This is a genomic window from Marmoricola sp. URHB0036, from assembly GCF_000426045.1.
Classification (GTDB): Bacteria; Actinomycetota; Actinomycetes; order Propionibacteriales; family Nocardioidaceae; genus Marmoricola.
Window position 1 is genome coordinate 1 of the sequence record NZ_AUEP01000007.1, and the last position, 57,671, is coordinate 57,671.

Annotated in this window: 46 protein-coding genes and 6 pseudogenes; 18 read left to right on the plus strand and 34 right to left on the minus strand. The window is 65.6% G+C overall.

Annotated elements, in window-relative coordinates:
- Window positions 1-169: hypothetical protein (locus H976_RS31105; protein ID WP_369759016.1), on the minus strand; the 169-nt coding region annotated here is incomplete at its 3' end.
- A 104-nt stretch (window positions 170-273) separates the two neighbouring features.
- Entirely contained in the window at window positions 274-444 is a 171-nt protein-coding gene (locus H976_RS29885) for a hypothetical protein (RefSeq protein ID WP_155918085.1), read from the minus strand.
- Window positions 445-715: 271 nt separating this feature from the next.
- Between H976_RS29885 and H976_RS31110 the strand changes: the two are divergent.
- Window positions 716-931: pseudogene (locus H976_RS31110) on the plus strand (ISAzo13 family transposase); the annotation flags it as partial.
- A 36-nt stretch (window positions 932-967) separates the two neighbouring features.
- On the opposite strand, the gene H976_RS0108260 reads toward H976_RS31110, so the two are convergent.
- The 5 genes from H976_RS0108260 to H976_RS25265 all read right to left on the minus strand — a co-directional run bounded on the left by H976_RS0108260 (window position 968) and on the right by H976_RS25265 (window position 7,161).
- Window positions 968-1,912 carry an ABC transporter permease gene (locus H976_RS0108260; protein ID WP_036225415.1) on the minus strand — a complete coding sequence of 315 codons (945 nt, stop codon included), beginning with the start codon at window positions 1,910-1,912 and terminating at the stop codon, window positions 968-970.
- A 115-nt stretch (window positions 1,913-2,027) separates the two neighbouring features.
- The gene (locus H976_RS0108265) at window positions 2,028-3,566 is read right to left on the minus strand and encodes a sugar ABC transporter ATP-binding protein (RefSeq protein ID WP_027861157.1); all 1,539 of its coding nucleotides are present in this window, start codon (window positions 3,564-3,566) and stop codon (window positions 2,028-2,030) included.
- Between the two features lie 149 nt (window positions 3,567-3,715).
- Window positions 3,716-4,627: a sugar ABC transporter substrate-binding protein gene (locus tag H976_RS0108270; protein WP_027861158.1), complete on the minus strand. Its 912-nt coding sequence runs from the start codon at window positions 4,625-4,627 to the stop codon at window positions 3,716-3,718.
- A 354-nt stretch (window positions 4,628-4,981) separates the two neighbouring features.
- Entirely contained in the window at window positions 4,982-5,506 is a 525-nt protein-coding gene (locus tag H976_RS29430; protein ID WP_231388835.1) for a carboxymuconolactone decarboxylase family protein, read from the minus strand.
- Window positions 5,507-5,880: 374 nt separating this feature from the next.
- Window positions 5,881-7,161: an LLM class flavin-dependent oxidoreductase gene (locus tag H976_RS25265; protein WP_081682760.1), complete on the minus strand. Its 1,281-nt coding sequence runs from the start codon at window positions 7,159-7,161 to the stop codon at window positions 5,881-5,883.
- Between the two features lie 647 nt (window positions 7,162-7,808).
- On the opposite strand from H976_RS25265, the pseudogene H976_RS29435 reads away from it, so the two are divergent.
- Window positions 7,809-8,034, plus strand: a pseudogene (locus tag H976_RS29435) (IS3 family transposase); the annotation flags it as partial.
- A gap of 209 nt (window positions 8,035-8,243) precedes the next feature.
- Here the strand turns inward: H976_RS29435 and H976_RS29440 are convergent.
- From H976_RS29440 to H976_RS25270, 9 genes and pseudogenes are all read right to left on the minus strand, one after another.
- Complete coding sequence (locus tag H976_RS29440; protein ID WP_081682761.1) at window positions 8,244-9,053, minus strand: 3-keto-5-aminohexanoate cleavage protein; 810 nt, start codon at window positions 9,051-9,053, stop codon at window positions 8,244-8,246.
- 284 nt (window positions 9,054-9,337) lie between these two features.
- A pseudogene (locus H976_RS29890) lies at window positions 9,338-9,467 on the minus strand (transposase); the annotation flags it as partial.
- 249 nt (window positions 9,468-9,716) lie between these two features.
- Window positions 9,717-11,567 (minus strand): helix-turn-helix domain-containing protein, encoded by a 1,851-nt coding sequence (locus H976_RS0108290; protein ID WP_081682762.1) that lies wholly within the window; start codon window positions 11,565-11,567, stop codon window positions 9,717-9,719.
- A 372-nt stretch (window positions 11,568-11,939) separates the two neighbouring features.
- Entirely contained in the window at window positions 11,940-13,121 is a 1,182-nt protein-coding gene (locus tag H976_RS0108295) for a flavin reductase (protein WP_027861160.1), read from the minus strand.
- Between the two features lie 106 nt (window positions 13,122-13,227).
- Entirely contained in the window at window positions 13,228-14,271 is a 1,044-nt protein-coding gene (locus tag H976_RS0108300; RefSeq protein WP_196804010.1) for an NADPH:quinone reductase, read from the minus strand.
- Window positions 14,272-14,669: 398 nt separating this feature from the next.
- Window positions 14,670-15,095, minus strand: a complete 426-nt coding sequence (locus H976_RS29895) for a hypothetical protein (protein WP_155918087.1) — start codon at window positions 15,093-15,095, stop codon at window positions 14,670-14,672.
- Window positions 15,074-15,211 carry a hypothetical protein gene (locus H976_RS29900; RefSeq protein ID WP_155918089.1) on the minus strand — a complete coding sequence of 46 codons (138 nt, stop codon included), beginning with the start codon at window positions 15,209-15,211 and terminating at the stop codon, window positions 15,074-15,076. Before H976_RS29900 ends, H976_RS29895 begins: the two co-directional genes overlap by 22 nt.
- Before the next feature lie 265 nt (window positions 15,212-15,476).
- On the minus strand, window positions 15,477-16,103 hold the full coding sequence (locus tag H976_RS0108310) for a CoA transferase subunit B (RefSeq protein ID WP_027861162.1): 627 nt from the start codon (window positions 16,101-16,103) through the stop codon (window positions 15,477-15,479).
- A 193-nt stretch (window positions 16,104-16,296) separates the two neighbouring features.
- Window positions 16,297-17,046: pseudogene (locus H976_RS25270) on the minus strand (CoA transferase subunit A); the annotation flags it as partial.
- A gap of 145 nt (window positions 17,047-17,191) precedes the next feature.
- Between H976_RS25270 and H976_RS25275 the strand changes: the two are divergent.
- From H976_RS25275 to poxB, 5 genes are all read left to right on the plus strand, one after another.
- Entirely contained in the window at window positions 17,192-17,971 is a 780-nt protein-coding gene (locus H976_RS25275) for an IclR family transcriptional regulator (RefSeq protein WP_036225419.1), read from the plus strand.
- 142 nt (window positions 17,972-18,113) lie between these two features.
- Window positions 18,114-18,419 (plus strand): SDR family oxidoreductase, encoded by a 306-nt coding sequence (locus H976_RS30870; RefSeq protein WP_081682766.1) that lies wholly within the window; start codon window positions 18,114-18,116, stop codon window positions 18,417-18,419.
- A 127-nt stretch (window positions 18,420-18,546) separates the two neighbouring features.
- The gene (locus H976_RS0108330; protein WP_051276491.1) at window positions 18,547-19,812 is read left to right on the plus strand and encodes an acetamidase/formamidase family protein; all 1,266 of its coding nucleotides are present in this window, start codon (window positions 18,547-18,549) and stop codon (window positions 19,810-19,812) included.
- Window positions 19,813-19,948: 136 nt separating this feature from the next.
- A complete protein-coding gene (locus H976_RS0108335; RefSeq protein WP_155918091.1) occupies window positions 19,949-20,407 on the plus strand; it encodes a hypothetical protein in 459 nt (152 codons plus the stop codon).
- Window positions 20,404-22,200, plus strand: coding sequence for a ubiquinone-dependent pyruvate dehydrogenase (poxB, locus tag H976_RS0108340; protein ID WP_081682767.1), 1,797 nt, complete (start codon window positions 20,404-20,406; stop codon window positions 22,198-22,200). Before H976_RS0108335 ends, poxB begins: the two co-directional genes overlap by 4 nt.
- Window positions 22,201-22,214: 14 nt before the next feature.
- Here the strand turns inward: poxB and H976_RS0108345 are convergent, their stop codons facing one another.
- Entirely contained in the window at window positions 22,215-22,694 is a 480-nt protein-coding gene (locus tag H976_RS0108345) for a universal stress protein (protein ID WP_027861167.1), read from the minus strand.
- A gap of 366 nt (window positions 22,695-23,060) precedes the next feature.
- Between H976_RS0108345 and H976_RS25280 the strand changes: the two genes are divergently transcribed.
- The 4 genes from H976_RS25280 to H976_RS0108365 all read left to right on the plus strand — a co-directional run bounded on the left by H976_RS25280 (window position 23,061) and on the right by H976_RS0108365 (window position 27,496).
- Window positions 23,061-24,611 (plus strand): MFS transporter, encoded by a 1,551-nt coding sequence (locus H976_RS25280; protein ID WP_051276493.1) that lies wholly within the window; start codon window positions 23,061-23,063, stop codon window positions 24,609-24,611.
- Window positions 24,608-25,363, plus strand: coding sequence for an SDR family oxidoreductase (locus H976_RS0108355; protein ID WP_036225423.1), 756 nt, complete (start codon window positions 24,608-24,610; stop codon window positions 25,361-25,363). The genes H976_RS25280 and H976_RS0108355 overlap by 4 nt, the downstream gene beginning before the upstream one ends.
- Before the next feature lie 207 nt (window positions 25,364-25,570).
- Entirely contained in the window at window positions 25,571-26,242 is a 672-nt protein-coding gene (locus H976_RS0108360) for a VOC family protein (protein ID WP_051276495.1), read from the plus strand.
- Window positions 26,243-26,518: 276 nt separating this feature from the next.
- On the plus strand, window positions 26,519-27,496 hold the full coding sequence (locus H976_RS0108365; RefSeq protein WP_081682770.1) for a hypothetical protein: 978 nt from the start codon (window positions 26,519-26,521) through the stop codon (window positions 27,494-27,496).
- A gap of 68 nt (window positions 27,497-27,564) precedes the next feature.
- On the opposite strand, the gene H976_RS0108370 is transcribed toward H976_RS0108365, so the two are convergent.
- The 3 genes from H976_RS0108370 to H976_RS0108385 all read right to left on the minus strand — a co-directional run bounded on the left by H976_RS0108370 (window position 27,565) and on the right by H976_RS0108385 (window position 33,161).
- On the minus strand, window positions 27,565-30,303 hold the full coding sequence (locus tag H976_RS0108370) for an AAA family ATPase (RefSeq protein WP_027861171.1): 2,739 nt from the start codon (window positions 30,301-30,303) through the stop codon (window positions 27,565-27,567).
- Between the two features lie 164 nt (window positions 30,304-30,467).
- Entirely contained in the window at window positions 30,468-30,857 is a 390-nt protein-coding gene (locus H976_RS0108375) for a nuclear transport factor 2 family protein (RefSeq protein ID WP_027861172.1), read from the minus strand.
- A gap of 405 nt (window positions 30,858-31,262) precedes the next feature.
- A complete protein-coding gene (locus H976_RS0108385; protein WP_196804011.1) occupies window positions 31,263-33,161 on the minus strand; it encodes a helix-turn-helix transcriptional regulator in 1,899 nt (632 codons plus the stop codon).
- Window positions 33,162-33,499: 338 nt separating this feature from the next.
- Here H976_RS0108385 and H976_RS25285 point away from each other — a divergent pair, with 338 nt between their 5' ends.
- Window positions 33,500-36,283 (plus strand): AAA family ATPase, encoded by a 2,784-nt coding sequence (locus tag H976_RS25285; protein WP_051276498.1) that lies wholly within the window; start codon window positions 33,500-33,502, stop codon window positions 36,281-36,283.
- Here H976_RS25285 and H976_RS31115 read toward each other — a convergent pair whose 3' ends face one another.
- Window positions 36,284-36,472 carry a muconolactone Delta-isomerase family protein gene (locus tag H976_RS31115; RefSeq protein ID WP_369759011.1) on the minus strand — a complete coding sequence of 63 codons (189 nt, stop codon included), beginning with the start codon at window positions 36,470-36,472 and terminating at the stop codon, window positions 36,284-36,286.
- Between the two features lie 164 nt (window positions 36,473-36,636).
- Window positions 36,637-36,903: pseudogene (locus tag H976_RS31120) on the minus strand (muconolactone Delta-isomerase family protein); the annotation flags it as partial.
- 240 nt (window positions 36,904-37,143) lie between these two features.
- On the opposite strand from H976_RS31120, the gene H976_RS0108395 reads away from it, so the two are divergent.
- Window positions 37,144-37,902 (plus strand): SDR family NAD(P)-dependent oxidoreductase, encoded by a 759-nt coding sequence (locus H976_RS0108395; protein ID WP_036225426.1) that lies wholly within the window; start codon window positions 37,144-37,146, stop codon window positions 37,900-37,902.
- 4 nt (window positions 37,903-37,906) lie between these two features.
- Here H976_RS0108395 and H976_RS0108400 read toward each other — a convergent pair whose 3' ends face one another.
- The 5 genes from H976_RS0108400 to H976_RS25290 form a co-directional block, all read right to left on the minus strand.
- Window positions 37,907-38,716, minus strand: a complete 810-nt coding sequence (locus H976_RS0108400; RefSeq protein WP_027861176.1) for a YoaK family protein — start codon at window positions 38,714-38,716, stop codon at window positions 37,907-37,909.
- Window positions 38,713-40,038 (minus strand): threonine/serine exporter ThrE family protein, encoded by a 1,326-nt coding sequence (locus tag H976_RS0108405; RefSeq protein WP_155918093.1) that lies wholly within the window; start codon window positions 40,036-40,038, stop codon window positions 38,713-38,715. The genes H976_RS0108400 and H976_RS0108405 overlap by 4 nt, the downstream gene beginning before the upstream one ends.
- Window positions 40,038-41,441 (minus strand): class II fumarate hydratase, encoded by a 1,404-nt coding sequence (gene fumC, locus H976_RS0108410; protein ID WP_231388844.1) that lies wholly within the window; start codon window positions 41,439-41,441, stop codon window positions 40,038-40,040. Before fumC ends, H976_RS0108405 begins: the two co-directional genes overlap by 1 nt.
- A gap of 182 nt (window positions 41,442-41,623) precedes the next feature.
- Window positions 41,624-42,619 carry a DUF4331 family protein gene (locus H976_RS0108415; protein ID WP_027861179.1) on the minus strand — a complete coding sequence of 332 codons (996 nt, stop codon included), beginning with the start codon at window positions 42,617-42,619 and terminating at the stop codon, window positions 41,624-41,626.
- 388 nt (window positions 42,620-43,007) lie between these two features.
- A complete protein-coding gene (locus tag H976_RS25290) occupies window positions 43,008-43,475 on the minus strand; it encodes a DUF1003 domain-containing protein (protein ID WP_051276499.1) in 468 nt (155 codons plus the stop codon).
- 274 nt (window positions 43,476-43,749) lie between these two features.
- Between H976_RS25290 and H976_RS0108425 the strand changes: the two genes are divergently transcribed.
- Entirely contained in the window at window positions 43,750-45,462 is a 1,713-nt protein-coding gene (locus H976_RS0108425) for an NAD-dependent malic enzyme (RefSeq protein ID WP_081682772.1), read from the plus strand.
- 817 nt (window positions 45,463-46,279) lie between these two features.
- Here H976_RS0108425 and H976_RS29905 read toward each other — a convergent pair.
- Window positions 46,280-46,429 carry a hypothetical protein gene (locus tag H976_RS29905; protein WP_155918095.1) on the minus strand — a complete coding sequence of 50 codons (150 nt, stop codon included), beginning with the start codon at window positions 46,427-46,429 and terminating at the stop codon, window positions 46,280-46,282.
- A gap of 14 nt (window positions 46,430-46,443) precedes the next feature.
- Window positions 46,444-47,166: a type 1 glutamine amidotransferase domain-containing protein gene (locus tag H976_RS0108440; RefSeq protein ID WP_027861181.1), complete on the minus strand. Its 723-nt coding sequence runs from the start codon at window positions 47,164-47,166 to the stop codon at window positions 46,444-46,446.
- 409 nt (window positions 47,167-47,575) lie between these two features.
- Here H976_RS0108440 and H976_RS25295 point away from each other — a divergent pair, with 409 nt between their 5' ends.
- Window positions 47,576-48,007 carry an SDR family oxidoreductase gene (locus H976_RS25295; protein ID WP_051276501.1) on the plus strand — a complete coding sequence of 144 codons (432 nt, stop codon included), beginning with the start codon at window positions 47,576-47,578 and terminating at the stop codon, window positions 48,005-48,007.
- A 335-nt stretch (window positions 48,008-48,342) separates the two neighbouring features.
- On the opposite strand, the gene H976_RS25300 is transcribed toward H976_RS25295, so the two are convergent.
- Entirely contained in the window at window positions 48,343-48,975 is a 633-nt protein-coding gene (locus tag H976_RS25300) for a redoxin domain-containing protein (protein ID WP_051276505.1), read from the minus strand.
- 231 nt (window positions 48,976-49,206) lie between these two features.
- Between H976_RS25300 and H976_RS0108460 the strand changes: the two genes are divergently transcribed.
- Genes H976_RS0108460 through H976_RS0108470 form a run of 3 tightly spaced genes read left to right on the plus strand, consistent with a single transcriptional unit; the run spans window position 49,207 to window position 52,905 of the window.
- On the plus strand, window positions 49,207-50,469 hold the full coding sequence (locus tag H976_RS0108460) for an arginine deiminase (protein ID WP_051276585.1): 1,263 nt from the start codon (window positions 49,207-49,209) through the stop codon (window positions 50,467-50,469).
- A 9-nt stretch (window positions 50,470-50,478) separates the two neighbouring features.
- The gene (locus tag H976_RS0108465) at window positions 50,479-51,135 is read left to right on the plus strand and encodes an SDR family NAD(P)-dependent oxidoreductase (protein ID WP_196804013.1); all 657 of its coding nucleotides are present in this window, start codon (window positions 50,479-50,481) and stop codon (window positions 51,133-51,135) included.
- 39 nt (window positions 51,136-51,174) lie between these two features.
- Window positions 51,175-52,905 (plus strand): MOSC and FAD-binding oxidoreductase domain-containing protein, encoded by a 1,731-nt coding sequence (locus H976_RS0108470; protein WP_027861184.1) that lies wholly within the window; start codon window positions 51,175-51,177, stop codon window positions 52,903-52,905.
- Between the two features lie 11 nt (window positions 52,906-52,916).
- On the opposite strand, the gene H976_RS25305 is transcribed toward H976_RS0108470, so the two are convergent.
- The 4 genes and pseudogenes from H976_RS25305 to H976_RS31125 form a co-directional block, all read right to left on the minus strand.
- Window positions 52,917-53,822 (minus strand): carbamate kinase, encoded by a 906-nt coding sequence (locus tag H976_RS25305; protein WP_036225433.1) that lies wholly within the window; start codon window positions 53,820-53,822, stop codon window positions 52,917-52,919.
- Window positions 53,823-53,826: 4 nt separating this feature from the next.
- The gene (gene argF / locus H976_RS0108480; RefSeq protein WP_027861185.1) at window positions 53,827-54,831 is read right to left on the minus strand and encodes an ornithine carbamoyltransferase; all 1,005 of its coding nucleotides are present in this window, start codon (window positions 54,829-54,831) and stop codon (window positions 53,827-53,829) included.
- Window positions 54,828-56,288: an amino acid permease gene (locus tag H976_RS0108485; RefSeq protein WP_081682773.1), complete on the minus strand. Its 1,461-nt coding sequence runs from the start codon at window positions 56,286-56,288 to the stop codon at window positions 54,828-54,830. The genes argF and H976_RS0108485 overlap by 4 nt, the downstream gene beginning before the upstream one ends.
- 650 nt (window positions 56,289-56,938) lie before the next feature.
- Window positions 56,939-57,124, minus strand: a pseudogene (locus H976_RS31125) (DUF3263 domain-containing protein); the annotation flags it as partial.
- Window positions 57,125-57,671 lie beyond the last annotated feature (547 nt).

Here is a 57,671-nt window from a genome sequence, read left to right on the forward strand (position 1 = left end):
CGATGATTTTCATCAGGAGCCGGTTGTATGGCGAATTGCTCACCAAGAAGCCATTCTTGGGTGTATGGATGCCCTGACGTCGCATGATGCTGGTGTCCATGAACTCGCGCCGGTCCGCGAGCGCCCAGGCGTTGAGGTCGACGCACTGGCCGCCCTCGGTCTGAACGATTCGATATACCTCACCCTTGCGGACAGGAAACGCCTTTCCTGAGATCGGCGTGACGATGAAGTCTTCCCGAATCGGCCCGTAAGCCTCTTCTGGCGTGCCCATGCTCATGCTGAACCTCGCTCCATTTCGCGCGAACGCAGATACTCGTCAAACACACGCGCCACTACTTCGGCATGTGTGTCACCAAATCGTCCCTCGTCGAGCAACTTACCCAGCAGGATTACCTGCTGTTCGGTGAATCGAACCTTCACACGGACGGGTTCATCATCAGTCACTGCTATCACCTTCCTGTAGCCATTGCTGTCTTTTCGGTCGTACGCAGCGAGTCAGCGCAGCCGCGCCTCCACGCGTCAGCGGCATTTCAGCGCGGACGCCGAAGAACCGGGAGCGGTTGTGGAGGGCGCGCGGGGTGGCGCAATTGGCCATCCTGCACCGATCTACGAAATCGCCCGCAACAACGGGTGGATCAGCCTCGGTGCCGACCACGACGCGCCCATGCGCGCCGTCGACTCGATCCGCAACTAGTAGACGCAACGCGGCAGCCTCGGCGATCCGCACGTTTCGCGACTGCTGATCGTCGTCGAGGCGGGCGGCTCCGCCAGCTACCGCTGCCGAGTGTGGACGAGCGAACAGGCAGCGCTGGCCGCGGAAAACGGGCTGGCAATCACGCTCTGCCAGGTCCCGGCTGGCAGACCGAAATGGAACAAGATCGAACATTGGTTGCTCTCGCATCTCACGCCTATCTGGCGAGATCGCCGTTGACCAGTCAGGGGGTCGTGGTCACCGCGCGCTCCGTACTCAGCGCAGTCGTCCCTTAGTAAGGTGGTCGAGAAATACAGCGAGGAGGATCACGGCGCCGATTGCGACCTGCGCCCAGAACGCAGACACGTTCAGGAGCACGAGGCCGTTGCGAATGGAGGCAATGAACAGGACGCCGATGACAGTCCCGGACAGGGTCCCGAGACCGCCGAAGAGCGAGGTGCCTCCGATTGCCACCGCCGCGATCGCATCGAGAAGGTCCGTTTGCCCGACACTTCCCGAACCGGCGCCGATCCGCGCCGCAAGAACAAGACCTGCTATCCCAGCAGTAATCGAGCTCAGCATGAACACCTTCTGCTTTACCCGTTCGACGTTCACACCCGCCAGACGCGCGGAGTCTGCGTTGCCGCCGACCGCGTAGACTTCGAGCCCAAACCGAGTCGACCGAAGCAAGGCAAAAACGATCACAACAACGACCACCGCAAGGATGATTGGCGTATTGATTCCTGCGATGGTGCCTTGGCCGAGTGCGCTAAAGCTGTTCGGAAACCCGTACACCGCGGTCCCCTTCGTAATGACGAAGGCAAACCCTTGCAGTATCGACAGCATCGCCAGCGTGGTCACGAACGATGGCATCTTGACACGCGTGACAAAGAGCCCGTTCATCAGCCCGATGCCTGCCGCGCCGAGCAGGGCGATCGCTGCAGCAGCTGGCCAGGGCAGGCCAACCTTCACCGCCAGGACGGCAAACGCTGCTCCTGTAAACGCTTCGAGAGCCGCAATCGACAAGTCGATCTCGGCCGCAATCAGCGTGACAGTCACGCCCACCGCGAGGATCATCAACGGCGATGCGTTAAGGAGGATATTGAGGACGTTCGAGGTCGTGAGGAAGTTCGGCGACAGGGCCGACATCACAACCCACACCACAACGAGCCCGAGCAGCAGCCGCACTTGACTCTGACGAACGACATCACGCAATCCCATGCGAAACACGCGACGCCGCGAGTCGTGTTGGCCGTGGTCGGCCGCCGGACTGGCGCCGGCTGACTGGTTCGGACTCAGTGGCGCTCGCGGGCTGGCGCTCTGGCCTTGGACATCATTAACCATAGATTTCTTCCTCACTTGCGGTAATGGCGTGACGAAGCACAAGCTCGCGCGAAACATCCTCGCGACTGTAGGTCTTAACGATTTGTCCTCGTCGCATGATCAGTACGCGATCGCAGATGCCCACGATTTCGTCGAACTCCGCCGAGATCATCAGAACTGCGCTGCCCTCGCTGGCCAACGCTTCGATTGCCCGGTAGACGTCGACCTTGCTACCGACGTCCACACCCCGTGTTGGTTCATCCAGAATGACAACCGCTGGATTGGTCGCGATCGCGCGCGCCAGTACGACCTTTTGCTGGTTTCCGCCGCTCAGGCCGCTGACGACTTGAGACGGGCTATGGGCGCGAATGCCGAACTTCGTGACTAGGTTGGCGACGGCACTAGTTACACGCCGCCAATCAATAAACGGGCCGCGTGTGAGGCCCCGTCTCGTGCTGCGGTCGCTCATCATTTGAACGACAATGTTGTCGCGAACCGACAGTTGGTGGATGAGCCCTTCCGTTGCGCGGTTTTCGGGCACGAGCACAATCCCCGCGGCGATTGCTTCAGCGGGCGTGCGGATCCGCGTGGGTTGTCCATTAACCCGCAGCGATTCGACCGAGCCTGGGCCGGCGCCAATAATCGCCCGCGCAATTTCGGTCTTTCCTGCACCGACAAGCCCCGTCACCCCAACGATTTCTCCGCGCCGGACGACGAGGTCGATCCCGCGCGGCGACGTTGGCGTTACGAGGCCTTCAACTTCGAGGGCAGGATCGCCAACTTCACATGGGATCTTCGGATACATATCGCTCAATGATCTCGCCAGCATCAGCTCAATAACCTCGTCCATGGATACCTCTGATACCGGCATCGTGCGGACGAGAGTTCCGTTACGGAAAACTGAAATGCGATCGGCGAGTTCCATCACGTCATCGAGGTGATGGGAGATGTAAATGATGCCCACCTGCCTCTCACGCAACAGCCGAAGCCGCTCGAACAGTTCCTCGCGGTCGCCAGGCGAGAGCGCCGAGGTAGGTTCGTCGAGCACGAGGACCTTCATCTCACGGTGCAGCGCGCGAGCGATGAGCACCAACTGAATCTCGGACGCAGACAGGGAGGACGCGAGCCGATCGCACGCGATATCGGCACCGACTAAGGCGAGGGCATCCTTGGCTTGGTGCACCATCGCATCGTGGGCGACCGTGCCCAAAACACGCCCGAGCACTCCGTGCCGTGTCGGCGCTTGGCCGAGCACGAGGTTCTGCGCAACGGTGAGATGCGGTATGAGAGAGAGCTCCTGATGGATGACAGAGATGCCGAGGGCGCCGGCGTCCGCCGGACGCCCAAGAGAGACAGGCTCTCCCATGACGCGGACTTCACCTTGGTCGGGTTGAACCAAGCCACTAAGAACCTTGACAAAAGTGCTCTTTCCTGCACCATTCTCGCCAACAATGGCGTGTATCTCGCCGCTTTCGAGCTTGAACGAAACATCCTGCAAAGCCTTAGTAGCAGAGAATGTCTTCGCCAGATTCTTGGTTTCGAGTATCAGCATCGTTGCTCACACGAAGTCATAAAGCATACGGGTTGCGCTTGCGTCGTGGTCCACGCAGCCAACGGTGGTTGGCACGACGCCTTGGCCCGTACCGATGACTCGTCCATCGCCTAGAACGACCATTCGTCCGGGAATCATGTTTCCTTGGGTCAGCACTTGCCACTCCAAGCAGTCTCAAGGCGAGGACGGAGGTCGGCCACACCCGGAACGCTCGTCAACTTTCCGGTCCGCACGTCTTGAAGTTGCTGAGTCGTGAGCGCCGAGAACGGCGTCAAATTGCGCGGAGACACCTTGCCCCCCTCGATCGTCTTCACGGCGTCGTCGACAAACTTCGTCCCGACCAGGTCCAGGTACAGGATTCCGTCCATCTGAAACTGGCCCTTCAACGTCGCCTGGAGGCCCGTGCACGTGCCGTTATATCCAGCGATCACAACCTGGTCTTGCTTACCGGCGGCCTTGGCGGCGCTAGCGGCCCCGAACGCCATCTCGTCGTTTTCAGCGAAGATCGCATCGAGATCCGGGTGAGCCGTAAGGATGTCGGTCGCGACTGCGAGTCCCTTGTCGCGAGCCCAACCCGCGTCAGCAGACGCAACCAGGTCGAGACCGGTCCCCTGGATTCCAGACTTGAACCCGGCCGTGCGCTGGTTCGCAGCCGCATCGCCAGCGGCTCCCTCCAGGATCGCCACCTCGCCTTTTCCTCCAAGCTCCTTACTCAGTGCCTGCCCCACGAGTTTGCCACCCGCGGTCTCATCGACACCGATGTAGCCTGCGGCGAGACCCTTCTCCACGGCGCCAGGCACGTCGTCCACGATGAGGAACACTGGGATCTTGGCGGCCTTCGCCTGCTGCAACACGGGGGTAATTCCACCGGCGTCCCAGGGCTCCAACCCCAGCGCCTGAACGCCCGATGCGATCATCGTCTGAGCCTTAGCAAGCTGGTCCTGAAGGTTGTCGCTCCCCTGGACCTGAAACTGAGACTTCGGGTATTTGCTCTTCGCCGACTGCGTAATCGCATCACCGATGCTCTTGATCGCTGGGTTCGTGAAGGTGTTCAGTACCACGCCAACCCGATAGTTCCCCGAAGACGATGACTTCGACGACCCGTCTGACGACGCGCACCCCGACGCGAGCATGACCAACGACCCGCACGCTGCGAGAGCAATCGCCGCGCGCAAGCGCCCTCGAATTGCCCCGCGCTTTCCATTCGCACCGTACATTCCAATCAGTCCTTCTCTTTGCGTCGATTTGATTCCCTGCACCATGTCTCGCAGCGACTGGCCCATCGCGCCGGTTCGTCAGCGACCACATGCCCATTTTGGACTCGCTGCGCCGCTACCTCACCGGCGACGTCGTCAGCTGCCGATCAGCATTCGTTTGTCCTGGCTCACCAGACTGTGCCGTCCTGTTCCACGGACCTAGCTGGCCGCGGTCTGACCCCGCTCACGCAGTGCGGGGTTCAACTCGCAGGCTTCTGCCCATGTCACCACGTTCATCGCTTTCGTGAATTTTCCGAGACCGTCGGTTAGAGCGCACATTGTCCCTAGTTCGATGATCTCCTCTTCGGTGAAATGCTCCCTCAGATCATCGATCACTGCATCGTCGTCGATCGCGTCATCCGATTCCTTGAATTTCGTGGCGAATCGCAGAGCGGCCTTTTCGCGGGGCGTAAACTTATCGCTGGAGTCGGCATCCCACAATTCCGCAATCATGCTCTCCGTGAGGCCCTCTTGCTGTGCGACTCTTGACCGAACTGTCGAGCAATAGCCGCAGTGATGCGCCTCCGAGATGCGGATCCGGCAAATCTCCTTAAGACGATTTGGCAGCAACCCCTCAAAGCACACCGTGGTCCATGCATCAATGACAGCGGTTCCCACCTCCGACCGGCCGAAGATGGATACGACTCGCCTGTCGGGTGTGCCAGTCTTCTCCGAACGCTCCATGAGTTCGCGCAGTCGAGGTCCGATCTCATCCTCTTCAATAAACCTAAGTCGCGGCATTCGATTTGCCTTTCTTCTTGTGGGGAAAGTACTGCCGGGCTTCATGTATTGCCCGGCACGTTGGCACTTGGGATCTCTACAGATTTACATGTGCGGATGCATACGGTGGCAGCCGTTCAGTTCGAAGGGCCACTGCGCCGTCACCGGCGGGCGACCCCAGGCCTCGGACGATCTCGACCACCTCGGCCTACGGGTTCCCAGTTGGAAGCTGACGGGCTGCTGGCCCGGGCACAGGACGACGTTGGGCTCCATCCTGCAAGCCTTTCTCAGAGCGCGTGTAAGGACGACCGAGTCACCGTGCTTGAACCGGTGCATGTTCACACCGCCGCGGTCTCGGCGGCCTCGTACGGGGTCAGTTCATCCAGCGCAGGCTTGACGTGCTCCATGAACAGACGCATGTTGCGGATGACACTCTCAGACGGCTCCTGCGCATAGTGAGTGATGAGCACCATGTACTCGGCGGGCAGCTCCGACCACTGCTCGACGAACTGGTTGCGCACCTCGTCGGGCGTCCCGACCATCCACAAGCCCGACGCAAGCACCGAGCCCACCGGATCGGACTCGTCGTACTTCATCATCGGGGTGAGCGACTTATAGAGGTTGCGATAGATCTCGACGTCGTAGTCACTGACCGCCTGGCGCGCCTCTTCGGTTGTGTCGGCGATCTGGACCCATCGCACAAGAGCCTGGTTCTGGCCGAGCGCGTAGTCGTAGCCGGCAGCGGCGGCGTTGTCGACGTAGGCCTGACCGAACTTTCCGGCCGTGCCGATGCCGGAGAAGTAGGTGGGGATGAACCCGTGCCGTCCGCAGTACTCCACAGTCTCGAGCGACGCGTTGGATGCGACGAACACGGGCGGGTTGGGCTTGGTGTACGGGGACGGGCAGACGCTGACGCGGCGCACGGTTCCTTCGGGGCCGATCTCCCCGGGAGCGCCCAGCCGGGAAGTGACGTCGCTCATCAGCCACTCGGTGCCCTCGTCATAGGGGAACGGGATCTGCCAGCGTGGGGAGTTGTGATCGATGCTGTCCTCCAGCCAGGCCTTCTGTACGATCTCGACGTTCTCTTCGAAGACCTCGCGGTTCACGCGATCCTCGCGAGTCTGTCGGGCGAGCATCTCGGCGCCCATCGCCTCGCGATCGGCCTCGCTCTTACCGTCAGGTGAGAGCGTTGCGCGGCTGCCGACGTGCTGGCCAAGCGTGTTGGTCCAGCGGGACTGGTAGCCGCGGGAGAACCCGACGAAGGAGCGGCCCTTCGTCAGGTGATCGATCATTGCGGTGTCCTCGGCCACCCGGATGGGGTTCTGCGAGCTCATGGTGAACCCGAGCTGGCCGATGCGAATCCGTTCGGTCACGGCTGCCCAGTATGCGTTCAGAAGCCCGGGGTTGGGGCCGACTTCATAGCCCTCCGAGTGGAAGTGGTGCTCGACGGCGCCGACGCCCCAGAAGCCGATTTCGTCTGCGGCCTTAACGATGTCGGTGAGACCGTGAACGCACTCGTTGTAGCGGTCTGTGTTACGTCCGAAAGGGCGAAGAGCCTGGCGCTCCGCCTCGTTTGCAGCGGCAAGTACCGGATACGTCTGAAGGATCGGCTTAACCATCGGGGCTCCTGGCGTGTCGTAGCGAGTGTGGCCGGGCCAACGACCCGAGCTCGATTACCTCGAATGAGAATGCCCTCTGGGTCCCACGGGCACTATGGCAGCCGCAACAAAGATCGGACCGATCCGTTAGCGATCTGCCAAACAGCGAACGGTCCGTCCTGGCGTGCCGCATCTACCAACCTGCTGGGAGCTTCTCGAGCGTCGAGGTCGAGCCACGGCGCCATTCGCCACAGTTGTCTCTCTCCACATTCCACACGCCGATCGGGGCACGGTGCGGCTTGGCACCAAGGCGGGGTGGGCACGCTGGGCGGTCGACGCGTTGGCGTCGATCGTCGCCGGCAGGTGCGGGCCACATACGGCAGCGGTGAGGTGACGCTGGGGAACGACCCCGCACTTCGCTGCCCGCAACCCATTGACTGAGGTCGTGCTCGAGCAGATGCTGGCCGAGCGTCGCGACGCGGCAGTTTCGCGCACACGCTTGAGCCTGCCGGCCAAGACGTCGATGCCGAGCGCTCGAGCTCGAAGTCCTCATCCAGCAGGGAGTTCGTCACCGCACCGGGGGGAGCACTTGCGGGCCCTGATGCCCCGCTCGCTGGCCGACGTTCGCATGGCGGGTTGATGCTCGACGGCCTGGACCTGAAGGGCCGCTGCGCACTGAACTGGTCGAGGACGCGCTCAACGCAGCTGCTGCGAACCGCTGCAGTCTCAAGGCCGCGCTCTGCCCCAGCGACCACGGGTCGATCGACTGCTCTGAGGGCCTACGCCGGGCTGTGTAGAAAGCTCGGCGTCACCCAATCGATGGGTATCGTCGGCTCATCGGCCAACAACACGTTGGCGGAGTCCATCAACGCCACCCCCAAGCGCGAGATCGTCTAGGACGCCGGATCGCTCGATATTGCACGCCGCGGACGCTCTGATGGACGAGGCCGCCAGGTCGGCGGTGTCGGGGGACGACGGCGATAACCCAAGCGCGACCAGCCTCAGCAACAAGCGGGACGTGCGGTAGCGGGCTGGTCCGGGGGGCGGGGATCGAGTCGTGCTGCAGATGACAGCCATCCTCAACCACCTAACGCGTTGGAGGACTAGATCAGCCCTAGTTGCGAGGCGGCCTCGTCGACGTTTGCAACTGCAAGATCGAGGGACCGTGCAAGCCCGACTGCCCGGCGAACCAACGCTCCGTTTCCGGGGCTGAGTTCACCCCGTCGCAGGAAGAGAGTGTCCTCAAGGCCGGCGCGCGCGTTTCCACCAAGCGCGAGACCGATGGCCGTGAGCTGCAGGTTGGCTCTTCCTATTGCGATCACCTGCCACACTGCGTTGTCGGGAAGTCGCTGCACCAAATTCAACAGATTTGCCGGAGTAGCCGCAGCACCACCCTGGACGCCGAGGACGATGCTGAACTGGGGTCGGCCCGTGATAAGTCCCTCATCGATCAGGCGCAGACAGGCATCAAGGTGACCCGTGTCATAAATCTCCATTTCGGGCTTTACGCCGAGTTCCTGCATGCGACCCGCCAGCCGACGTACGTCGTTAGGCGGATTGCGAAACTCGCCGTCTCCGAAACTCATACTGCAAGGGTTCAACGTGGCCATTTGAGGCCGTAGTTCGACCAAGCGCTCGCGCTCGCTGAACGCCACTCCTAAACCGACGCCCGTCGAGATCTGGACTAGAATCGGGCAGGCGTCCTTGATCAGCGAAACCGTACGTTCCGCGGTAGCTATGTCGGCGGTCGGTCGGCCCTCGCCATCGCGAAAGTGGAGGTGCGCGACAGCGGCACCCTCACCGTGTGCTTCCGATACAGCGGCTGCGATCTCTTCCGGGCTTGTGGGCAGGCTCGGGTTGTCAGCCTTTGAGGCGATCGGTCCCGTCGTCGCAACGGTGATAATGACTGGCACGGGGAGCTCCTTCAGTCCAACTTCCGGCGAATGCTTTCCCCGGGGTTTGCATGCCTGCACGCTACGCAGGTGCCTCATGCGGCACCATGTCTACAGCGACAACAAGCCGACCCGAGGCTTTGTCAGCTGAGCTGATCGCTGCACGCGGACACTGTCGGCGTGCTACCGCGCAGCCATTGATGAAATAGAGGAGCTGCCCCTCCCGTGGCGGTATCACCCGGTCCCATGAACAGCGCAAACACCTGCTAAACGGGCTTGACCCCTGCCGAACCAGATCAAGCCGCGGCGAAGAGGTCGGCGAAGAACTCGTTCCAGACCAGGCCCGGTCTCAGCCGTGGCCACGCGCAGGCCGAGGACCTCGCCGTGCCCGTCACTATTGGGGCCGGTCGCGGTCAGCACCACAGCGTTGATACCCGGCCGCCCAGGCCGAAGTGGTGGAGAAGAATTTCTGGCTGCGCCAGCGCTATCAGTTCGGGCCTCAGAAATCGCGATGTATCTGGAGCGCTAGCCCCAGCTCAAGATCAGCCCCTCAGGCTTTGGAGCATCATGCGCGAACGGGACAACCTCAGGGAGGACGTCGCTTGCACACGGCCACAGTTGCGTGGGTTCATGCCGCTCGTGGACGAAAGGCACGGTACGCACAACACCGGTCGGTCTGCCTGGCTAAGAAGGCGAGGGTGGCGCCGTGGTCGGCCCAAGCAGCTTGTAGATCATCCTCGCCATGGTCACCTTCAGCAGGTCATCGTGGCTTCGGAGGTTCAGGTCGCAGATCTCTTCGACGCGCTTGAGTCGGTACTTCACGGTGTTTGCGTGAACGAAGAGACGCTCGGCCGATTCACGCACATTGCAATCGGTGTCCAGGTAGGTCCCCAGCGTCGCCAGCAGCCCGCCGTCGCGTGCGTCGCGATCGTGGTGTCTTAGCGGCCCGAGAATGCCCTCGGCCACGACCAGGAGTTCCTCTGGGCGCTGGTTGTCGACGAACAGCCCGAGAAGCCCAAGGTCTTCTTTGGCGATCGCGTCGCCGCGGCGGCCTAGACGATGCAGCAGGTCCGCGCACTGTTCCGCGGCCTGGTGAGACACTGCGTACTCCTCGGCGCTCGACGCAATCGAGCCGATTCCCGCCGAGAACGTTACGCCTTGTGCAGAGCGCGCCACCCGTCGGCGAGCCTCCGCGATCGCCTTAGCCAGCTTGTCGCGAGCGTCGGGTTGGCAGGTGACAGCCGCGGTCAGCTTGTCGCCAGCTTGACTAGCGACCGTGCCGGGGAGGCGCTCAGTGATCGTGGTCTCGATAAGCCGAAGCACTTTGGCTCGACGTTCTCTACCCGCCGGCTCAGAAAGGTGCTCCTTGCGCTCGAACTCCGGCCAGTTGTCGATCCCGATAACCACCACCCGGTGGTCCTCGTCAAGGCGCAGACCGTAGTGGCGCGCCCGCTCGGCCAGACGGCCTGGCGGCTCACGACCGCGGAGGAGATCAATGAGGAAGTCCGAGCGCAGTCGCTCCTCTGTCGCGCGAGCGGCACGCTCCTTGACCGTTTCAAGCGCCAGGACGGTCGCCGCGTGCTCGACCGCTCGTACGTCGAGGTCGCGGGATTCTAACGATCCCGATTCTACGAGCACGTAGCCGAGCAACTCGCTGCTGATACGGATCTCTCCGACGATGACCGCGTCAGTTTGAGCGGCGGAAGAATCTGAGACGAGTAGTTCGGCAACGTTGTCAAACAGGGCCCGTACATCGTCGGGTGGCTGCGGGTCGGAGATGCAGATGAACGCCCCGTCTTGGTCGGCAACAGCCACCGACCGTCCGATCAGCCCGGCCAGGGTCTGCGCAACGGCATTGAAGTCAGCACCAGCGATCACCGCGTGGGTGAGCCGCAGGTGGATCTCGTGCGCGCGCTCCAGAACGGTGCGATGACGGTGTAACGCTGCGTTGCTCGCAGCTAGCGCGGCGATTCGTTCCTCCTTTTCCTTGACGAGGTTCCCAATCCGAAGAGCCAGTGCCGCCTCCCCCGCCACTGTCTCGATCGCGTTAAGCTCCGCCGCGGTGAAGCTGCGCCGAGTAGCGGAGTACCCGTTGAAAACCCCGAGGACCTCGTCTTGCACGACAAGCGGCACCGACGTGACAGAGCGATACCCGAACTCGCGAGCCATCATCTTGGACGGGGGATAGGCGTCGACCGCTAACGCATCGGTCATGACGACCGTGCGCTTACCGGTGATGGCCCGACTCGTCGGGGAGCCGGCCACTGTCTCGTCGGTGAACGGGACGACGAAGACCTCGTTGAGCCTTGCGATGTACCCCGGCGGGAAAGCGTGCGAGGCGGCCAGCGACAGGCGATGCCAGCCATCTTCGGGCATGAGAATGCCGCTGAAGTCAAAGCCTGCGAACTCGGATAGCGATTGACAGATGTACTCGAGTGTCGGCTCGAGTTGGCGGTTCTCCAGCAGGCTGTCCAGCACTTCACGAAAGATCGAGAGACGATCGTCTGCGTCAGCTGTTCGATCCGCCAAAGGCATGGGGCATTGTAGCAACCCTCGGCCTGGTGTTTGGACCAACGGCGAGGCGTTGCCTTGTCAGATTCGCCAAGAGGCCTTGGGTCGGCCGGACGACAGTGGGCGCGCGATCACGACAGTGCCGTCGAACTCTGTGCCAGTTCGTATTGGTGGCGAGCTCCACAGCGGCTGACGGCACGCTGACGGGGGAGCACAATAGAGCGCGACCCGCGAGGCCGTCTGGGGGTGCGGACTCGACGCCACCACCCGAACCGGTGGACGGGTTGCCGTGAGCCGGCCTCCGTCCAGGAGCCTCGAGGCGAACGCCGTGCTGACGACGATCAGAGCCAGCGAGGTTCACCCGGATAGGGAGATCCGATACCCCCACAGGGGACGTCAGCCCATGGCGTCGCGCGCCGCCAAGGCCAGGCTCGCATCCTCGGCGCCAGCCAATAGACGCTTGGCAAAATGCTCGATCCTATCCGCACTGCACTTTGGAGGAAGCCCGTAAAGAGTTAGCTGGACCACCGCATGACCTTCGGGCCCGAAGACTGGGGCGGCGATCGTACGCACGTCATAGTCAGTTCCCGGCGCCAGATCGCGCTGATCGTAGCCCGCTAGGAGCGCGTGCACCATCCGCTCCGTGTCAGGGTCCGGACCGTACCCGGCCCTGGTCGGAACCGACGTGAGCCGTGCCCATAGGGCCTCGTGACTCTCTTTGCCCAGACCAACCGAGTACCCTCGTTGCCGGACGCGGGCGAGGACTCGCTCCCAGGATCGCCGTTCGTCGGGGTCATCTGCCAGCCCGAGTCGGCAGAGCCAACGTTCGACGGTGGCGGGTGAGCCCCAGCTGGCGAACGTAAACCCAATCGGGGGGCGGAAAGGAAGTCGGCGCCCAACGCGCGTGGGAACACCCTCCACTGAGCGGCCGGCTCGCGCGATGTGGATGAACTCATCCCCAACGAGAACCGCACCGTTGCACTCGACGTCCAGATCCGAGGCGATGGCCTCCATTGCCGGCCGGATCGGGTCGACCAAACGCAGCTGTTCGAGAAGATCCTCCTCCACCGCGATAGACGAAGATGGCGAGAAACTGCCATACCCACCCCGGAAGAACAGCAACGGCAGCTTCGGACCGACTGCCTCCAGATTCAAAACCTCGCCGATCACGATGAAGTGGTCCCCGGCCTCGTGCACCGTCTGTACTTCGCAATCGATCCACGCAACCGCACCGTCTAGGATCGGCGACCCCGACTCGGCACGGGACCACTCCAGGTCGGCAAACTTGTCGGCAGCCTTGGACGCGAACACTCGACAGATGTGCTCTTGGTCCGCTCCCAGAACGTTTGCGCAGAAGGCCCCAGTCGCTTGAATCTTCGGCCAAGTGGAGGATGCCCGGTCCACGATGAACGCGACGAGCGGTGGATCGAGAGAGACAGACGTGAACGACCCGACCGCAAGGCCAACCGCCTTGCCCTCGGGTTGCGCGGCTGTCACCACACTGACGCCAGTCGGATATTGCCCTAAGACTTCGCGGAACACTGAACTGTCGATCGGTCCTGACTTGGGCTCAGTCATGTTCGTCTCCTGGTGCCGGCAGGCAGCAATCGCTGCGTCTTCGTGCAGATGCCTCCCAAGTGAGCGCTGAGCTCGATGAGATCCGCCACGGCGCATGCACGATGGGTCAGTCCTGGGAGTCCGGCACTTCGGTCGGGGGCGCCACGTCGATGAGGACTTTGCCGACCACGCTGCCCTCCACTGCGTCGTGCGCAGATCCCGCGTCCGCGAGCGTGAAGCGTGTGCTCGGCAGCTCTGTGAGCGCACCCTCAGCGAGCGCCGCGACCACGCCCTCCAGCGCCGCAAACTTGGCCGTCTGGGGGATCTTGTAGATCAGCATGAAGGCGATCGAGGCGTTGGATGCCATCAGCGCCGGCGGCGGCGTCACAGCGTCGAAGGTCCGGGCGTAAACGACGATCACGCCACCATCGGCGATTACCTTGGCGTCGTCCTCGATATTGCGGGCAAGGTCCACCTCGATGATGCGGGCCACGCCGTCAGGCGCCCAGGCGCGCACCGTAGCCGCGACGTCCTCGGTGCGGTAGTCCACCACCAGCTCAGCGCCAGCAGCCTTAGCCAAAGCCGCCTTCTCGGGCCCGCTGACAGTCGCGGCGACTCGCGCGCCGGCATGCACCGCGAGCTCGATGGCCGCGTGTCCGACGGCGCCCGCGCCGCCCTGCACGAGCACCTGGTCGCCCGAGCCCAGCCGGCCATCGGCGAACAGGCAATGGTGTGCGGTCATCGCGGGGATGCCGAGCCCGGCGCCGAGATCGAACCCTGCGTGGTCAGGCAGCGGCACGGCGTGCGTGGACGGCAGAGCGATGTACTCCGCGGCCGTCCCACTGGCGCGCTGCCACTGCGCCTCCCACATCCACACGCGCTCACCGACACGATCGGCCGGCACGCCGTCACCTACGGCGACGATGACCCCCGCCCCATCCTGGTTTGGAATCACCCACGGGATGTCAGCGCCGCCAGCAATCGCCCCGCCCGAGCGCGACTTCCAGTCGGTGGGGTTGACGCCCGACACCACGACCGCAACGAGCACCTCGCCAACTCCGGGCTCGGGGCAAGGCACCGTCTCGAGGCGGATCGTGCCGGCGTCCGGCCCACTAGTCGGGTAGCGGGCGGCGAGCATGGTGGTCGGCAGTCCTGAAGGTGAGGAGGTCACGGGGCCGCGGTCCTTTCGCGTAACAAGTGGAGGACATGATCGACGCGATCGGTTTGTCGCGCATCAATGTTTTACGCTGGCCAAAAGGTCCCGCACAATGTTGGACTGGCCAACCATTTGCGCTTGCGTTGTCTATGGTGACAGAACCCCTGGTAAGACTGGCTCGGATTCCGCTTTTGCCAACGTCGGCGCTGGTGGCTAGGGTGCCGTCGCGGATACCGGATGGATCCGCGGCTCACCGAGGATGTGACGCGGCTCGGCCACCAGATGCGCAACATCGAGCGCGCGGATCGCATACGCAGGACGGTGTGGGCGGCTGCCGCGACAGTTTCCGGACAACTTGGTCCTAGTGTCCGGGCCACGCTCGTCCGGCTTCGAAGGAAACATGGTTGGCCGTGCTACGCGCCAAGCTCTGGGTCTGACGGCGACGCCGCGGGAGTCGCGATCTCGACCCAGATCGTGAGCGCGATGAGATAGCTACCTGCGCAGACGAGACCACTGGCCGCGAAACTCCAGAAGTCTGCATCTATCGAGGTTCCAACCCATACGCCGATCGGGACGAGTATCACCGGAACAAGGTTCAGCACAGCTGCGCCGTACGGCAGGGTCGGATCAGTTACTCCCTTGCTGGCCGCACCGCTTGATGCGACGGCGAGAGATACGAAGGCGATTCCCGCACCGGCAACAAATGCCCAGACCGACCACAGCCCGGGGTAGCCCCGTTGGCCGATACAACCCGCGAGCGTGCCGCCGATGCTCAAGGTGAACCCGTGTGGCACGGACATGATCCGTGTCAGATTTCTCAGTTCAGCCAAACCGGGCATCGCATCCTCCTGGAGCTGTTCGAAATGATCTCCTTCTCGACGAGTTGGCGCACGGCGCCGAGGACCTCGGTCTGGATGTCGGTGAGATGTTCGGTCTCGCAGAGCCGTTCGCTCATGACCGATCATCCCGCCTCAGTTCGTCAAGCCGCTTCATACAGTCCAGGCATTTCTCGTGGCTGTTCGTGTCGAAGGGCTCGTCCCAGAACTTGAACCAACTGTCAGCCCTCAGTCCACAGGCGGTCAAAGGAGTTCCCATCTCCTTCGCGTGCACCACCGAGGTGGGTTCGAAGTATGCGCCATCCCGAGCCAGGGTCACGGGCCTGTAGTACTGAGCAGTCGAGAAGAAGCGTCTTCCGTCTCCACGTTGCATGAATCCGACGCTCATCGGATCGAAGGTTCGGACTTGTCGTGGACCTCGTCTTCGGTGACACCGGGGGCGAGCTCGACCAGCTTCAACCCGTCGTCGGTGACGTCGAGGACGCACAGGTCGGTGATGATGCGCTGCACGACGGCCCGGCCGGTGTAGGGCAGCGAGCACTCGTTGACGATCTTGTAGGAGCCGTCCTTGGCGTTGTGCTCCATCAGCACGATCACCCGCTTGGCGCCGTGGACCAGGTCCATCGCGCCGCCCATGCCCTTGACCATCTTCCCGGGGATCATCCAGTTGGCGATGTCGCCGGCCGCGGAGACCTGCATCGCGCCGAGGATCGCGGCATCGATCTTGCCGCCCCGGATCATCCCGAAGCTGGTCGCGGAGTCGAAGAACGACGCCCCCTTGCGCAGCGTGACGGTCTCCTTGCCGGCGTTGATCAGGTCAGGGTCCTCATCGCCCTCGTAGGGGTAGGCGCCGACCCCGAGGATGCCGTTCTCGCTCTGCAGCACCAGCTCGACGTCGTCGTCGACGTAGTTCGGCACCAGCGTCGGCAACCCGATGCCGAGGTTCACATACGACCCGTCGGTCAGCTCGCTGGCCGCGCGTGCGGCCATCTCCTCACGCGTCCAACTCATCGTTCCACGTCTCCACCGTGCTGAACATTGCCGCTCGCCAGTCCTCTGGGCTCATGTGGAACATCACGTCTTCAAGACCCGCGTCGCTCAGCGGGATATCGGCCCTATTCTCGGCTGGTGGCCGTGGCGGCACCGAGTGGCTGGGAGAGCGAGGGTCAGGTGCCGCCACGGCAGTCTGGGAAGTTTGGTGTAGACGCGTGGTCCTCTTCTCGATGCGCTTGTCGGCTGCCTGCTCCGGGGTCAGGGCCACCACCCGCTGTACGAAGACACCCGGGGTGTGCACGTCCTCCGGCTTGATCTCACCGGGCTCGACGAGGTGCTCGACCTCGGCGATCGACACCCGCCCGCACATCGCGGCCAGCGGGTTGAAGTTGCGTGCCGACTCCCGGTAGACGAGGTTGCCGTGCCGGTCGCCCTTCCAGGCCCGCACCAGTCCGAAGTCGGCGATGATCGCCTCCTCGAGCACGTACTCCCGCCCCCCGAAGTCACGAGTCTCCTTCGGCGGGGAGGACACGATCACCTCACCGTTCGCGTCGTACCTCCACGGCAGGCCGCCCTCGGCCACCTGCGTGCCGCCGCCGGTCGCAGTGAAGAACGCCGCGATCCCCGACCCACCGGCGCGCATCCGCTCGGCCAGGGTCCCCTGCGGAGTCAGCTCGACCTCGAGCTCACCGGAGAGGTACTGCCGGGCGAACTCCTTGTTCTCCCCGACGTACGACGCCACCATCCGCCGCAACCGCTTCTCGGCCAGCAACCGGCCCAGACCCCACTCGTCGACACCGCAATTGTTCGAGACCGCCTCGAGGTCGGTCCTCCCGGCCTCCAGGAGCGCCTCGATCAGCACCGACGGGATCCCGCACAACCCGAAACCACCGACCGACAGCGTCGCGCCATCCGCGATGTCGGCGACCGCCTCGGCCGCCGACGCCACCACCTTGTCCACTGGCTCGTTCCCCTCTTCGTTGGCCCAACCGAACCGGTCTCTCGACCGACGGTCAAGGAACGAACATGAAGGGCGGTCAAAAATGCCGGCATTCAACCTTCCGACAGTAGGGACGTTCGCTCAGCGAACACTTAGGATCACCCGGGTGACTGACGTTGGTGTCGTGGGAAAGGTGAGTCGATTGCTGCGTGCCATCGCAGCGTCAGAGACCGAGGGGGTAGGTACGTCCAATCTGGCGCGGTCAGCAGGTATCAACCGCTCGACAGCGCATCGGCTCTTGGCCGAGATGCGGCAGGGCGGACTCGTTGATCGTCACGAGCCCTCCGGACTGTGGCTGCTCGGACCCGAGCTCTTTCTCATGGGCCTGTCGGCGGGCCCCCGCTATGACGTCACCGGGATCGCGCAGCCGATCGTCCGCAGACTCTCCACGACAACCGCTGAAAGCGCCTTTTTCTCGGTGCTGCGCGGCATGGAGACGGTCTGCCTGGTCCAGGAGGAAGGTAGCTACCCGATCCGCTCTCACGTTCTGCATGAGGGAATCCGCTTCCCCCTCGGCGTCGCTTCTGCCGGTCTTGCAATCCTGTCGTTCCTGCCGGAGGACGCGGCGCGCGAATACATGCGCGGAACGGACTTGAGTGCGTTTGGATCCGAGCATGCCCATGCCCCAATGGAGGCGCGAGTTGCGGAGACGCGTAAGCAAGGCTACGCAGTAAATCCTGGGCTAGTCGTGGAGGGCTCGTGGGGCATGGCCGCTGCCGTGTTCGACCATTCTGAGCGACCGATCGGCGCGCTGAGTCTGACGGGCGTCGAGCACCGATTCCAAACCAGCCGGCGGCCGCAACTGGGCCGAATTCTCATGGGCGCTGCCCACGAGCTCTCCGTTCTGCTGAATGACCGGACGGGAGGTCGAAACGCACTTGTCTGACTTGCAGTTGCACCGCTGCCCCGATCCCCATGGCATCGGCTAGGTCGGACGGGCAGACCCAAGCCTCGAAAGGAGCGCCTTGGCCAATGGGATGCTTGACGCGAAAAACTAACCGTAGGTGCGATTGGCAAGAGTCGGAAGGATGGATTTTCGGAGAAGCCCCCTCGCCTACGCCGTCGCCCGCGAGAGGCGACCGAACCTCGTGCGGTCCAGCAGAGGTAACAGTCAGGTCACCGCTCGCGGCATTCGCGTGAACGCCGTCTCGCCGGGTGTCATCCAGACGCCGGACCATGCGCCAGACACCTACGACGGCCTCGCAGCACTGCGCCCTCTGGGACGCGTTGGTCAGGTCAGCGACATCGTTGGCGGCATCCTCTACCTCGAGGCATCCCTGTTCGTCACCGGGGGGATCCTGCACATCGACGGTGGCCAGAGCGCCGGCCACTGACTTCGCCGTGCATGGCCCACCAGGAGGACCCGGGTTCAACCAGGGACTTCCCCTGGTGTGAGACCACCCGCACCGGACGGAGTCTGGTGCATGACGGCGGAACAGTTCCGCGGCGAAGGAGGCCGACATGTGCTTCGCACACTCAGGGTCGCCCAGTGAGGCCTTGCACGTGCAAGCGGGCATCGGCCCGGCGGCGTTCCGTACCTTTGCCGAGCTCGCGCAAGGCGGTGGGCTCGGCACAGTGGATGTCGCGGGGTCCGGTACGCCGGACGCAGTCGCGGCGCCCGAAGGCGACCGGATTCTGGACGGGTACGGACACGTGCTGCACAACCGTTGGAACCGGGACCTCGAGCCGGCGGTGAGCGTGCGTCAAGGCGAGGAAATACAACTGCTTTGTCGCGACGCTCTGGACATCGGTGACCAGGCGCGGACCCTCTCGCCGGACGGGAGCATGACCCTGGACCTCGGTCGGATCCACCCCATGACCGGTCCGGTGCACGTCGACGGCGCCGAGCCCGGTGACATCCTGGAGGTCGAGATCCTCGACGTCAGTCCGCTGGTCGACTTCGGCTACACCACAGTGAGCCCCGCGCTCGGCCTCTTCGGCGCTCTTCGCCCTGAGAGCCTGGCGCAGTTCGCGCCCTGGATGGAGGCCTCGCAGCTCAGCGACCCCTCTCCAGGCCGCGTACCCTCGGCCGTCCCGGAGGACCAGCCCTTCAATTCCGGGGCTGCCTACGTCCAGCTGTTCAGCTTCGAGAAGGGTCAGTCCAGCGGCTTCGCCACCTTTGTCGGTTCGGACACCGGTCGACGGGCACGAATCCCCATCGCCCCCTTCATGGGCATCATGGGCAACGCGCCTATGCGCAAGGGGATGTATCGCAGTTTCCCGCCCAGCTTCAGCGGCGGCATGGGCGGCAACATCGATGTCCGGCAGATCGTCTCGGGGTCGAAGCTGCAGTTGCCCGTCTACGTGGACGGCGCCAAGTTCTCCGCCGGCGACGGGCACATGGCTCAGGGCGACGGGGAGATCGCCGGTACAGCCATCGAAACGCTGATGTCGGCGACGCTTCGATTCTCCGTCATCAAGAACCGCATCATCGCCGGCCCACGCGCCGTTGTGCCCTCGGCCGACCCGACCCAGAAGGCGATGCCTCCCGAGATGTGTGACCAGGGCTACTACGTCACGACCGGCAGTGGCCCGGACCTGATGGAGGACGCCAAGAACGCCGTACGCGACATGATCGACTGGCTGGTCACCGACCAGCAGGTGAGCATGCACGAGGCCTACGCGTTGTGCAGCGTTGCGGGTGACCTCAAGATCAGCGAGATGGTCGACCTCCCCAACTGGCTGGTCTCGATGACCCTCCCCCGCGGCATTTTCGAGCCGGTATGACGCGCCCAGCCCACGTGCAAACACGGAGGTTTCCATGAAAGCCACACGAAACGAGACGACCTGCGGCCTTCGGTCACGCACGCCTCTGGCTGCCGTCGCGGGCGGGCTCGTGGCCGCCTCCATCGGGACTCTCGCCATGGACCTGTTGCTCTTCGCTCGCTACAAACGGGGCGGCGGCAGCACCGGTTTCCGTCGATGGGAGTTCTCCTCGGACATCCGCGGATGGGAGGAAGCCCCCGCTCCTGCGCATGTCGGCAAACGGCTGGTCGAAGGTCTTTTCGGTATGGACCTTCCCGATCGGCGGGCTGCTCTGGTCAACAACATCACCCACTGGGGCTACGGAATCCTCAACGGTGTTCCCTTCGGCATCATCGTGGGCTCAGTCAACTCACCGCGGGTGCGGTACGGCGCCGTGTTCGGCGCGTCTGTCTGGGCCACCAGCTATGCCGTCCTTCCGGCGGCGAAGCTCTACCAACCGATCTGGGAGTACGACGCTCGCACCCTCGGCAAGGACCTCAGCGCGCACCTGCTGTACGGGCTGAGTACAGCCGCTGTCTTCAAGAGCTTGAGCACTGTGAGGGGATCCCGGCCATGACCGCCGACCCAGCAGAGCTGCAGATTCTCGCAACCACGTCGAGCTCCGTGGCCGCCAAAGCTCGACGGACGGGCGCAGATTTCATCGTGGCCACTCTCAAGGCCTCGGGAGTCCGGCGCATCTACGGACTTCCCGGCGACTCCCTGAACGCACTGACGGATGCGATACGGCGGGACGGCGACCTCGCTTGGCAGCATGTTCGACATGAAGAGGCCGCGGCACTTGCCGCGGCAGGTGCGGCGGCGGTCACCGATCAGCTGGCCGTGTGTGCGGCCAGCTGTGGACCGGGCAACCTGCACCTGATCAACGGGCTGTTCGACGCCCAACGCAGCCGGGTCCCGGTGCTCGCCATCGCTGGGCACATCCCCCAGGCCGAGATCGGCAGTGGCTACTTCCAGGAGACCCATCCCCAGGAGCTGTTCCGGGAGTGCAGCGTCTTCGCGGAGATGGTCAGCGTCCCGGAACAGCTTCCACGGCTACTGCGCATCGCGATGCGTACGGCGCTGGAACGGCGCGGAGTCGCCGTTCTCATCGTGCCCCCCGAGATCTTTAAGCACCAGGCACCTTCGGGTCCCGCGGCGCCCGTGCACCCGACAGCCTCCACCACCCGGCCGGACGATGTCGCGCTCAGGACCGCCGCCGCGGTGCTCAACGAGGCCACGGCGGTCACGATTCTTGCCGGCGCCGGATGCGCCGGTGCTCACGACGAAGTCGTCGCGATCGCGGACAAGCTGAAGGCACCAGTCGTGCACGCTATGCGTGGCAAGGAGTTCGTCGAGTACGACAACCCCTTCGACGTGGGGATGACCGGGCTGCTCGGCTTCGTCTCGGGCTATCGCGCCATGGAGCACTGTGACGCGCTGCTGATCCTCGGCAGCGACTTCCCCTACGGCCCGTTCTACCCCGATGGCGCCCAGATCGTGCAGGTCGACGTACGCGGTGAGCAGATCGGTCGGCGCGTCCCCGTCGACGTACCGCTCGTCGGCAGCGTCAAGGACACCGTCACGGCGCTGTTCGAGCTCATCCGCGAGGGCCGCGGCCCGGATCACCTCGACCGCATGACAGCGCACTACCGCCGCGCGCGCCGGCGCCTGGACAAGGCGGCCGATGCCGGCAGAGGCAGAGGTCCCCTCCATCCGCAGACAGTCGCTGTGGCGATCGATCGACTGGCGGCACCGGACGCAGTTCTGATCCCGGACGTCGGTACGCCGACGCTGTGGGCGGCACGCTACTTCCGTATGAACGGGCTTCGCCGGCTGATCGGCTCGTTCACGCACGGCACGATGGCCAATGCGCTACCTCAGGCCCTCGGCGTGCAAGCGGCCTGCCCGGACCGACAGGTGGTCGCATTCGCCGGTGACGGCGGCATAGCGATGCTCCTCGGCGAGCTGTTGACTCTGCGCCAGCAGCACCTGCCGGTCAAGATCATCGTCCTCAACAACGGATCTCTGGGGTTCGTCGAGCTGGAGATGAAGGCGGACGGCATCGTGAACTTCGGCACTGATCTCGCGAATCCCAACTTCGCCGAGGTAGCCAACGCCATGGGAATCCACGGCGTCCGAGTGGAGCACCCGGCGGAGCTGGACAGCGCCCTGCGCGATGCCTTCGCTCAGCCGGGTCCCGCACTGGTGGACGTCCTGACCCACCGGCACGAACTGGCCATCCCGCCAACAGTCACGGCGCAGGAAGCGGCAGGCTTCACGCTCTGGGCGACGCGGAGCGTCCTCAACGGTGACGCCAGCTCGGTCATCGACGTCGCGCGAACCAACCTCCGGCAGCTCCGCTTCGAATAGTCGACCAACCTCGGTCAGTAGAGAACCTCGTCGTCGTGCCCAACGATGACGACCCTGCCTCGAGCCTGTCGCGCCACGCCGGCCGCCACGGAAGGATCGAACCACCTGGCCAGACGCCGTCCGTGTCCTCTGCCCAACACGATCAGGTCGGCGGTGCGACCTTCGTTGAGCAGCGCCGTCGCCGGATTCGTACGGCACAGCACAGCGCTGACCTGGAGGAAGGGAGCGCGGCTACGGGCCCATTGCACGGCGTCCTCCAGCAGTGCCTGTGCACCCTCGAGTGGCCCAGCGTCCCAGTAGGCGGTGAAAGCAAACGGATCGAGCCAGAGCGCCGGCTGGGCGACGTGCACGATTCGCAACGGGGCCTGTCCGGCGTACGCCCGCACGACGGCCCACTCCAACGCCCGGACGCTGTCGCTCGACCCGTTGACCCCGACCACGATCGGTCGGACAGAATCCGCTGCACTGTTGCCCGGAGCGGCGAAGTGCTTCACCAGATGCCACTGTCCTGGCCCCTGGGGCGTTCGCGACCACATCATGGCCGGGTGCCCCTCGAGGCACCGCGCGGAGCACGGTCGCTCACCCTGCGCGAGGTCTGCGTCGACGCGCGCGTGGCGTGTGGGTCGTTCATGCCTGAAGGTCATCTCCGTGGTCGTTGACTGGTCGCCGGGATTGCTCGGCGGGCGATCGGACGCCGCTGACTTCACTGTGCCGGGAGGCTTTGCTGGGCGCGCCCGTGAAGGCACTGGTGAATCCACTGGTCACCACACCACCGGGGACCACCACGGGCGCGAACGATGCAGCCCGGACGGATGCTTGCCGGACCCATAGAAGTAGAAGGCGACCCAAGGGAGCCAGACGTGCCCGCAAACAAACAGCGTCCAGCGCGCGAGGCGACGACCCCCGCGAAGCTCTACGCCCTGCGCAGCCCGACCGGTCTTGCGCTGATTGCGGCGACGGTCCTCGCGTCGATGGTCGGGTTCCTCAACGCCTACATGATCAACGTCGCCGTGCCGGCAATCGCTGATGATCTCCACGCGACCGTGAGCGAGCTGCAGTGGGTGCTGACCGGGTACCTGGTCACGGTCGCCGCGCTGCTGCTTCTGGCTGGGGCGCTGGCGGACCAGTTCGGGCGCCGGCGCATCCTCGTCGTCGGCCTGGGCATCATGCTGCTCGCCTCACTGTGCTGCGCTGCCGCACCAACGGTGGGCACGCTTGTCGCAGCTCGTTTGGTCCAGGGCGTGGGAGGTGCACTGGTCGTGCCCAGCAGCCTCGCCCTCCTCAACGGCACACTTCGAGGATCCGATCGAGCGCGAGGTATCGGGGTCTGGGCTGGACTCGCGACCCTTGGCACCACCTTCGGCCCGTACGCCGGAGGCTGGCTCGTCGACCACGCGTCATGGCGTTATGTCTTTCTGCTCAACCTCCCGCTCGTCATCGCGGCTTTCCTGACGCTGCGCGCCGTACCCGAGAGCGGTCTGTCGCGACGACCTTCCTCGCTCGATGTCGTTGGCGGCACGCTCGCCGTGGGCGGCCTCGGTGGCGTCATCTACGCCCTGACGGCCGCCCCTTCTTCCGGATGGCAGAGCCTCTCGGTCGCATCGTCCGGCCTGATCGGTGTCGTCTGCCTGGCGGCTCTCGTTCCGGTCGAGAAGAGACGCCGCGCCCCCATGATGCGAATGGGAATCTTCCGGTCGCGCCAGTTCGACGCCATCAACGCAGCCACTCTGCTGTTCTACGGCGCCCTCGCCGCCGCCGGGTACTTGGTCGTGCTGCAGTGTGAGCTGCAGCTCGGTTACAGTGCCACGCGGGCAGGCGCTGCGCTCATCCCAGAGTCGGTGGTCTTCCTTCTCGTCTCCCCCTTTGTCGGCGGCCTGGTGGCGAAGGTAGGGACCCGGTGGCCGATGGCTGCCGGCATCCTCGTGGTCGCTGTTGGATTCGCTTGGCTCTCGACAGCCAGCCCCGGAGATCCCTACGCACAAGCGATCCTGCCCGGAGCGATCCTGTGGGGCCTGGGAATCGGCTTGACGGTGGCCCCATTGACCGCAGGCGTACTTGCGGCTGTCGACGACTCAGACCTCGGAGAGGCGTCTGCGATCAACGATGCAGCCTCGCGGGTCGGAGGCGTCATCATGGTGGCGGTCGTCCCACTGCTGCTGGGCGCCGGCACCGCACGCAGCCTGGGACAACCGCTGTCGCAGAACTACCAGTTCGCGATGCTCGTCATGGCCGGGCTGAGTCTTCTCGCCGCGGTCATCACGGTGGTGTTCGTCTCGCACGGTCGTGTCCCCTCCGAAACGCCACTTCCGGCTGTGACGCCGCGAATCTCCGGCTGCGCACTGCCTCATCATTCCGGAACGCTCGATACGCCAACGACCATCGATGTGATGGAACCCAGGAGTGCATCATGACCACCGCACCAGCAACGACCGCAGTGTCCACGGGCAGCCTTGCCGGCCAGATCGTCGTCGTCATCGGAGGAAGCTCCGGCATCGGCCTGGAGACAGCCCGACAAGCACGCTCGGCGGGAGCCGAGCTGATCCTCACCGGCCGCAACCGTGCTCGCCTCGACCGCGCCCGCGACGAGATCAAGGCCCTGAGCTCGGCGACCCTCGATCTCGGCGACGCGGCCGCGATCGAGTTCTTCTTCAGTGGCCTACCGGCCGACATCGACCACGTTTTCGTGACGGGTGGCGGGCCGCCGTATGCAGGGATCCTCGACCTGGATTTCGACGAGGCGCTACGGGCGCTCGATGAGCACTTGCTCGGTTCGTTGCGTATCGCCCGAGCGTGCGCGCCACGTCTCCAGACCGGTGGGTCGTTGACCTTTGTCACTGGCACGCACGCACGCCGACCAGGCATTGGTCTGAGTATTGCCGCCATAGCTGCCGTCGGTGTGCCGGCGATCGTCGCCAACGCCGCGGTCGAGCTGGCTCCGATGCGAGTCAATGCCATCGCTGCTGGATTCGTCGACACGCCCCTGTCGGCTCGTATCCTGGGCGATGCGCTCGAAGGCCGCCGCGCCGAGCTCCGTGCCACTCTGCCGATCCGACGTGTGGTCGGGCCAGCCGACGTTGCCGCGGTCGCGATCCATCTGATGACCAACACGGCCGTGACCGGAGCCACCTTCGACGTGGACGGTGGCCAACAGCTCATCCCATGAGCGGTCGATGCCTGCACGACGACGTGGTCGTGCAGCCACTCCCGGGTCCGTCGTCGTCGGAACCAGACGTTGGCCAGGCCCACGCGACGCGGGCGGCCAACGGGCGCATAGTCACGGGGATGACCAGGGACATACCCGGGCGCGGTCCGGCCCTCCTCAGCAGGATGCTGGGGCTGTCCAGTCCGCAGCCAACAAGGAGAACCCACTATGACCACTGTGCAGCAGGCCAGCGAGAATCCCGAGACCTCAGCGAGCGCTGGCCCCGACCTGAAGCTCGAGGTCATCGTCATCCCCGTGTCCGATCCCGATCGGACCAAGGACTTCTACACCCGACTTGGCTGGCGTGAGGACGCCGACCTGACAACCAGTGAAGACTTTCGCGTACTGCAGTTCACTCCCCCGGGATCCAGCTGCTCGGTCATCTTCGGGAAAGGGGTGAGCTCGGCACCCCCAGGCTCCGCGCAGGGTCTGCACCTGATCGTCTCCGACGTCGAAGCGGCTCGCGCCGTACTGGTCGGGCGCGGGGCAGAGGTGAGTGAGGTCTTCCATGACATCGGCGGAATCTTCCACCACGCTGGCACAGAGGGCCGTTTGTCAGGGCCGGCCGCAAGCGGTGGCAGCTACGGCTCCTTCGCGTCCTTTGTGGATCCCGACGGGAACGGATGGGTCCTGCAGGAGGTCACCACCCGGCTGCCGGGCCGAATCACCGGGGACATGACAGCGTTCAGCTCAGTCAACGACCTGTCCGCCGCGCTGGCGCGTGCTGCTGCTGCCCACGGCGAACACGAGGCGCGGACTGGACAGGAGGACCCGTCATGGCCCGATTGGTATGCCGCCTACATCGTGCGCGAACGATCGGGCGACCCGTTGCCCTCGTAACTGCCTCCGAGAGGATCCGCTTGACCTGGTCGACTCCGTAGAAGGTGCCTTTCCGGCGACGGCAAGTACCTGCAGTTGCCCCTCGGCGCACCATGTGCCCTCGACGGCTTTGTTGGCGATCGCTGGTGCGGAGCCCCATAAGCAAACGGAAAGTCGCGCCGCATGGGATCAAGGCCTCACCGCCCGCTCTGGCAAGAAACCAGGGAGACAACGTGATTCACGCAGTGAGTCTCCAGGGCGCGGCCTGAGGCCAACCGGCGAAAGAGTGTGACGGCCATGGCGACGGAAGTAGTGCGAGCACGGCACTTAGCCATCCCCCCATCGATGTTCGGGATTCCCTTTGGGATTGCCGCTTTGTCCGGAGTTTGGCGTATCAGCGGTGACCACTGGGCGGCGCTGGTCGCCGACGCACTCGCGGCAGTGTCGGCGCTGCTGACGCTGGCTCTCGTGGTCCCGTGGCTCATAGAGTTGCTCCGACACGAGCGCGTGCTGGCGCAGGATCTGCGAGATCCGGTCGTGGGCCCGTTCGTTCCTGTCGCTGCGATCACTCCCATGCTGTTATCCGCCGCTCTACAGGAGCGGTCCGACATCTTGGCGCGCACGCTGGTGGCAGCCTTCGCGTTCCTTACTCTGGTCGGCGGCCTCTTTGTCGTCATCGCATGGTTGGCCACCTCACTGCCGCTGAGCAGCTACCACCCCGGCTTTTATCTGCCAACGGCCGGCGGTGCGCTCCTGACGGCACAGTGCGTGGCTGCTTTCGACTGGCTTTACCTTGCTCGCACGCTGTTCTTCATCGGCGTCGCAGCATGGCTGATCCTCGGCGTCGTCACGAGTCTGCGGCTCACGCGCACACCGTTGCCGCCGTCGCTGCGCCCTGTGGTGGTCATCGAGCTCGCTGCACCGGCACTGGCGAGCAACACCTATCTCGTCGTCTTCAACCACTACGACCAGTACGCAGTGGCGTTGACGGCGACTACAGCGATCATGGCGCTTGTCCAGGTGGCGATCATTCCGTACTTCCGCGGTTCGTCATTTGGCGTTGCGTTCTGGTCGGCCGCATTCAGCATCTCAACCACAGCGGCCCTCGCTGTCCGGTGGATAGACCATGAAGAGCCGACGCGACCTGCTTTATGGGTTGCGTTGGCGTTGACGCTGGCCACCGGCGTGGTGGTGCTGCTGACCTTCGCCACTGTCTCGGCGGTACGTGCTGGTCGATTCTTTCCCGTTGCACCCAGGTCTGCCCCCAGCGACTGAACGCCTGCAGTGGCTCGACCCTTTGCACGTCGCGGTTCAGGCACACGACTGCACGAGGACGACCGTGGTCATCTGTCTCCGAGAGCCGTTCGCAGGTCCTTGCGCGAGCTGATGACGAGCTTGGCGAACACCTTCCGTAGGTGCCATTCGACGGTGCGAGCGCTGATAAAGAGCCGTTCGCCGATGTCAGCGTTCGTCAGGCCGGAGCTGGCGAGCTCTGCGATCTGCCTCTCTTGGGGCGTCAGTTCCGTGGGGTTCTCCACGCGGACTCGCTTGCGCACGGTTTCGCCGGTCGCCGCCAACTCGCGCCGCGCCCTCTCGGCGAACGCCTCCATTCCGATGGCAGACAGCAGCGCGTGGGCGGCACGCAACTGGCTTCGGCCGTCGACGCGGCGGTTCTCGCGGCGCAGCCACTCGCCGTACAGCAGGTGTGAGCGTCCCAGTTCGACGCGGAGCCCTGCACGGCTGAAGCAATCGATCGCTTGGAGGTAGTACTTCTCGGCCGTCGATCCTGCGCTCAGCAACGCGCACGCCCGAGCTTCGACGCCACGTGCAAATTGGGTTGCCGCCGGCGCTGTCGTGCGCGTGAGTCGATCAAGACCTTCCTGCGCGTCGGCTGGCCTCCCGGTCCGCACGGCCGCCTCGATGAGCTCAGGCAGGGCCCAGGCTGACGGGTGCAGGTCCAACGGGTCGGGACTGGCAAGTCGAGCTTCTGCCAGTGCCTCCTCGTATCGGCCATGGCCGTTGTGGAGCACTGCGGACGCCCAGTGCCCGATGCTGGCGGCAAGGCCTTGTCCCTGCTCGGTGGCCCGACTCAACGTGGCTTCGATCATCGCCCTCGCCTCGTCCGTGCCCCGCAGTGAAGCGACGTACAGGGGTCCGTAGGCGACCAGACTGGTTCCAGTGGCGTCACGCACCTCGGCGCCCTCTGCACCGAGAGCCTCGGCAGCCGCGAGATCGCCCGAGCGAGCCACGACGACACTCAACGCAGCGAGGTAGAAGGGCAGTTGTTCGAGCGCTCCCGTGTCCCGCACGATCTGGATCTGGCGCGAGCAGATGGCTCTCGCCCCGTCGTCGTCCCACAGAAGGAACGGCGCGGTTACCGCCATCCACCCCCAGGCGATGGTGGCGTCCTCTCGCGCGAACATGTCTGTTGCCTGGCGCAGGTCCGACGCTGCAGCGGCGCGCCCAGAAGTGACCAGCAGCGTCAGACCGTCGAGGAGATGGTCCATGGCGCGTGGCGGCCCTGGCGGCGCTCCGAACTGGACGACGGCACGGCTGATCTCTGGCAGGTCACCAGCTCCGGCTCGATCAGCGAAACGCGCCGCGCCCCAGGCGTTCAGGTAGGTCTCACGGGCGAGCTCGACGTCGAGGGGTTCGAGCTTTCTGGCTGCCGCGAGCAGCAGCTGCGGAGCCGTACTGGTCGCCCCGGAGCTGAACGCGATCTGACCTCGCAAGAGGTTGAGCTTGGCCCTCTGGAGGTCGTCGAGCCTCGCTGATTCCGCGGCGGCCAGCATCCGAAGAGCGACATCGAACGCGCCCGCATGCAGGTGTGCCTCGGCGGCCGCCAGTGCTCGGTTGGCTCGCACCCCCGGCTCAGGCGTCAGCTCGAGAGCCCGCTGCAGGAACGCCGCCGCGGCGACGAGTCCGCCACGCGCCCTGGCTCGGCCGGCGCATCGCTCCAGCTCCGCGGCCACCGCTTCGTCCGGTCCCGTGGCCGCCGCGGCCAAGTGCCAGGCGCGTCGTTCGGCATTGACATCCTGGTCGGACACCTCAGCCAACGTGAGGTGCACCTTGCGGCGCGCTGCTGCGCTGGCCGCGTGATAGATCGCGGACCGCGCAAGTGGATGGCGGAAGATGACCCGCTCCGTCATCGAGACGAGATGATCGGTCTCCGCTGCGGTCGCGGCGGATGAGGGAACACCGAGTCTGCCGGCCGCGGCCCAGACCAGTGCCGCGTCACCCACAGGCTCCGCAGCCGCGATGAGCGCGAAGAGCTGGCTGTCCGAAGGCAGCGCCGCGAATCGTTCACGAAAGGTCTCCTCGATCCGGCCCGTCAACGAGTCATGCCCGATTGCTCCGAAACCGGTCGCCAGCTCACTGGCGGTCAAACCTCGCGGGAGCTCGAGCAGCGCCAGTGGGTTGCCCTGGGTTTCGGCCACGATCTGATCGAGCACCCGCCCGTCCGACCGAAAGGTCACCTCGGAGGTCAAGAGCGCGCGTGCGTCATCTGGGCCGAGGCCGTGCACCTCCAGCTCTGGGAGGCCGCGCAGGTCCCTGACCGTCCCGCGGGCGCCGAACAGGAGCGCCACTGATTCTGCCTGCAGCCGCCTTGCCACGAAGCCCACCGCTTGGGCGGAGGCCTGATCCAACCACTGGGCATCATCTACGACGCACAGAAGCGGTCGTTCCGCGGCGACCTCCGCGACCAGGCCCAGGACGGCCAGGCCGACCAGGAACGGATCAGGAGCCTCTCCATGGCTGAGTCCGAAGACCGTCTCCAGCGCCGTTCGCTGAGGCTTGGGTAGTTGGTCCAACCGGTCGAGTATGGGGGCGCAGAGCTGGTGAAGCGCCGCGAACGGCAGCTCCATCTCCGATTGCACCCCGACCGCCCTCAGGACCCGCACGTCGTGCGCCGACGCGACGACGTGGTCCAGGAGTGCGGTCTTGCCGATGCCCGCATCTCCGGTGAGGACAAGCGCGCGACTCTCGCCTCTTCTCACCGCGTCGATGACGGTCTCGAGTGCCGCGCACTCGTCTTGCCGCCCGCGAAGCCTTCTTCGCTCGGTCGGTCCACTCGGCTTCACACGTCGTTCGGCCCCTAGTCTCGCGCTGCGCCCACCCCACGCCGTTGGGGCGGCCAGTGTCGAGGAACAGTTCTTGGGACACTAGAACGCTGCACGTAGGGTGGCAACGGGTTTGACCTCGCATCACCCAGTTTGCGGACAGATGGTCACCCACCTGGGCCACCTTACCGCTTGCTCCGCGCACCAGAAGTGTCGCTCAGGGCAGAGCGCCACTCCGGCACGCTGAACGGGTCCGCGAAGTACTGCGTCTCGTGAATGACCTGCTGGTCGAGGAACTCCATGATCGACACCGAGAACGTCGGCACACCGTCGTAGGAGATGGTGCACTCGCTCACCCACAGGTTGCCTTCACCGACGATGCGAAGTACGGCGAAGCGCCGGTCAGCGGGATGCTGACTGCGCTGGGCTGCGATGGTGGCCCGCCCTCGGAAGCGCTCCCCTGACTGGGGGTATTCCAACTCAGCGTCCACCGCGTAGATGGCGTGCTCTGCATCTGTGTCGCCGAGGTCGGACGCCAGCCAGTGTGCCTCGATGGCGGCCTTGGTCGTAGCCATGACGTCCCTTCTATGCCAATACGTTGGGCAGGCGTGGACGCGTGCACGTGAGGAGCAGGACGGAGTCGGTCAGGGCAGTCACGTCCATCTCTGCGAGCCGTCCCACGACCATCTCACCTGGGAAGGTGGTGGCTGATCTGCCCCAGCCCCGCACGCGCACCTGGCCCTGCAAGACCTGGATCGCCGTCCCATCGTCCACAGGCGCCGATCCGGAGAGGGCACGTCCGGCGGTCATGGCAACCAGAAGAATGACGGTGGCGTATCCGTCATCGTGGAGTATCTCGATGCTCCTCCCCGGCTCTGCGTTGCGAGCGCGTAGGAGATGCCGCCTGCTCAGCACCATGAGGGAGGCACGCTCGACTCGTCTCCGTGTTGAGGTCGCCACACTGCCCCTCGTCACCGGGCTCAACGCTCGAGCGCTGCCGTGAGCTGAATCCGTCTGGTGACGCCCAGCTTGGGGAACAGCCGGTACAGGTGCGCTCCGACGGTGCGTGGCGAAAGTGAGAGCACGGTTCCGATCTCGCGGTTGGTCATCCCGGCTGCCGCCATCCGCGCCACCTCCAGTTCCTGTGAGGAAAGCAGCACCGTCGACTCAGCGGATGGCCGTGCAGGCCGGATCCCGGCTGCTCGAAGCTCATGAGCGGCACGCCTCTCCCATGGGTCGGCGTCCATGGACCTGAACATTCGTTCGGCCGTGGCCAGATGCCGTCGAGCCTCCAGGGCCCGCCGGCTTCTGCGCAGTTGTTCACCACGCGCCAGGTGGGCGCGGGCACCCAACCAAGGCCAGCGGCCCACGCCGTGCGAGAACAACACCTCATAGCACGCATCTGCATGGGCGGGCTCGCTCAGCATGGCGGTGGCGAGCAGGAGCTCCCCCAGCCCGATGTCGTTGTCGAACATCTCCTCGTCTCCGAGGGTCGAGATGAGCTCGCGCGTCTGCACCACTCTGTCAGCGTGAACCGCAGCGTCGGCGAGATGGCTCAACATCCCCCAGGCGATGAGGCCGTCGATCGACCCGCAGGGACTGTCGAGTAGCGATGCGAGCAAGTCGTACCCGTCAACCCACCGCTCGTGGGCGAGCAGCTCTACGGCCTCCACCAGATCTGCAAGGTCTCGGTCAGTGGAGCGGTCCGAGAGCGCAACATGCGTCAGGAGGGAGGATTCCTCGGTCACGACCTCTCCCCGGCGGACCCTCAGGACTGAGGTGGCGAAGGCGGCACGGTCCAGCCAGCGGGACTGGTCCGTCTGAGTGCCGAGCCGCGTGGCTCTGAGAAGAGCAGCCGTCGCGGTCGGGATTCGACCAAGACACGTCGCTACCTGGCCGACCAGAGCGTGCGCAACGGTTGCTACGCCGCATTGTCCATTGCCCTCGAGCTGAGTCGCAGCCCGTTCGAGCAAGGGCAGGGACACGGAGAGCGCACCACACCTCAAGGCGTCGAGGCCGGCCAGCGCGGTCGCGGCCGCTCTGCCGACAGACGAGGGACTTTCCTGATGCGCCTTCGTGACCATGGCGGCGATCCGTCCGGAGCCGGATGCGAACTCCGCAGCCAGGACGGCGAAAGCCGACGATGCCTGGCCCCAGTCACACAGGAGCTGGGCCGCCGACAGCTGCTGCTGCCACGTGCCGCCCTTGGAGCTTGTACCGCGAAAGGCTGACTCGAGTGCATCGCCGACGAGGCTCGTGTCTGCGTCGAGCTCGAGCCTGCGGCAGTCGGTGAGCAACTCGGTGCCCCGGCCCCACAACCCACCCGCGAACGCGCATGCAACACCCTGGACGAGTAGCTGGGCGCGCTCCACCGAATCCTCGCTGAGCCATGCTGCCCGGCTGAACATCTCGGTCGCCTCGTCCTGGCGGCCTGCTGCCTGGAAGCGCACTGCTGCCGAGCGAGCACGACGCGCAGCCGCTCTGTTCGGCACGACCTGGGCCATGGCTTCGTGCCACTCGCGAACCAGGGAATCCCCGGTCAGTACCTTGGCCCAGGCAGCGTGCGCCTCGGCAACTGCTGAAGGTGGCTCTGAGTCGAGCGCTCTGGTCATCGTGCTGTAGTCACCCAGGGCCAGACAGGTCTGACGGCGCACCACCTGACCGGCCCTGACCAGGCTGTCGACTTCCGACCCGTGCACGGTTCGTCCAAGGATCAAGGAGGCCGCGGAGAGCAGACTCCACTCCTCAGCCAAGCCCGCAGTTGCGAGTAGCCGGACGAGGGTTCTCTCGGCCGATCGGCGGACGCTCGCACGACATGACGACAGGCCTCCGGAGTGCACCAAACGGAGAACGACATCAGCGTCGATCGTCGCAGTCATGGCATCCGCCTCCCACATCCAGTCCTGACATCTCTGCGTCAGGATCTGACGCATCTACACCGTGTCTGAGCGCGGACGGATTCGCGCCCGTGTGACCCACTGGCGAGCACCCCGGATCGCCGCTGGGGAGCCGCCAGGGCTGCATAGAGCTCCCCACGGACGCTCGGAGACCACCGCAGACCAGTAGCAACGACCGGGACGAACTCGTAAGGTGGCCAAGAGACTGGTTGCATATCCACCAACGCCGGCCAGCACTCTGCGGCCGCCGCCTTGCTCGTGATCCTGGTCGTTCTCGTTCTCGCGTTGTCTACGTGGTCTTGAGCAGGAGGGCGACGAGGATGAAGGTCAACGAACGACTGTCACCTAGCGGTGAGGACGGCCGCCTGTTCGGACGGCATTCCGAGTGCGACCGTTTCGATGAGCTCCTGGCATCGGCTCGAGCCGGCCTGAGTGGAGTCATCGTGCTCCGTGGCGGCCCCGGGCTCGGGAAGTCGACGCTGCTGGAACATGCCGTCGGCAGGGCGACGGACATGCGGATCCTGCGGGCACAGGGGGTCGAGTCCGAGATGGAGCTTCCCTATGCAGCCCTCCACCAGTTGTGCGCACCGCTCATGGCGCTTGTGTCCACGCTTCCGGCGCCGCAGGGTGAAGCCCTGGCAACCGTGTTCGGCGTACGCACAGGTCTGCCCCCTGACCGGTTTCTTGTCGGTCTTTCGGTGCTCAGCCTGCTGTCCCAGGCCGCCGAGGAGCAGCCCCTGTTGTGCGTGGTGGACGACGCCCAGTGGTTGGATGCCTCCTCAGCCCAGGTTCTCGGGTTCGTCGCCCGCCGCCTCCTTGCTGAACCGATCGCTTTCGCGTTCGGTGCTCGGCAAACGCCGGAGGGTCTGTTCGGGCTGCCGGAGCTCGAGCTCACGGGTCTTCGTGATGTCGACGCCCGCGTGCTGCTGGACTCGGTCACGCGCACGCGTCTCGACGGACACGTCCGAGATCAGATCGTCGCGGAGACCCGGGGCAACCCGTTGGCGCTGCTGGAGCTTCCTCGCGGGCTCACCACCACCGAGCTGGCCGGCGGATTCGGCTTGTTGCAGGGGGGCGCGCTGCCTGGCCGCATCGAGGAGAGCTTCAAGCGGCGCATCGACGGTCTGTCCGAGGGCACCCGTACCCTCCTTCTCATCGCCGCTGCTGAACCTGTCGGGGACCCGGCCATCATGTGGCGAGCCGCGGAACGCCTCGGCATCGAGCTCAGCGCCGCCATCGACGACGACACCGAGGACCTGCTGGCGATCAACGAACGCGTCACGTTCAGACACCCGCTGGTGCGCTCGGCGGTGTACGGCGCGGCCAGCTCCTCGGAGCGCCGTGCGGTGCACCGTGCCTTGGCCGAGGTGACCGACAAAGAACTCGATCCAGATCGCCGCGCGTGGCATCTCGCCTCCGCGGCAGCCGGTCCGGACGAGGCTGTGGCCGCCGAGCTGGGGCGCTCGGCGGAGAGGGCTCAGGCCAGAGGCGGGCTGCCGGCAGCAGCGGCGTTCCTGCAGCGAGCCGTCACCCTCACGACCGACCCGGCTCTGCGGGCGGACCGCGCACTGGCCGCGGCACGCGCCAGTCTGCACGCCGCCGATCTCGAGTCCGCGGGCCGGTTCACCGAGATAGCCAGCCGCGAGGCACAGGACGATTCGCAAGAGGCGCGGGCGCTGCTCATGCAGGGGCACATCGCCTTCGCTTCGGGGTTCAACGACGACGCCATTGCGCTCCTGTTCCAAGCAGCCCGGCGCCTGGAGCCGCTGGACATGGCTCTCGCGAGGGAGACCTACCTGGTCGCATGGGGGTCAGCGGCCGTGATCGCCGCAGACCAGCCGAGCGTCGAGAAGATCTCGCGTGCGGTCGTGGCTCTGCCGCCCATGACCGGTGCCCCTCGGCCGCTCGACCTCGTGTTGGATGGCTGCGCCCGCCTGGTCATGGACGGCCGGGCGGCAGCTGTTCCGCTGCTGAAGGCGGCGGCAGCGGCCATCGCAGAACTGCCGGCTCGCGACGTGCTCACCTGGGGCTGGCAGGCCAGCGGTGTCTTCGCAGCCATCTGGGACGACGCACTCCAGCGCGCCGTGCACGGCCGCGAGGTCGATGTGGTCCGCGCGGCGGGTGCGTTGACCGAGCTTCCGATCCATCTCGTCTCCCACGCAGTGACGGTCATCTGGACCGGCGAATTCGCTGCCGCTGAGGTGCTCGTCGCAGAGGGAGACCTGGCCGCTGCTGCAACAGGCACGCAGCTGGCGCCGAGCGCTGGGCTCATCCTGGCCGCCCTTCGTGGCCGAGAGCCGGAGGCGGCACCGCTGATCGAGGCGGTCATCGAGCAGGCGGGTGCGGCGCATCAGCTCATGGGAGTCACCTACGCCAACTGGGCGGCCGCCATTCTGTACAACGGGCTCGCCAAGTACGGCGACGCCGTGCGCGCTGCGCGCGTCTGTGCGGATATCGGTGACCTCTGGATCTCTGTCTGGGCGCTCCCCGAGATGGTGGAGGCGGCCGCGCGTGCGGGAGACGAGGGGGCAGCGAGAGCAGCACTCGCCCGACTCGAGGACGCCACAGAACCTTGTGGTACCGATTGGGCTCTAGGGGTGCTGGCTCGCTCGCGGGCGCTGCTGGCTGATGAGGACCGGGCGACGGAGCTGTTCGCCGAGGCTGTGGAGCGACTGAGCCGCACCCGGTTGCGTCCCGAGCTCGCCAGGGCGTACCTCCTGCACGGTGAGTGGCTGCGCGGAAGCGGACAGCACGTGAATGCCCGTGGTCCCCTGCGGACGGCGTACGACATGTTCGGCTCGATCGGCATGGAGGCCTTCGCAGAACGAGCACGTCGAGAGCTTGTGGCAGCAGGAGAGACAGTGGTGCGTCGGGCAAGCCGCTTCACGGCTACCGACGAGCTGACGTCTCAGGAGCGTCAGATTGCGCTCATGGTGCGGTCCGGGTTGTCGAACCCCGAGGTCGGTGCTCGCCTCTTCCTCAGTCCCCGCACCGTCGAGTGGCATCTTCGTAAGGTGTTCGCCAAGCTGTCGATCACCTCGAGGCGGCAGCTGCGCGAGGCACTGAAGGGCTTCGACTGGGTACCGACCGACGGGGCAGCGTGATCACTGGCCAGCGTTTGTCGTCGGGTTCGGCGTCGGACCGTTCGGGTGGCGGGTCAGCCGGTCGGTGGTGACGGTCAGCCACCGCGCCAGGGGCAGGGATTCGAGAAGGTGCTGCAGTTCTGGAGCGCTGCGGACTTGCCAGTGACCGAGGTTGTGACACGCACGGGGAAGAGACCACAGGCGGAGCATGCTCCCGCAGAGGCGAGTTCGGTGACGCGCTCCGCCTCTCTCGAGGTGAGCTCTTCGACCATCCCCGCCTCGGCCTGTTCCGGGATGGTCAGGACGAATGTCGTGAAGAACTCGACACACCGTGGATCGAGCGGTGCGTAGCCGGGACCGGGATCGTTGGGGTGCGGCCGCAATGGTGTGACTCGGTCGCGCCGCCAGGCATGCAGCGGCATGGATTCCAGAGCATGATCTAGCTCGGCGCGGCTCCTGGCCGCGAAGAGTCCCGTCGTACGCCACTCTCCCGGTTGCAAAGGAGGACGCCACAAACGCAAGATGCTTCCCGCCTCGACGAGTTCGCGAGTGCTCGCCGCCTCCTTGGAGCGCATGGCCGTGACCTCGTCCGTGGATGTTCCACTCGGCACTTGTGTGGTCATCTCGACCAGATACTCCATGGCAGCCCTCCCACGTTGACCGAGATACGACTCGACCACTGTCCAGCGGTGCCCCGCGGCTCGCGCCCGTCACGGTCCCTGGCGGACACAGCACTAGTGAGTGGCACGGGCGCGAGGCGGCTCACAGCAGATGAGTGTGGGTGTCCTCATCAGGACGAGCACGAGGTCTGCAGTCATGAACACGAAGAGCACGGTTGTCACACCTTCCGGCTCGGACGCCGGCGCCTCCGGGGATCCGTCGTGAACCTGCACGGAGCGGCGGCATTGGTGACCGGGGCCAGCAGCGGCATCGGCGCAGCGACCGCTCGCAAGCTTGCGCGGGAGGGGGTGATGGTGGGCTTGGTGGCTCGCCGGTGGGATCGGCTGGCCGCGCTCGCTGAGGAGGTCGCGGCTGCAGGTGGAACCGCACTGGTCGTGCAGGCGGACATCACTGATCCCGATCGCGCCGCTGGGGCGGTTGAGGAGGTTGCGGACAGCTTCGGACGGTTGGACATTCTCGTGAACAGCGCGGGAGTGATGCTTCTGGACTCGGCCCTGCACACCCCCTTGGACGAGTGGGACCGGATGGTCGACCTCAACGTGCGCGCCATGCTCCACGTGACCCACGCTGCTGTGCCGCACCTCATCGGATCCGCGTCGACATCGCCGCGGGGGGTGGCTGACATCGTGAACATCAGCAGCACCGCGGGGAGGGTGGCGCGGCCAACGAGCACCGTCTACAACCTCACCAAGTTCGGCATGAACGGATTCAGCGAGGCCTTGCGGCAAGAGCTGTTGCCGGAACGGGTGCGCGTGTGCCTGGTCGAGCCCGGTGTCGTGAGCACAGAGCTTCTCGACCACGTCGGCGACTCGTTGCGCGACGCCGCAAGGCGGCAGGTCGACGGCGTCGAACCGCTACGCCCCGAGGACGTCGCGGACGCGGTCGCCTATGTAGTCAGGCAGGAGCGTCGGGTGGCCATCAACGAGATACTTCTGCGCGCCGCTGACCAAACCTGGTGACGGCTCAACGCACCCGGCGCAACACGTCGGGCAGACCGCGCACGGAGAGGACCGTGGCAAGGATGCCGCTCACCAGAACCGGGACGGTCCATGCCCAACGACCGACGAGATCGCTCGCCAGGGCGCCTAGACCGCATCCAGCCGCAAAGCCCAGGAGGAGCGGCCACAGGACGAGCCACGCCTCGCGGTCGGCAGCTCGATCGCTGGCCCACCGTGACGCAGCTTCCGCGGAGCGGTCTTCGCGGCGGGACCCAGCCGATGGTGGCCCGGCCTGCAACCACATGAGCGCCATGCCGACGACAGCCACCGTCGAGGCAACGATGTTGCCCGTCATGACGGCCGTGGAGGGGGCACGTGCGAACGTCAGGTGCAGCAACGCGTTCTGGCAAGCCATCGAGGCGACGGCAAGCACCGCAATCACAACCTCGGGACCTGATCCGGCCCGGACAGTCGGAGGAGCCAACACCGCTGCGCCCGCGGTTGCGGCGAGCAAGGCGAACTGCAACCACATGAACGTGCTGGCCCACTGATACGGACTCCGACGGGACCTGTCGACAAGGGCCGCGAGCACAGCAGTCACTGCGATGAAAACGACCACGGCGATCAGCGCAGTGGCTCGCATCGGCCGATGTGCTGCAAGATCTGCGGCGAGTACGACGAGATTGCCAGTGACGTGCGCGGCGAAGAGGCCGTTGAGCAGAACGAACGAGGTCACGTCGGCCATGCCTGCAATGAAGCTGAGGACCAAGGGAATGGCCGTAGCACCAAGGTCGCCGACGTCCCTCCGTCCACGTGCGACGTCGGTGTGAGTCATGTTCGCAAACTGTCGTCGTCGCTCCTGGAGCGTGATACGGCCTTGAACACCCGGGAGTGCGACCAGATGGAGTCGGCGACAAGGAACCCGAGCGCCATGACGGACATGATCAGAACCGCTGAGCTTGCGCAGTCGACGGTCACTACGAGGAGTTGCTGGCTCGAGTTGGCCGGTGCCGATGGCAGCTGCACGAAGCCGGCGAGGGCGCGAAAGATCAGCACTCCGGGGATGAGCGACACGACGGAGGCGAAGCCAAGGGCGGAGAAGGGAAGCTGCCATCGCTCACAGACCGGCACGAGCACCAGGCCGACGACCAGACAGGCCAACCCCGCGCCGACCCAGGGATTGGCATGCGCGTGCTCGACGACCATCCATCTGAGGGCGTGAGCCGCTGCGCCCACGAGGAACGGCCAGTAGAAGAACCGGAGCGCCACGCCGTAGAACACCCCGTAGGCCACAGCCAGCACACCCGCGGTCGGGACGTCTACCCAGATCGGTACGTCGCGACCGGTGGGAGCGGCGTCGAGGTGTACTTGACCCAGCCAGAGTCCCGTCAGCAACCCTGCGGTGACGGCGACCATGATGATGGAGGCGAAGACCAAGCGACTGGCGCCCAGAGGAATTCTCAGCGTCGCCATGTCCAGGACTCCCTTGAGCAGGTGCGGCCCGGGCACCAAGATCAAACATGGACACAGAGCCGCCAGGCCGAGGGCGGAGTCGACGCCCAGGGCGCTCAATGTCGCGCCACAGAGTCCGGCAAGCAGTGCTGCAACGAACGCCTGGGCATACACGTTGGCGCCTTGCTTACCCAGGCCGCGGCGGACGACCGCCCCGAGAGCGCAGCACACCCCGATGAACGCCAAGGCCGTTGCTTGATGTACGCCGAAGATGATGCCCAGTCCGCAACCACCGGCGACACAGGCGACCGTGAACAGTCCGACGTGCGTGGGCGGCATGTTCGTCGCCCCGCGCAGGCGATCCGACGCGTCGGTGAGATCGACCCTGCCGGAGTCCAGGTCATTGATGATGCGGTCCACCGCAAGCACTCGGTGCAGGGCAAGCTCATCGGGGATGGCGTCGTTCCCGCGGACCGCGTAATCGCCGGCGTCGGACTTGAACAAGAAGGTCGACCATGACCACCCGAGCACAGCCCGTGCGTCCAACCCCAGGGCGCGAGCCAACTGGCCGGTGCGCCGTTCGGCGCGCTCTGTCTCGGCCCCGTTCGCATGCAGCGCGCTGATCGCCCGGACGAGGAAGCGCTCCGCATCCGCAGACCCGTGCGGCGGCGCCGGGGTCGTTGCTGCTGCTTCTGGCGCGATCATCACGCTCCGCCGACGCCGTGTCCGACCATCGTCCGGGGGTCGACCGTGGAGTCGAACTCTGCTGCCGTCACGTGTCCGGAGGCCAACGCAGCTTCCCGCAACGTCTGCCCCTGAGCCAAGGCGTCCTCAGCGATGTGCGCGGAGTTCTGGTATCCGATCAACGGGCTCAGAGCAGTCACGAGCATGAGACTTTCCGCCACGTAACTGGAGATCTGCTTCTCGTTGAGCTCCGTTCCGCGCACCGAGTACCTCAGGAACTTCTGGATGCCGTCGCCGAGGATCCGCGCCGAGTGGAGGAAGTTGGTGATGATGATGGGGCGCATTGCGTTGAGCTCGAAGTTGCCCTGTGAGCCCGCAAAGGCCACCGAGCAGTCGTTGCCCAGTACCTGGATGGCGATCATCACCATCGCCTCACACTGGGTCGGATTGACCTTGCCGGGCATGATGGACGACCCAGGCTCGTTGGCAGGCAGGCGCAGCTCCGCAAACCCCGTCCTCGGACCCGAGGCCAGCCATCGCATGTCGTTGGCAACCTTCATCAGAGTGACAGCGAGCCCACGGAGGGCCGCATGCGCGCGCACGATCGCGTCGAGGGAACCCTGCGCCGCGAACTTGTTCGGCGCCGTGACGAACGGCTTGCCCGTGAGGCGTGCGATCTCGGCCGCTACCTCCACGCTGAAACCTGCAGGCGCGTTCAGACCGGTGCCGACGGCGGTTCCGCCCAGAGCGAGCTGATAGAGGCCCTCGCGACTGCGCTGGAGCTCTTCGATGCAGCTGTTGAGCTGCGCGGCCCATCCAGACCATTCCTGGCCCACCGTGAGCGGGACGGCGTCCTCCAAGTGGGTGCGACCGACCTTGACCACGTCCATCCACACTGTTGACTTCTCGTGCAGCTCCGCCGCGAGGTCCTGCACCGCGGGCACCAGCCGATCGTCGAGCTCCGCGATCGCGGCAAGGTGCATGGCAGTGGGGAAGCTGTCGTTGCTCGACTGGCCCATGTTGACGTCGTCGTTCGGGCCGACCGGCACCTGACTGCCGAGAGCACCGCCAAGCAGCTGGATGGCGCGGTTGGCGAGCACCTCGTTCACGTTCATGTTGCTCTGGGTGCCGGAGCCGGTCTGCCATACGTACAAAGGGAAGTGCGCGTCGAGCTCACCGCCGATGGCCTCGTCGGCGGCTCGGACGATCGCTTCAGCCTTCCACTGGGGGAGACGACCCGCCCGCTGGTTGACGATCGCAGCGGCCTTCTTGACGTAGCCGTAGGCGTGGTAGACCGCTGCGGGCATCCGATCTTCTCCGATGGAGAAGTGGTACAGGGACCGCTGGGTCTGAGCGCCCCAGTACCGATCTGCCGGAACCTCGACCGATCCCATGCTGTCGAACTCCTGGCGAGTCCCGCTGATGTCGATCCCGATGGGGAGATCGCGCAGGGCGCGATCAGGGGTTGCTGTCTCGAGCTTGTCCACGTTCATCTGTCTCTTCTCCAGTCGATGCCATGCGATTGCGTGCTGAGGGTCAGCCCTGCTCGGCGAGCGCTAGTGGCTCGGGGCGGTCTCGGGTGATCGCGCTCTGCCACCTGAGCAGGTCAGTCGACGCCGGGATAGCGGTTCGGCACACCGAGGAAGGGAAACGTGGGCAGCATGTCGTCGTGCGGCTTGAGTCCGTCCGGGCCGACCCGCCCTTTGGTCATCCACGCGAATCGGGCACTGAACACGTCATTGGTGAGAGCTCGGCCATTGGGGTACGCGGTCGGCCGGCTGCGGTCGATACGGAGGATGTCCGGCAGCACGATCTGCGCTGCTTCGCTCGCTTCCTCGGGCGAGTAGCCGTTCTGCTCGAGCAAGCCGGACCACAGCTCCAGATAGTTCGCGAGGTCGTCGACCGGTTGCCGGAGGTTGTACTCGTTCTTGATGTTGTTCGGGTTGACGAACGGGTTGATCGTCGGGTGCCCGCCGCGGTCGACCTGCACGATTGCGCCGTCGCGGCGTACATCAACAGCTGCCCATACTCCGATCGCCGAGTCTGTGCTCAGCATCTCGTTGGGCACCTCCAGCGCGATGGACAACACGTTTCTGTCAGCGAAGGCGTCCTGGCCGGTCCAGTTGAACCCGTGGAAAGAGCCGTCCGCATCGGCGAAGAAGGGGTCGCTCCGGACGCCGATGAAGAGGCGGACCTGACCGACCACCACTGGTTCGGCGGTCTCGTCGAACCCGACGGGGACGCCAGTGATGAGCACCTCGCCTGCTGGCTCTGACTCGCGGGCCTCGCTACCGGTGGCGAAGCGAACCGTGCCGGCCTGCTTGCCGTCTTCGAGCTCGGAGAACACAAAGGTGAACGCGGCGTCGGCTTGAGCGTCTTGGTTGGTGTCGATGTTGATCCGGTAGATCCCGTCGGGGTGGAATTCGCGCTTCATCAGGAACGGCGGCATGGCGCTCATCCCGGTCGTGTACGGGTTGACGTCGATGATCAAGACAGTTCTCTCGGGGTCATCGGGCGAGGCGAAGACGAAGAGATCCGTCAGGTCCAGGCGTGCGTCGTCCCCGGGAAACCTCAGGTTGGCAGCGCTGTAGTGGTTGGACATGTTGGCTCCTCTGGTGGGTTCTCGTGTGGCGCGTTCGCACCGAAGCCAGAAAGCGGAGACTCGGGCCCGTTTGCTTCCCTGCATGAGGGAGGAGTGCTTTCCGGCAGCGATGCGGCTTGGCCTCAGGCTCACCCTCCTAGACGATCTGTCGCGCCCGTGAAGCTCCCTGGTTGGCGACACCCGAGCACGGGCGGCTTCCCTGGACCAACGTGTTCGCGCCCCGGAAGCCATGGCGAGCGGCCGGCCGGAGGGTCGCGTCGGGCGAGAGCACGGTCATAGGGACCGAAGGCGCATCGGGTTCCGGCTGGCATCTTCGCGGGGACTCGCAACGGTGCCGCCAGGTGCAAGGGGGTGACAGCGGTCATGACGCAAGGCGCAACCGCACGGGTCACGAAGTCCCGGGGGGCGAGGTCGAGGGTCCTACGTTGGTGCGGGCGTGCACCGCATCCGCCTCTTCTGACTCCGTGGCCACCAGCCGGTTGTGCAGCTCGGTTGTCAGGGCATGGATCTGCCGAGTCAGGTCGGTGTTCAGGTGGAGCTCCAACTCTTCCTCGACGAAGTCGTGCTCCGCCTTGGCCAGCTGGAAGGCCGACTGACGGTTCTGTCCGATCAGCACGAACGTCGACAAGAAGATGGCTTCGAGCGACACGACCAGCGTCAGCGTCGGCCATGGACTCGACTCAGCGAGAATCATCCAGGCGGCGAAGGCCGCCGCATGCAGGTAGACGAAGGACATCGACCCGGCGAAGGCCGTGATCGCATCGGCGATGCGAAGCTGCACATCGTTGGCGCGCGCGGCCTGATGCCGCAGAACGACGGGATGATGCACGCCGACAGGGATCACGTCAGGACTCATCCTAGGAGAATGACCGGTGAGGCCGTCGCTGCGCTTCAGTCAACCGACTCTTCTTGACTCTCGCATTCGCCATCAGACGGAGATCGCTGTCGGCAGATGTCCCCGGTGTCCCGCCAGGGAGTGACACTGGCGCGAGCGCGATCCTTTCGACGCATCGTTGAGATCTACCGGGAATCGGCCTCACGCCAGTGGCGTGCGGATGGTGCCGCTCGAGAGGGTTCGTCATTTCGTCCGGTCCGGTCGCGCCCCATCTGCTCAACCGGGAGGAACAACGATGACATCCACCGACCTCACCCTCGGTCGCGAACTCGACGAGAACCCGCACCAAAGGATCCAAGCCCGCGGGCTCGCCGTTCTTGATGACCCGAGGGTGAACCGTGGCACCGCGTTCACCATGGAGGAACGCCACAAGCTGGGGTTGCATGGCATGTTGCCGTCGGCCTATGAGAGCAGCCGGCAGCAGGCCGACAGGTGCTACGAGCAGTTCAGTGCCAAGGGATCGGACGTGGAGAAGTGGGTCTTCCTCTCGCAACTGCACGACAGCAATGAGGTGCTGTTCTATCGACTGGTTGGCGAGCACGTGCGCGAGATGCTGCCCATCGTCTACACGCCCACCGTCGGGACGGCCATCGAGCAGTTCAGCCATCTGTTCCGCCGCCCACGAGGCGTCTTCCTGAACATCACGGATGTCGACGGCATCGATCGCGCCTTCGAGGCCACCGGATTGGGTGGGGACGACATTGACCTGGTGGTGGCCTCAGATGCCGAAGCCATCCTCGGTATCGGTGACTGGGGTGTCGGCGGCATCGACATCTCCATCGGCAAGCTGGCGGTCTACACAGTCGCCGCCGGGATCGACCCCCGGCGTGTCCTGGCAGTCGGGCTGGACGTGGGCACCAATCGCGAGTCCCTCCTCATCGACCCCCGCTACCTCGGGCTCCGTCGCTCTCGGGTCCGCGGTCACGGGTACGACGAATTCATCGACGGGTTCGTGGCCAGTGTGTCCTCCCGCTTTCCGAAGGCGATCCTCCACTGGGAGGACTTCTCGGGACCCAACGCACGCGCGATCCTCTCGCGCCACGGCGATACCTTGTGCACGTTTGACGACGACATCCAGGGCACAGCGGCGGTGGGCTTGGCCTGCGTCCTGGCCGGTGTCCGCGTCACGAGCGGGCAGCTCGCCGATCAGCGGATCGTCGTCTTCGGAGCCGGCTCCGCTGGCGTGGGCATCGCAGACCTGATCGCGCTCGCGATGACCAAGGACGGGTTGAGTGCCCAAGCGGCAGCCGACCGGATCTACCTCCTCGGCCGGGGTGGTTTGCTTACGACCGACATGACCGACCTCTACGACTACCAGCAGCCCTACGCCAAGGATCCCGCCGTGGTCGCCGCCTGGCGTACCAGCGATCAACCCCTTGGTCTCCAGGACGTCGTCGACCACCTTCGCCCGACCATGCTCGTCGGCACCTCCGGCGTCGCCGGCGCCTTTACGGAGTCGGTGATCCGCTCGATGCACGAGCACTGCGAACGGCCGATCATCCTGCCCATGTCCAACCCGACGGTGCTGGCCGAACAGACACCGGAGAACCTGCTCGCCTGGACCGACGGAGAAGCCCTGGTTGCGACCGGCAGCCCTTTCGACCCGGTCGAGCGCCACGGCATGACGTACCACATCGGCCAGGCCAACAACGCGTTGTTGTTCCCGGGCCTCGGCCTCGGGGTGATCGTGTGCCGTGCGGCCACGATGCCCCCAGCGCTGTTCATCGCAGCAGCGCAGGCGCTCGCCACGATGGCGAACCCGAGCGATCCCGCGGAGGGACTCCTGCCGGACATCTCGAGGCTCCGCGAAGTTTCGGCGACGGTGGCCGTGGAGGTGATCATCGCGGCGACCACAGCCGGTATCGCTCAGGTCGACGTGGAGGATCCGATCGAGGCGGTCCAACAGGCAATGTGGCAGCCGGAGTACCTGCCTATCGCGCTTCCGTAGTGCGTCCAAGATGGAGCCGCCAAGGCGAGCGTGGGGCCGGGGCGCTTGGCCGTGCGCGTGTCGACAAGGCGGTCGCTCTTCAAAGCGAAGGGCGCAACCGGGTGTGTATCCAATGCTGTGGCCTTCTGCTGGACTTCCACTCCTCATGTACCGGGACAAAGTCAGGCATCTTGCATCTGCCAGGTCAGAGCCATCGCCCTGGAGCCGCCTGTCGGAATCGAACCGACGACCTTCTCATTACGAGTAAGACAGCCCTCGCAAGCGGGCGACCAACCGTTGCAGGTGCGCTGACCTGCGAGTTTGTACTAGTGCCCCTACGCACCGCTACGCACCAGTACCCGCCTCAACGCACCGTTTATCGGGACTTTAGTGGGACTTTATCGGGATCATCGACCAAGTCGCCGTCTCCGCGAAAGGGTCCCCATCTGGCGGGACGGGCAGTCCGAAACGGTCCAGAACCCGCAGCTGTCACCCCTGAACATCCGCTCGTGGCCGATGAGCGGAGGTTCCCAACACCACAACGATTGGCCAGCGCGCCGCCGACAGTTCGCCAGCTTGGCCATTCGCCGATGGCACGACGTTTTGCAAGCTCCTGCTCACGCGCGTTTCCGCGTTAGTCACTCCAACGGTGATCGCCCCCGCGCCCCACCCGCCCGCACCGCCATGGCAGAACAGAAGGCTCATCTACGACGACCGACCGCACCGCAGCACCGGTATGAGCCTGGGATACGGCTACAGTCGACGACCTCCCGCAACCATCGCCGCCGGGGGACAACGCAGTTCAGCCGAATTCCATGACCGCGTCGACGGACTGCAACTAGGCCTTGACGCGCAGCATCTTGCGGTCATACATGGGAGACAGAGTGGCTGACGCCGTGAAGAGCGTGCCGCCAATGTCGATCTGGCAATCACCACTCATGATGTATTGCTTGTCCGCAAGGCCGTCGGGGTTGAGGACGTAACCCACGCGCTCCTCGACGCCTAGGCGGGGACGCGGGCGTCTGCGTGGGCCAGGATCTCGAGCATGTGCTTGGCCAGGATCGCGGCGGAGTGGGGGTTCTGGCCAGTGACCAGGTTGCGGTCCTCGACCACGTAGGGCTCCCAGATCGGGCCGCGCGAGAAGTCGACGCCGACCTTCTCCTTTAACTCCGTCTCCAGCAGCCAGGGAGCCATCGGGGCCACCCCGACGGCTTCCTCTTCCTCGTCGGTGAAGCACGTGAGCTTGTAGCCCCGGAACGGCGAGACGCCGTGGATCCTCGTGGCGAGGATTGCGGCGGGGGCGTGGCAGACGATGAACAGCGGCCTGCCCGACTCAAGTTGGGCGGTCAGCAGGCGCCCGCAGTCGGCGTCCCAGGCAAGGTCCGACATCGGGCCGTGGCCGCCGGGCAGGTACACCGCGCCATAGTCCTCGAGACGGACGTCCGAGAGCTTCAGCGGGCGCCGCATCGCCTCCGCGACGCGGATTATTCGCTCGAGCTCGAGAGCCCCGTCGATGCCCCCGGCCATCTCGGGCCGCAGGCTCATCATGTCGACGTTCGGCGTGACGCCGTTCGGTGTCGCGACGACGACCTCGTAGCCGGCGTCGGTGAGGATCTTGTACGGATTCGCGAACTCCTCGGCCCAATAGCCTGTCGCGTACCGCGTGCCGTCCTTCATGACCCAGTACGTCGCGCCGCTGACGATGAAGAGCACCTTCTTGCTCATGACGACCTCCTGAGGTGGGCTGTTGGGTTCAAGCCTCGTGTGTCGCGGGACCGGTCGCGCCTGTGTATGCCCCTGGCCATGCCCCTGGTCTGCGCGAGGGGCGCCAACAGGTCGGCGGCTCCATCGGCACCGCTCTGCTCAGCAGCATCTATGGAAGTGCCGTCACCGCGCTCCTCGCCGACTACGCCACCACCCCGGGCAGCGAAGACGCGGCTGCCCGTGCCTGGCTACCACGTCGCCCTTCGCCGCCGCCGCGGGCGCGCTCCTCGCCGTGGACCTGATCATCGGAGTCCTGGTGCGCCGCACGCGCGACCGCGTCACCGCTGATCTGACCGACGACGCGCTCGTTCTCGCCCACTGATCCCCCCGCCTGACAGGGAGCCACCATGATCGTCGCTGTCACCGGCGCATGGGAACCCTCAGCCGCCTCGTCATCGCGCAACTCCTTATCACCCGCACGTCTGAGGACCAGATCATCGCGATCGTCCGCAACGCGACGAAGGTGGCCGGCCTCGCTGCTCGAGGCATCGAGATCCGTCAGGCCGAGTACGGCGATCCCGGCGCGTGGCCCGCCGCGCTGGATGGGGTGGATCAGGTCCTGCTGATCTCGGTCTCCGGGCCGGGCGCGAGCCGTGCGCACAGCAGCGTCATCGTCGCTGCGGCCCAGCCCGACGTCGGCCGGATCGCCTACATGTCGATCATCCACCCCGACGCCAGCTCCAACCCCGCTGGCGGGCGAGCACGCCGCCACGGAGCGCTCATCGCCGCAACCGGAATCCCCGCCGCAACCCTGCGCAACGCCTGGTATCACGAACTCCACACGACCTTGTTGCCCCAGTAACCTCGCCACCCGAGAGGTGGTCGGGTCAACGGGCGAGGGACGCATCTCCGGAAATGCCCGAGCCGGCTTCGCCACAGCCGCCGTGAGTGGCATCCTCGGCGACGACGAGGACTTCCACAACTACGAACTCGGTGGCCCGTCTTTCACCAGCATCGCGTCCACCACCGTCCGCAGGTCCTCGGCATGCTTGCGGTCGCGCTTACCGCGCGCGTTGAACACCGGCTCCAGCAGCTCCCAGCGGTTACGAAAGTCGTCGTTCGGGAGCTTCCGTTTCTACGTCCAGGGCTCCGTCGACACCCATATCCCTGGCTGCACTCGTTGACGAGGGCAAGACCTCACACAGATGCAACCGCTTCGCCGCGGACGCTGGCCCTGCGTGCCAGCCGGACCTCCTCCGGCGACCGTCGCTCCCACCCGTGAAACTGCGACACGTCGCCGGCGTCCCACGCCGCCCGCAGGCCTGGGGCGCTGAGGTCCCAATCGGGACGGATCTCCCTCGTCGCTGCTCGCAGGTCTCGCCAGAGGTCGTCGGCCGAGGGCCGACCCCAGAACCAATAGCCGTTGTAGACGCTGTGGATGACGAGCCCAGGCTTGAGCACCAGCGTGTGCGGAATCATCGGGTTGTGCTCCGGGTCGGTGTACTCCTGGATGTCGAGGTCCTTCTGGACGACCCGTTCGGGGTCGGACAGGAAAGGCCACTCGGCGCCGACCGAGGCGCGAAACTCCTGCAGCACGTGGTGTTCGTCGGTCGCGATGGTGGCGACGGTGGTGTAGGCGACCGCAAACTTGGGCTGGAGCCCGGCGAGCTCGAGATGCTGCTGGTGCTCCTTGGGGCAGAAGTGCCCGCGAGCGAGCGTGAGGATCATCGGATCGTCGCCTTGGAGCTCGCTCAGCGTGCGGACGGTGCCCGTGTGGTCGGGCAGCTCGAAGTCGGGAAAGACGCCACCGGGAACGATGTCGGACCGCATGGAACCCACCTTTCGCTTCGGCGGAGCCTGGGAGCCGGCCGCCGGCGCCGTGCGTCGGCGCCTCCACACCATCGCGCCGTCCCTCTCTCGCTCGCGCCCGTGACGAACCCTGGTCGGCTGCGCAGCGCGGACGGGGCCAGCGACCAGTACGTCGCCCAGGGGTTGGCACGGGCGCGATCAGAGGTCCGCGTGAACCACGCTGGTGCGAACCGGCATCAGGAGGTCAGCACGATGAACACCACCGCGACGGAGACGCCCCCCGAGGCTCAGCTCACAGTCGGGATCCACTCGGAGGTCGGACGCCTCCGCGAGGTCATCGTCCACCGCCCCGGGCTGGAGCTCGATCGGCTCACCCCCGGCAACGCAGCTGCGTTGCTGTTCGACGACGTCATGTGGGCCGAGCGCGCCAGGGAGGAGCACGACGCGTTCACCGCGCTCCTGAGAGCGCGCGGGGTCCGCGTGCACCAGTTCGCCTCGCTACTGGCCGAGTCCCTCGCCACCGACGAGGGGCGGGCCTTCGCCGTAGAGCGGGTGTGCTGGGACGAGCGTTTCGGACCGGCGTTGGCGCGCGACCTGCGCGGGCTCTTCTCCGACACCGATCCAGCCGGTCTGGCCGAGCTTTTGATCGGCGGGATCGTTGCCGCGGACCTGCGACCCTTGGGCTGGTCCGGGCTGGTGTGGTCGAGCCAGGACCTGGACGACTTCGTGCTCCCCCCGGTGCCCAACACGCTCTTCCAGCGCGACAACACCGCCTGGATCGGTCACGGAGCCACGGTCAACCCGATGGCGATGCCTGCTCGTCGTCGGGAGTCGCTGCACACCCGCACGGTCTACCGGCACCACCCGCTCTTCAGCGAGGCGCAGTTCCTGAGCCACTACGGCGACGACGACCTCGACCACGCGCCAGCCACCCTGGAGGGCGGCGACATCCACGTCCTGTCCCATGACACCGTCATGATCGGGATGGGTGAGCGCACCACCCCGATGGGCGTCGAGATGCTGGCCCGCAGCCTGTTCGCCTCCAGGACGATCCGGCGGATCTTGGCGATCGAGCTGCCTCGGGCTCGCTCGGCCATGCACCTGGACACGATGCTCACGATGGTCGACGTCGCGACCTTCGTCGCCTACCCCTATCTCTCCGACGACCACTCCCGCATGTGGGTCCTCACCCCGGGAGTGGATCCGGACGTGGCCGACGTTTCGGAGCGGGTGGGCCTGCAGGCCACCTTGTCCGAGATGCTGGGACGCGACGACGTCCGCGTGCTGAGGGCGACCCAGGACGTGCGGGCGGCGGAGCGGGAGCAGTGGAACGACGCCGACAACTATCTGGCGATCGCACCGGGTGTCGTGCTCGGCTACGAACGCAACACTGACACCAACCGCCTGCTGTTCGACAACGGGATCGAAGTGCTGCCACTCGTCGGCAACGAGCTCGGGCGTGGCCGTGGTGGCGCGCGTTGCATGAGCTGCCCGGTACGCCGGGACCCGATCTGAGACGCGCTCGTGTCGAGCATCATCGTCGTCGGCGCGGGTCCCGGCCTCGGGGCGAGCATCGCCTCTCGGTTCGCCCGCGGGGGCTTCGCCGTCAGCTTGGTGGATCGGCGCGCAGGTACCCTCGCGGAGGTCCACAGCTCGCTCACGCCGTACGGCGTGCCCGTCGCGAGCTACATGGCTGACGCCGGACGCGCCGACGATCTGGACAAGGCGCTTGCAGCGGCGATGCACGACCGCGGTGTGCCTGACGTCGTCGTCTACAACGCCGCTGTCGTCCGTGCCGACGGCCCGGGCGAACTGTCTGTCGAGGAGCTCGCGCAGACCTTCAACGTGAACGTGTCGGGCGCGCTTGTTGCTGCTCTGGCGACCGTTCCAGCCATGCAGGCGCGTGGGTCCGGCGCCTTCCTGGTGACGGGAGGTCTGCCCCGTCCGTCACCGAGCCACCTCAGCCTGTCCCTGGGCAAGGCGGCATTGCGCGCCCTCGTCGCGCTGCTAGCGGAGTACTACGCGCCGTCCGGAGTGCACGTGGCCACCGTCGTCGTGGCGGAGGAGATCCGGCGGGACACGGGCTACGACGCGTTGCTGATCGCCGAGGAATTCTGGCGGCTGCATCGCGATCCACCGGGTGCCTGGCGAACCGAACACGTCTTCACCAGCTCCGCCTGACGTGGGCCAGACGTGACAACATTGCAGGAGGAGGGCGCGGTGGCGACCTTGGTGTCGGTCAACGTCGGGATGCCTCGGGACGTCCCGTGGCGAGGCCGCGTCGTGCACACCGGCGTCTGGAAACGCGAGGTCCCGGGACCCCACATGGTCCGCCGCCTCAACATCGACGGTGACGGGCAGGGCGATCTGGCCGGCCACGGCGGCGAGCAGCGGGCCGTCCTCGTCTACCAGCTCGAGGCCTACCGGCACTGGGAGGAGCACCTGGCGCGCTCGCACCTGGTGCCCGGCTCGTTCGGCGAGAACTTCACCGTCGAGGGCCTGGCCGACGAGGACGTGTGCATCGGTGATCGCTACCGCATCGGAGAGGCCGAGGTCGAGGTGACCCAGCCGCGCGTGACCTGCTTCAGGGTCGGCATGCGGATGGAGGAGCCACGGCTGCCGTCGTTGTTGGTCGCACATCGACGCCCTGGGTTCTACCTGCGGATCCTCACCGAGGGTCGGGTCGCCGCCGGGGACGAGATCGTCCTCGTCGCGCGAGGGCGGCACGGTCTGAGCGTGGCTGACGTCGACGGACTGCTCTACCTGCCCGGGCACGACCCGGAGCTCCTCGAGGCGGCGCAGGACATCCCCGCCCTCAGCCCGGGGTGGCGCGAGTCGTTCCGCAGCATGCGCAAGAACGGCTCCGGAGAGGCTTCTCCTGCCGGGATCGCTGTCGCCGAACCGCCCGCCTGGGCGGGCTTTCGTTCCCTCACGGTCATCGATGTCGTGGCCGAGAGCGGTTCGGTGACGTCCTACCGCCTTGCGGGGGACGGGCGACTGCCGGCGTACCTGGCCGGTCAGTTCCTCACCGTGCGTGTGACGGATGCCGGTGACCCGGCTCCGGTGCGCACCTACTCCCTGTCGGGGGACCCCGGCGGTGGTGACTACCGCATCAGCGTGAAGCGCGAGACCAAAGGTGCGGTCAGCTCCTACCTGCACGCCCACCTGCAGGCCGGGACGCGCCTCGAGGTGGCTGCCCCGCGTGGTGGCTTTGTGCTGGCCGCGGGCACCGGACCCGTGCTGCTCCTTTCCGCGGGCGTCGGCCTGACCCCCGTGCTGGCGATGCTGCACGAGCTCGCCGACGAGCAGGACCCGCGGCCGGTGTGGTGGATCTACACGACACGGGATGCCCAGAGCCATCCTTTCTCGAGCGAGGTGGCCGAATTGCTCGCGCGGTTGCCCTCGTCGCACTCCGTGATCTGCTACACGTCTCCGTCACACCCACTCGATCCCGGTGTACGAGCGGGCCGCCTCACCGCGGAGACGATGGCCGGTCTCGGACTGCCCGTCGAAGCCGATGCCTACCTCTGCGGTCCCGAGGGCTTCATGGACGACATGTCGGCCTATCTGGCGGACCTCGGCGTGGACCCGACGCGGATTCACACTGAGCGCTTCGGGTCGCGCTCACCCATCAATCCCGGGGTGGTGCGGGCAGCGGGTCGTCCACCGCACCAGCCCTCCGGGCGCCCTGGGGCTGGTCCGGCCGTCACCTTCGCGCGTTCTGGGCTCACCACTGGGTGGTCGGAGGCCTACTCCTCGCTGCTCGAGCTGGCCGAGGCGTGCGACGTACCGACCCGGTGGTCCTGCCGCTCGGGCGTGTGCCACACGGGCGTCACCGCTGTCCTCTCCGGTGACGCCGACTACGACATTTCGCCCCTGGAGCCGCCCGGAGACGACGAGCTGCTGATCTGCTCGGCCCAACCGACCGCTGACCTCGTGCTAGATCTGTGAGCAGGTCCGGGCTAGAGGCCGCCGAGCACCTGCGTTCCCGCCGTACCGGTGAACACCGCCGCAAGATCGTCGAGGGAGCCGATCGATGCTCGATGGCCAGTCGCCAGCACGAACTCGCGGACGGCGTCGATCTTCGGTCCCATCGAACCCGCGGGAAACTGCAGCTGAGCCAGCTCGGCAGGGGTGATCTTGCCGATCGGACGTTGCTGGGGCGTGCCGAATTCCGCCATGACTGCTGGTACGTCGGTCAGGACCAGGAACAGGTCAGCAGCGAGCTGTCGGGCCAGCAATGACGCCACCAGGTCCTTGTCGATGACTGCCTCCACGCCCTCGAGTCCATGACTCGCAAGCACGACCGGAACACCTCCACCCCCGGCCAGCACGACCGTGGCTCCGTGGTGAAGGAGCGCATCGGCGGTGTCCACCTCCACGACGCGTTGGGGGCGGGGGGAGGCAACGACTCGACGCCATCCGTCACCGTCCTTGGCGAATGTCCAGTCATGCTGGGCTGAGAGTGCCTCCATCTCCGGCTCGTCGTAAACCGATCCCACGAATTTGGTGGGTGCGGCGAACGCTGGGTCATCCACCTCGACGATGGTCTGCGTCACCAGGGTGACAACCGGCCCGTCCAGTGACCTTCCTATGGCCTGTTGCAGCCAGTAGCCGATGAGCCCTTGCGTCTCGGCGACCAAGTCCCCGAGGGGGTAGGGGCGACTCAGCGACCGGTCGGCCGCGCTCTCCAGCGCCAACAGGCCGACCTGCGGGCCGTTGCCGTGCACGATCAACAGCTCGTGCTCTGCAGCGATCTTCGAGAGGTGGTCCGCAGCATGGGTGACGTGTTGGAGCTGGGGTGCGGCATCCGGGCGCTCACCGCGTCGCAACAAGGCGTTGCCTCCGAGCGCTATGACGACGCGCACGAGGTCAGGTCCCCAGGGTGGCGACCATGACCGCCTTGATGGTGTGCATCCGGTTCTCGGCCTGGTCGAACACGATGGAGTTCTGTGACTCGAAGACCTCATCTGTGACCTCGAGAGCCTCAAGGCCGGCGCGCTGGAAGAGCTGTTCGCCGACCTCGGTCCCTCGGTCGTGGAGGGCTGGGAGGCAGTGCATGAACCGCACGTCATGGTTGCCCGTCTTGTCGAGGAGCTGTCGGTTGACCTGGTAGGGCAGGAGCAGGTCGATGCGCTGCTGCCAGGTTGCCTCTGGCTCACCCATGGAGACCCACACGTCGGTGTAGACGAAATCGACGCTGTCGACGCCCGCGCCAGGGTCGTCGGTCAGAGCGAGGCGTGCGCCGGTCCGCGCTGCGATCGCCTTGGCTGCTTCGACAACTTCGGGTGGATTCTGGAGAGTCGTAGGGGCGACCATCCGTACGTCCATCCCCATCATCGCGCCGGCGATGAGCAATGAGTTCGCGACGTTGTTGTGGGCGTCACCGACGTAGGCGAACGCGATCTCGTGGTCGGGTTTGCTGGCGTGCTCGCGCATGGTGAGCATGTCGCAGAGCGACTGCGTGGGGTGCCACTGGTCGGTCAGGCCATTCCACACCGGGACCCCGGCGTACGCCGCGAGGGTCTCGACCGTGCCCTGCGAAAACCCGCGATACTCGATGGCGTCGAACATCCGGCCGAGCACCCGGGCGGAGTCCTTCGCCGATTCCTTGTGCCCGATGTGCGAACCGGCGGGATCCAGGTAGGTGACGTGTGCGCCCTGGTGGTGGGCCGCGACCTCGAAGGCGGAGCGGGTACGAGTCGAGGCCTTCTCGAAGATGACCGCCACATTCGCCTCGTCGAGCCGCTTGCGCGGTTGATCTTGACCGTGCAGCTCGACCTTGAGTTGTGCGGCGAGGTCCAAGAGCGATCTCCACTCGTCGCCGGTGAAGTCGAGCTCCTTCAGGAAGTGCCGACCCTCCAGGTTCGTCGTCATGTCGAAATCCTTGTCTCGTAGTCAGGCACGGCCGGAATGGAGGACATCGAGACCCGTTGCTTCAGGTACACGGGGATCCCGAGCAGCGAAGCCCCGCCAGCCATCAAGAAGGGTCCCCACACGACGTACCAGCTCTCGCCGCTGTTGCGCGAGTACCAGACGAAGGCCAGTGACATCACCAGGGCGACCAGGGCGACCCCCACGTCGAGCGCGAAGTGTGGGGTGTGTCCCTTGCGACGGTCAGTGAAGCGCCACTTCAGCTGGGCGAGTGCAGAAGCGGCGTACGGGATGGCGGACGTGATCCCGGTCATCAGAACGAGCGTCGTGAACACAGTCGCCCCGCTGGTGCCGAGATAGCTGATGACGACCGCGATGGACGCGAGAGCCGTTGAAGAAACGATCCCGAAGGCAGGAACCTTCCTTCGAGACAGTGAGCCGAAGGACTGCGGGAAGATCCCGTCCTTCGCGGCTGCCAGGGGCATCTCGGCGCAGATGAGTGTCCAGCCGTTGAGCGCGCCGAGCCCGGACACGATCACAGCCACCGCGACGACATAGCCGAGCCAGGTGCCCCCGGCGATCTCGTTGGCAGCTGCCGAGTACGAGGCCTGGTTGCCGTCCTGAGCGAGCACTGCTGCAGGCAGGATGCCGAAGACTGCGACCAACGAGAGCAGATAGACGGCCGCGCTGCCCAAGGTGCCGTAGATGGTGGACTTCGGCACGTTGCGCTTGGGGTCGCGGACTTCACCAGCAGCCACGGCGGCGGTCTCGACGCCGAGATAGCTGAAGAGGCAGATCGCCATGGCTCCTCCGATCGCCGACAGGCTGCTGTCGCCACTGGTGTTCCACGGGGTGAAGTTGCCCCAGGTGACGAACAGCAGACCGACCGTGGCCATCAGGGCGAGCGGGATGAACTTCAACACGGTGCTCCACAGCTGGAAGACGCCCATGTTCCGGACACCGGTGAGGTTGACGATCGCCGGGATCCAAAGACCGACCATGGCAATCGCGATCGAGCCCGCGGTGCTGCCGCCCTTGTTCAGGAACAGCTGGACGTAGAAGACCCAGCCGACCACGATCGCGGCGTTGCCCGCCCACGCGGTGATCCAGTACAACCACGCCTGGCTGAATCCAAAGCCATTGCCAAAGGCCACCCGGGCGTAAGCGTACGGACCACCGTCTGCCGGGACTCTCCGTGACAGCACAGCGAACATGAAGGCGAGGGCCACGGCACCGAGGGTGGCCAGAGCCATGGCCACGAGGCTGATCGGGCCGTAGGAGGCGATGGCGTACGGGAGGCTGAAGATCCCGACTCCGATGATGCTGCCCATCACCAGTGCGGTCGACTGCGGCAGACTCAGGCCAGCGCTCCCGAGCTGCCCGGACGTCGCTGCCTCCGCGGGTGTGTCGGGGATGGAGGTCGCAGGCGTTCGTTTGGGTCGACCTGCGAGCTGCGTCATGACTCCTCCCGCGGTGAAGCGCCGCTCGATCGTCTGCCCCTGGGGGATTCCTCCGAGGTCATCGTGGCCTCCTTCGTGGCTAGTCACATCACACTCGCGCCCTGACCGTCGGCGTCGCACCCGGGAGAGACCCTGGGCCGTGCACTGGTCCGTCGACAGCCTGCCGCTGATGGCCGGGGAGGCGGCACCAACCGCAAGACCAAGCGACGTCACAGGCGCGAGCTGAGCTCGCAGCGCTCACCTTGGCGATGGATACCGACGGGTCCCGACAACACTTCTCGATGCCCGCTACCTGAAGGCATGACCATTGAGCAGCCCTCGAAAGGTGTACGAATGGTGGCGGACTGGCGTGGGTCCGCATAAGCGGTGGAGCGCAAGTCGCGATCATCACCGGCGCATCGCAGGGCATCGACGCGGCTCTCGTGGCCGCTTACAGGTCACTGGCCATCGAGTACATGAAAGCAAGACCTACACACCTCTTGCACCACCGGCGCGAGAGGGCGTCGCGCGGCACCGACGTCGGCGCCGGCGCGAGGCGTCATCCGAAGTCGTAGCGGTCTGCGAGAGTTGGCCCAGCCAGACGCCAAGCTCATTGCAGATCGGCACGGTCGATCAGGCGACCCTCGGGTCGGCCGCCCAAGCCTGGCCCCTCAGAACATGCGGGCACAGCGCGCAAGCGTCGAATCGTGCACGGGTCGTAAGCGTGCGGCAGGGTGATTGAGGAGCGAATTGAGTATGGCCTGATACGCGGTCGATGAGATAGCCAAACTCTCACGCACGACTCGTGCGTGGACACGCGGCTGCGCGTGCCAGTGACGTTCCACGTCCAGGATGGAGCGCTCGAGTTCCTGAGTTCGAACTCGGCAGAGGGCGGCCGCGCTTGCCCAGTCACGGGCACGTCTGCATGACGCTCTCGTTCTCTAGTCATAGATTTTCGAGGAATGAGTCGGCCAGCCGCTGTGAGGTACGGCTTCCCGCCGCAAAAATGAGGCCCGCGATGAGCTGCGCGGCTTGGGCGAGTGACTCTCTCCAATGGGCACCGGAGGGTCCAGGGGGTAGGCCGATGTCATACACGCGCGGCTCCAACCTTTCATCGTCAATCGCTTCGTGACGCCGACGCGAGATCTTGTGTCCAACAGTCCGTTGGGTTCGCCACCGACGCCTGGAGCGACACCCGATGACAACCGCGTCGCTCCAACTGGGCCGACAGCCTGAGCGATCCCGCCTGAGAGGTGACGTCAGTGGCTGCGCGTCGAACTGGGAGGGAGGAAACGCAACCGTGGGTCCTGGTTCTACTCAGGCCGCCGGCTGGCCGAGGATGGCAGAGCACCGCGGTTACTGGTCCGTACTGTGACGTGCGCCATACGCAACAGTATTGCCCGA

What these genes read in the sequence shown, in the direction of transcription:
- H976_RS0108290 (WP_081682762.1), bottom strand. Translation starts at nt 11,567, where the DNA reads ATGCCTTTGGCGGATCGAACAGCTGACGCAGACGATCGTCTCTCGATC.
- argF (WP_027861185.1), bottom strand. Translation starts at nt 54,831, where the DNA reads ATGACGACGAACCTGGAGGGTCGGCACTTCCTGAAGGAGCTCGACTTC.
- H976_RS0108360 (WP_051276495.1), top strand. Translation starts at nt 25,571, where the DNA reads ATGACCACTGTGCAGCAGGCCAGCGAGAATCCCGAGACCTCAGCGAGC.
- H976_RS29430 (WP_231388835.1), bottom strand. Translation starts at nt 5,506, where the DNA reads ATGGAGCGTTCGGAGAAGACTGGCACACCCGACAGGCGAGTCGTATCC.
- H976_RS0108335 (WP_155918091.1), top strand. Translation starts at nt 19,949, where the DNA reads ATGGACCTGTTGCTCTTCGCTCGCTACAAACGGGGCGGCGGCAGCACC.
- H976_RS0108355 (WP_036225423.1), top strand. Translation starts at nt 24,608, where the DNA reads ATGACCACCGCACCAGCAACGACCGCAGTGTCCACGGGCAGCCTTGCC.
- H976_RS0108485 (WP_081682773.1), bottom strand. Translation starts at nt 56,288, where the DNA reads ATGACGCAGCTCGCAGGTCGACCCAAACGAACGCCTGCGACCTCCATC.
- H976_RS0108415 (WP_027861179.1), bottom strand. Translation starts at nt 42,619, where the DNA reads ATGTCCAACCACTACAGCGCTGCCAACCTGAGGTTTCCCGGGGACGAC.
- H976_RS0108405 (WP_155918093.1), bottom strand. Translation starts at nt 40,038, where the DNA reads ATGATCGCGCCAGAAGCAGCAGCAACGACCCCGGCGCCGCCGCACGGG.
- H976_RS0108440 (WP_027861181.1), bottom strand. Translation starts at nt 47,166, where the DNA reads ATGAGCAAGAAGGTGCTCTTCATCGTCAGCGGCGCGACGTACTGGGTC.
- H976_RS31115 (WP_369759011.1), bottom strand. Translation starts at nt 36,472, where the DNA reads ATGCTCCGCCTGTGGTCTCTTCCCCGTGCGTGTCACAACCTCGGTCAC.
- H976_RS25265 (WP_081682760.1), bottom strand. Translation starts at nt 7,161, where the DNA reads ATGGTTAAGCCGATCCTTCAGACGTATCCGGTACTTGCCGCTGCAAAC.
- H976_RS0108375 (WP_027861172.1), bottom strand. Translation starts at nt 30,857, where the DNA reads ATGGCTACGACCAAGGCCGCCATCGAGGCACACTGGCTGGCGTCCGAC.
- H976_RS25295 (WP_051276501.1), top strand. Translation starts at nt 47,576, where the DNA reads ATGGGAACCCTCAGCCGCCTCGTCATCGCGCAACTCCTTATCACCCGC.
- poxB (WP_081682767.1), top strand. Translation starts at nt 20,404, where the DNA reads ATGACCGCCGACCCAGCAGAGCTGCAGATTCTCGCAACCACGTCGAGC.
- H976_RS0108365 (WP_081682770.1), top strand. Translation starts at nt 26,519, where the DNA reads ATGGCGACGGAAGTAGTGCGAGCACGGCACTTAGCCATCCCCCCATCG.
- H976_RS25285 (WP_051276498.1), top strand. Translation starts at nt 33,500, where the DNA reads ATGAAGGTCAACGAACGACTGTCACCTAGCGGTGAGGACGGCCGCCTG.
- H976_RS25300 (WP_051276505.1), bottom strand. Translation starts at nt 48,975, where the DNA reads ATGCGGTCCGACATCGTTCCCGGTGGCGTCTTTCCCGACTTCGAGCTG.
- H976_RS0108330 (WP_051276491.1), top strand. Translation starts at nt 18,547, where the DNA reads ATGTGCTTCGCACACTCAGGGTCGCCCAGTGAGGCCTTGCACGTGCAA.
- H976_RS29900 (WP_155918089.1), bottom strand. Translation starts at nt 15,211, where the DNA reads ATGAGCGAACGGCTCTGCGAGACCGAACATCTCACCGACATCCAGACC.
- H976_RS0108400 (WP_027861176.1), bottom strand. Translation starts at nt 38,716, where the DNA reads ATGACTCACACCGACGTCGCACGTGGACGGAGGGACGTCGGCGACCTT.
- H976_RS30870 (WP_081682766.1), top strand. Translation starts at nt 18,114, where the DNA reads ATGGATTTTCGGAGAAGCCCCCTCGCCTACGCCGTCGCCCGCGAGAGG.
- H976_RS25290 (WP_051276499.1), bottom strand. Translation starts at nt 43,475, where the DNA reads ATGAGTCCTGACGTGATCCCTGTCGGCGTGCATCATCCCGTCGTTCTG.
- H976_RS0108460 (WP_051276585.1), top strand. Translation starts at nt 49,207, where the DNA reads ATGAACACCACCGCGACGGAGACGCCCCCCGAGGCTCAGCTCACAGTC.
- H976_RS0108310 (WP_027861162.1), bottom strand. Translation starts at nt 16,103, where the DNA reads ATGAGTTGGACGCGTGAGGAGATGGCCGCACGCGCGGCCAGCGAGCTG.
- H976_RS0108260 (WP_036225415.1), bottom strand. Translation starts at nt 1,912, where the DNA reads ATGGGATTGCGTGATGTCGTTCGTCAGAGTCAAGTGCGGCTGCTGCTC.
- H976_RS0108265 (WP_027861157.1), bottom strand. Translation starts at nt 3,566, where the DNA reads ATGCTGATACTCGAAACCAAGAATCTGGCGAAGACATTCTCTGCTACT.
- H976_RS0108295 (WP_027861160.1), bottom strand. Translation starts at nt 13,121, where the DNA reads ATGACTGAGCCCAAGTCAGGACCGATCGACAGTTCAGTGTTCCGCGAA.
- H976_RS0108385 (WP_196804011.1), bottom strand. Translation starts at nt 33,161, where the DNA reads ATGACTGCGACGATCGACGCTGATGTCGTTCTCCGTTTGGTGCACTCC.
- H976_RS0108425 (WP_081682772.1), top strand. Translation starts at nt 43,750, where the DNA reads ATGACATCCACCGACCTCACCCTCGGTCGCGAACTCGACGAGAACCCG.
- H976_RS29895 (WP_155918087.1), bottom strand. Translation starts at nt 15,095, where the DNA reads ATGCCCGGTTTGGCTGAACTGAGAAATCTGACACGGATCATGTCCGTG.